This is a genomic window from Pseudoduganella sp. HUAS MS19, assembly GCF_053615455.1.
Genome location: NZ_CM132133.1, coordinates 3,347,636 through 3,403,908 on the forward strand (window position 1 = coordinate 3,347,636; position 56,273 = coordinate 3,403,908).

General features: G+C 62.4%; 54 protein-coding genes (2 of these 54 running past the window's edge). 39 read left to right on the top strand and 15 right to left on the bottom strand.

Going from position 1 to position 56,273, the window contains the following annotated elements; all coding sequences use genetic code 11:
• Positions 1-25 carry the beginning of a 3-oxoacyl-ACP reductase gene (locus tag ACWBU6_RS15280; protein ID WP_452644235.1) on the bottom strand. The gene continues 1,313 nt to the left of window position 1, outside the view, so only the first 25 of its 1,338 coding nucleotides appear in the window; the start codon lies at positions 23-25; its stop codon lies off the left edge, out of view.
• Positions 26-209: 184 nt separating this feature from the next.
• Between ACWBU6_RS15280 and ACWBU6_RS15285 the strand changes: the two genes are divergently transcribed.
• Genes ACWBU6_RS15285 through ACWBU6_RS15305 form a run of 5 tightly spaced genes read left to right on the top strand, consistent with a single transcriptional unit; the run spans position 210 to position 4,933 of the window.
• Positions 210-1,307: a DUF2169 family type VI secretion system accessory protein gene (locus tag ACWBU6_RS15285; RefSeq protein ID WP_452644237.1), complete on the top strand. Its 1,098-nt coding sequence runs from the start codon at positions 210-212 to the stop codon at positions 1,305-1,307.
• Between the two features lie 2 nt (positions 1,308-1,309).
• The gene (locus ACWBU6_RS15290) at positions 1,310-2,341 is read left to right on the top strand and encodes a hypothetical protein (RefSeq protein WP_452644239.1); all 1,032 of its coding nucleotides are present in this window, start codon (positions 1,310-1,312) and stop codon (positions 2,339-2,341) included.
• The gene (locus tag ACWBU6_RS15295) at positions 2,338-3,351 is read left to right on the top strand and encodes a DUF4150 domain-containing protein (RefSeq protein ID WP_452644240.1); all 1,014 of its coding nucleotides are present in this window, start codon (positions 2,338-2,340) and stop codon (positions 3,349-3,351) included. The genes ACWBU6_RS15290 and ACWBU6_RS15295 overlap by 4 nt, the downstream gene beginning before the upstream one ends.
• 16 nt (positions 3,352-3,367) lie before the next feature.
• A complete protein-coding gene (locus ACWBU6_RS15300) occupies positions 3,368-4,270 on the top strand; it encodes a hypothetical protein (protein ID WP_452644242.1) in 903 nt (300 codons plus the stop codon).
• Positions 4,271-4,933, top strand: a complete 663-nt coding sequence (locus tag ACWBU6_RS15305; RefSeq protein ID WP_452644244.1) for a hypothetical protein — start codon at positions 4,271-4,273, stop codon at positions 4,931-4,933.
• A gap of 55 nt (positions 4,934-4,988) precedes the next feature.
• Here the strand turns inward: ACWBU6_RS15305 and ACWBU6_RS15310 are convergent, their stop codons facing one another.
• Positions 4,989-5,387, bottom strand: coding sequence for a VOC family protein (locus ACWBU6_RS15310; RefSeq protein WP_452644246.1), 399 nt, complete (start codon positions 5,385-5,387; stop codon positions 4,989-4,991).
• Between the two features lie 213 nt (positions 5,388-5,600).
• On the opposite strand from ACWBU6_RS15310, the gene ACWBU6_RS15315 reads away from it, so the two are divergent.
• The 4 genes from ACWBU6_RS15315 (at position 5,601) to ACWBU6_RS15330 (ending at position 9,275) form a co-directional block, all read left to right on the top strand.
• Complete coding sequence (locus ACWBU6_RS15315; protein ID WP_452644248.1) at positions 5,601-7,430, top strand: ABC transporter ATP-binding protein/permease; 1,830 nt, start codon at positions 5,601-5,603, stop codon at positions 7,428-7,430.
• The gene (locus ACWBU6_RS15320) at positions 7,417-7,698 is read left to right on the top strand and encodes a hypothetical protein (RefSeq protein WP_452644250.1); all 282 of its coding nucleotides are present in this window, start codon (positions 7,417-7,419) and stop codon (positions 7,696-7,698) included. The genes ACWBU6_RS15315 and ACWBU6_RS15320 overlap by 14 nt, the downstream gene beginning before the upstream one ends.
• 151 nt (positions 7,699-7,849) lie before the next feature.
• Entirely contained in the window at positions 7,850-8,245 is a 396-nt protein-coding gene (locus ACWBU6_RS15325; protein ID WP_452644252.1) for a PEP-CTERM sorting domain-containing protein, read from the top strand.
• Positions 8,238-9,275, top strand: coding sequence for a hypothetical protein (locus ACWBU6_RS15330; RefSeq protein WP_452644254.1), 1,038 nt, complete (start codon positions 8,238-8,240; stop codon positions 9,273-9,275). Before ACWBU6_RS15325 ends, ACWBU6_RS15330 begins: the two co-directional genes overlap by 8 nt.
• A gap of 51 nt (positions 9,276-9,326) precedes the next feature.
• On the opposite strand, the gene ACWBU6_RS15335 is transcribed toward ACWBU6_RS15330, so the two are convergent.
• The gene (locus ACWBU6_RS15335; RefSeq protein ID WP_452644256.1) at positions 9,327-10,397 is read right to left on the bottom strand and encodes a flavodoxin family protein; all 1,071 of its coding nucleotides are present in this window, start codon (positions 10,395-10,397) and stop codon (positions 9,327-9,329) included.
• 133 nt (positions 10,398-10,530) lie between these two features.
• Between ACWBU6_RS15335 and ACWBU6_RS15340 the strand changes: the two genes are divergently transcribed.
• Both ACWBU6_RS15340 and ACWBU6_RS15345 read left to right on the top strand, forming a co-directional pair.
• Entirely contained in the window at positions 10,531-10,737 is a 207-nt protein-coding gene (locus ACWBU6_RS15340) for a DUF3079 domain-containing protein (RefSeq protein WP_452644258.1), read from the top strand.
• A 139-nt stretch (positions 10,738-10,876) separates the two neighbouring features.
• The gene (locus tag ACWBU6_RS15345; protein WP_452644260.1) at positions 10,877-11,323 is read left to right on the top strand and encodes an Hsp20/alpha crystallin family protein; all 447 of its coding nucleotides are present in this window, start codon (positions 10,877-10,879) and stop codon (positions 11,321-11,323) included.
• On the opposite strand, the gene ACWBU6_RS15350 is transcribed toward ACWBU6_RS15345, so the two are convergent.
• On the bottom strand, positions 11,320-13,257 hold the full coding sequence (locus tag ACWBU6_RS15350) for an ATP-binding protein (RefSeq protein WP_452644263.1): 1,938 nt from the start codon (positions 13,255-13,257) through the stop codon (positions 11,320-11,322). The genes ACWBU6_RS15345 and ACWBU6_RS15350 overlap by 4 nt on opposite strands.
• A gap of 101 nt (positions 13,258-13,358) precedes the next feature.
• On the opposite strand from ACWBU6_RS15350, the gene ACWBU6_RS15355 reads away from it, so the two are divergent.
• Positions 13,359-14,036, top strand: a complete 678-nt coding sequence (locus ACWBU6_RS15355; RefSeq protein ID WP_452644265.1) for a hypothetical protein — start codon at positions 13,359-13,361, stop codon at positions 14,034-14,036.
• Positions 14,037-14,128: 92 nt separating this feature from the next.
• On the opposite strand, the gene ACWBU6_RS15360 is transcribed toward ACWBU6_RS15355, so the two are convergent.
• The gene (locus tag ACWBU6_RS15360) at positions 14,129-14,389 is read right to left on the bottom strand and encodes a TraR/DksA C4-type zinc finger protein (protein ID WP_452644267.1); all 261 of its coding nucleotides are present in this window, start codon (positions 14,387-14,389) and stop codon (positions 14,129-14,131) included.
• Positions 14,390-14,563: 174 nt separating this feature from the next.
• Here ACWBU6_RS15360 and ACWBU6_RS15365 point away from each other — a divergent pair, with 174 nt between their 5' ends.
• The 5 genes from ACWBU6_RS15365 to fnr all read left to right on the top strand — a co-directional run bounded on the left by ACWBU6_RS15365 (position 14,564) and on the right by fnr (position 19,067).
• Positions 14,564-16,054, top strand: coding sequence for a sensor histidine kinase (locus tag ACWBU6_RS15365; RefSeq protein ID WP_452644269.1), 1,491 nt, complete (start codon positions 14,564-14,566; stop codon positions 16,052-16,054).
• The gene (locus ACWBU6_RS15370) at positions 16,051-16,464 is read left to right on the top strand and encodes a response regulator (protein ID WP_090442484.1); all 414 of its coding nucleotides are present in this window, start codon (positions 16,051-16,053) and stop codon (positions 16,462-16,464) included. Before ACWBU6_RS15365 ends, ACWBU6_RS15370 begins: the two co-directional genes overlap by 4 nt.
• Positions 16,461-17,564, top strand: coding sequence for an ATP-binding response regulator (locus tag ACWBU6_RS15375; protein ID WP_452644271.1), 1,104 nt, complete (start codon positions 16,461-16,463; stop codon positions 17,562-17,564). The genes ACWBU6_RS15370 and ACWBU6_RS15375 overlap by 4 nt, the downstream gene beginning before the upstream one ends.
• Positions 17,557-18,192: a response regulator gene (locus tag ACWBU6_RS15380; RefSeq protein ID WP_452644273.1), complete on the top strand. Its 636-nt coding sequence runs from the start codon at positions 17,557-17,559 to the stop codon at positions 18,190-18,192. Before ACWBU6_RS15375 ends, ACWBU6_RS15380 begins: the two co-directional genes overlap by 8 nt.
• 101 nt (positions 18,193-18,293) lie before the next feature.
• Positions 18,294-19,067, top strand: a complete 774-nt coding sequence (gene fnr, locus ACWBU6_RS15385) for a fumarate/nitrate reduction transcriptional regulator Fnr (protein WP_452644275.1) — start codon at positions 18,294-18,296, stop codon at positions 19,065-19,067.
• Between the two features lie 67 nt (positions 19,068-19,134).
• Here the strand turns inward: fnr and ACWBU6_RS15390 are convergent, their stop codons facing one another.
• The 5 genes from ACWBU6_RS15390 to ACWBU6_RS15410 all read right to left on the bottom strand — a co-directional run bounded on the left by ACWBU6_RS15390 (position 19,135) and on the right by ACWBU6_RS15410 (position 23,153).
• Complete coding sequence (locus ACWBU6_RS15390) at positions 19,135-19,506, bottom strand: carboxymuconolactone decarboxylase family protein (RefSeq protein WP_452644277.1); 372 nt, start codon at positions 19,504-19,506, stop codon at positions 19,135-19,137.
• Positions 19,460-19,912, bottom strand: a complete 453-nt coding sequence (locus ACWBU6_RS15395; protein ID WP_452644279.1) for a MerR family transcriptional regulator — start codon at positions 19,910-19,912, stop codon at positions 19,460-19,462. The genes ACWBU6_RS15390 and ACWBU6_RS15395 overlap by 47 nt, the downstream gene beginning before the upstream one ends.
• A gap of 45 nt (positions 19,913-19,957) precedes the next feature.
• Positions 19,958-20,344 (bottom strand): bacteriohemerythrin, encoded by a 387-nt coding sequence (locus tag ACWBU6_RS15400; RefSeq protein WP_452644281.1) that lies wholly within the window; start codon positions 20,342-20,344, stop codon positions 19,958-19,960.
• Between the two features lie 72 nt (positions 20,345-20,416).
• A complete protein-coding gene (locus tag ACWBU6_RS15405) occupies positions 20,417-20,881 on the bottom strand; it encodes a cyanophycin metabolism-associated DUF1854 family protein (protein WP_452644283.1) in 465 nt (154 codons plus the stop codon).
• Complete coding sequence (locus ACWBU6_RS15410; protein ID WP_452644285.1) at positions 20,874-23,153, bottom strand: cyanophycin metabolism-associated ABC transporter; 2,280 nt, start codon at positions 23,151-23,153, stop codon at positions 20,874-20,876. The genes ACWBU6_RS15405 and ACWBU6_RS15410 overlap by 8 nt, the downstream gene beginning before the upstream one ends.
• A gap of 105 nt (positions 23,154-23,258) precedes the next feature.
• On the opposite strand from ACWBU6_RS15410, the gene ACWBU6_RS15415 reads away from it, so the two are divergent.
• Both ACWBU6_RS15415 and cphA read left to right on the top strand, forming a co-directional pair.
• Entirely contained in the window at positions 23,259-25,436 is a 2,178-nt protein-coding gene (locus ACWBU6_RS15415; protein WP_452644287.1) for a cyanophycin synthetase, read from the top strand.
• Between the two features lie 12 nt (positions 25,437-25,448).
• Complete coding sequence (gene cphA / locus ACWBU6_RS15420) at positions 25,449-28,019, top strand: cyanophycin synthetase (RefSeq protein ID WP_452644289.1); 2,571 nt, start codon at positions 25,449-25,451, stop codon at positions 28,017-28,019.
• 91 nt (positions 28,020-28,110) lie between these two features.
• Here cphA and ACWBU6_RS15425 read toward each other — a convergent pair whose 3' ends face one another.
• Positions 28,111-29,202, bottom strand: a complete 1,092-nt coding sequence (locus ACWBU6_RS15425) for a LacI family DNA-binding transcriptional regulator (protein ID WP_452644291.1) — start codon at positions 29,200-29,202, stop codon at positions 28,111-28,113.
• Positions 29,203-29,371: 169 nt separating this feature from the next.
• On the opposite strand from ACWBU6_RS15425, the gene ACWBU6_RS15430 reads away from it, so the two are divergent.
• The 4 genes from ACWBU6_RS15430 to ACWBU6_RS15445 all read left to right on the top strand — a co-directional run bounded on the left by ACWBU6_RS15430 (position 29,372) and on the right by ACWBU6_RS15445 (position 34,150).
• Complete coding sequence (locus ACWBU6_RS15430; RefSeq protein WP_452644293.1) at positions 29,372-30,622, top strand: Hsp70 family protein; 1,251 nt, start codon at positions 29,372-29,374, stop codon at positions 30,620-30,622.
• A gap of 19 nt (positions 30,623-30,641) precedes the next feature.
• The gene (locus ACWBU6_RS15435; RefSeq protein ID WP_452644295.1) at positions 30,642-30,989 is read left to right on the top strand and encodes a hypothetical protein; all 348 of its coding nucleotides are present in this window, start codon (positions 30,642-30,644) and stop codon (positions 30,987-30,989) included.
• Positions 30,990-31,070: 81 nt separating this feature from the next.
• Positions 31,071-33,104, top strand: coding sequence for a TonB-dependent receptor (locus tag ACWBU6_RS15440; protein WP_452644297.1), 2,034 nt, complete (start codon positions 31,071-31,073; stop codon positions 33,102-33,104).
• 74 nt (positions 33,105-33,178) lie between these two features.
• Positions 33,179-34,150, top strand: coding sequence for a tetratricopeptide repeat protein (locus ACWBU6_RS15445; protein WP_452644299.1), 972 nt, complete (start codon positions 33,179-33,181; stop codon positions 34,148-34,150).
• A gap of 9 nt (positions 34,151-34,159) precedes the next feature.
• Here ACWBU6_RS15445 and ACWBU6_RS15450 read toward each other — a convergent pair whose 3' ends face one another.
• Together ACWBU6_RS15450 and ACWBU6_RS15455 are read right to left on the bottom strand one after the other, a co-directional pair.
• Positions 34,160-34,726, bottom strand: coding sequence for a hypothetical protein (locus ACWBU6_RS15450; RefSeq protein ID WP_452644301.1), 567 nt, complete (start codon positions 34,724-34,726; stop codon positions 34,160-34,162).
• Positions 34,727-34,740: 14 nt separating this feature from the next.
• A complete protein-coding gene (locus tag ACWBU6_RS15455; RefSeq protein ID WP_452649571.1) occupies positions 34,741-36,507 on the bottom strand; it encodes an EAL domain-containing protein in 1,767 nt (588 codons plus the stop codon).
• 180 nt (positions 36,508-36,687) lie between these two features.
• On the opposite strand from ACWBU6_RS15455, the gene ACWBU6_RS15460 reads away from it, so the two are divergent.
• From ACWBU6_RS15460 to ACWBU6_RS15500, 9 genes are all read left to right on the top strand, one after another.
• Positions 36,688-37,323 (top strand): methylamine utilization protein, encoded by a 636-nt coding sequence (locus tag ACWBU6_RS15460; RefSeq protein ID WP_452644303.1) that lies wholly within the window; start codon positions 36,688-36,690, stop codon positions 37,321-37,323.
• 4 nt (positions 37,324-37,327) lie between these two features.
• Entirely contained in the window at positions 37,328-39,703 is a 2,376-nt protein-coding gene (locus tag ACWBU6_RS15465; RefSeq protein ID WP_452644305.1) for a putative bifunctional diguanylate cyclase/phosphodiesterase, read from the top strand.
• A gap of 90 nt (positions 39,704-39,793) precedes the next feature.
• Entirely contained in the window at positions 39,794-41,971 is a 2,178-nt protein-coding gene (locus ACWBU6_RS15470) for a prolyl oligopeptidase family serine peptidase (RefSeq protein ID WP_452644307.1), read from the top strand.
• 3 nt (positions 41,972-41,974) lie between these two features.
• Positions 41,975-44,380: a zinc-dependent metalloprotease gene (locus tag ACWBU6_RS15475; RefSeq protein ID WP_452644309.1), complete on the top strand. Its 2,406-nt coding sequence runs from the start codon at positions 41,975-41,977 to the stop codon at positions 44,378-44,380.
• Between the two features lie 43 nt (positions 44,381-44,423).
• The gene (locus ACWBU6_RS15480; protein WP_452644310.1) at positions 44,424-45,134 is read left to right on the top strand and encodes a hypothetical protein; all 711 of its coding nucleotides are present in this window, start codon (positions 44,424-44,426) and stop codon (positions 45,132-45,134) included.
• 31 nt (positions 45,135-45,165) lie between these two features.
• Positions 45,166-45,588 (top strand): hypothetical protein, encoded by a 423-nt coding sequence (locus ACWBU6_RS15485; protein ID WP_452644311.1) that lies wholly within the window; start codon positions 45,166-45,168, stop codon positions 45,586-45,588.
• A gap of 6 nt (positions 45,589-45,594) precedes the next feature.
• Positions 45,595-46,026 (top strand): GNAT family N-acetyltransferase, encoded by a 432-nt coding sequence (locus ACWBU6_RS15490; protein WP_452644312.1) that lies wholly within the window; start codon positions 45,595-45,597, stop codon positions 46,024-46,026.
• A gap of 58 nt (positions 46,027-46,084) precedes the next feature.
• The gene (locus tag ACWBU6_RS15495) at positions 46,085-46,546 is read left to right on the top strand and encodes a hypothetical protein (RefSeq protein WP_452644313.1); all 462 of its coding nucleotides are present in this window, start codon (positions 46,085-46,087) and stop codon (positions 46,544-46,546) included.
• Positions 46,547-46,767: 221 nt separating this feature from the next.
• The gene (locus ACWBU6_RS15500; RefSeq protein WP_452644314.1) at positions 46,768-47,163 is read left to right on the top strand and encodes a GFA family protein; all 396 of its coding nucleotides are present in this window, start codon (positions 46,768-46,770) and stop codon (positions 47,161-47,163) included.
• Between the two features lie 27 nt (positions 47,164-47,190).
• Here the strand turns inward: ACWBU6_RS15500 and ACWBU6_RS15505 are convergent, their stop codons facing one another.
• Together ACWBU6_RS15505 and ACWBU6_RS15510 are read right to left on the bottom strand one after the other, a co-directional pair.
• Complete coding sequence (locus tag ACWBU6_RS15505) at positions 47,191-48,111, bottom strand: hypothetical protein (RefSeq protein ID WP_452644315.1); 921 nt, start codon at positions 48,109-48,111, stop codon at positions 47,191-47,193.
• A gap of 63 nt (positions 48,112-48,174) precedes the next feature.
• Entirely contained in the window at positions 48,175-48,750 is a 576-nt protein-coding gene (locus tag ACWBU6_RS15510; protein WP_452644316.1) for a helix-turn-helix domain-containing protein, read from the bottom strand.
• Between the two features lie 114 nt (positions 48,751-48,864).
• Between ACWBU6_RS15510 and kbl the strand changes: the two genes are divergently transcribed.
• The 7 genes from kbl to ACWBU6_RS15545 form a co-directional block, all read left to right on the top strand.
• On the top strand, positions 48,865-50,067 hold the full coding sequence (kbl, locus tag ACWBU6_RS15515; protein WP_452644317.1) for a glycine C-acetyltransferase: 1,203 nt from the start codon (positions 48,865-48,867) through the stop codon (positions 50,065-50,067).
• 21 nt (positions 50,068-50,088) lie between these two features.
• Entirely contained in the window at positions 50,089-51,051 is a 963-nt protein-coding gene (locus tag ACWBU6_RS15520) for an NAD-dependent epimerase/dehydratase family protein (protein WP_452644318.1), read from the top strand.
• A 20-nt stretch (positions 51,052-51,071) separates the two neighbouring features.
• Positions 51,072-52,451: an L-serine ammonia-lyase gene (locus ACWBU6_RS15525; RefSeq protein WP_452644319.1), complete on the top strand. Its 1,380-nt coding sequence runs from the start codon at positions 51,072-51,074 to the stop codon at positions 52,449-52,451.
• 146 nt (positions 52,452-52,597) lie between these two features.
• Positions 52,598-54,073: a threonine synthase gene (gene thrC / locus ACWBU6_RS15530; protein ID WP_452644320.1), complete on the top strand. Its 1,476-nt coding sequence runs from the start codon at positions 52,598-52,600 to the stop codon at positions 54,071-54,073.
• A 10-nt stretch (positions 54,074-54,083) separates the two neighbouring features.
• On the top strand, positions 54,084-55,280 hold the full coding sequence (locus ACWBU6_RS15535; RefSeq protein ID WP_452649572.1) for a molybdopterin molybdotransferase MoeA: 1,197 nt from the start codon (positions 54,084-54,086) through the stop codon (positions 55,278-55,280).
• Between the two features lies 1 nt (position 55,281).
• Complete coding sequence (moaD, locus tag ACWBU6_RS15540) at positions 55,282-55,536, top strand: molybdopterin converting factor subunit 1 (protein WP_452644321.1); 255 nt, start codon at positions 55,282-55,284, stop codon at positions 55,534-55,536.
• 168 nt (positions 55,537-55,704) lie between these two features.
• A protein-coding gene (locus ACWBU6_RS15545; protein ID WP_452644322.1) for a substrate-binding domain-containing protein crosses the window boundary here: on the top strand, positions 55,705-56,273 show its 5' portion. Its footprint extends 250 nt past the window's final position; the window shows 569 of its 819 coding nt (coding positions 1-569); it begins with the start codon at positions 55,705-55,707; its stop codon lies beyond the right edge, outside the window.

The following is a 56,273-nucleotide window of genomic DNA, read 5'->3' on the forward strand; positions in this document are numbered from 1 at the left end:
TTATTTTGATCAGGGTGTCGGACATTTGCGGGTTGAGTACAAGTTGGCTTTCCGGGACGAGACTATACTACTGAACCCCACCGCATCGATAGGCGGAAGCCACTAATGCCGAGCGTACCGCCTACCGTGACAATTGGTGAGCAAGACTGCGCGTGTAACTAGTACCATGGCGTTCGGAATTCGCAAGCTTGGCATCTTTGGGGGAATGCATGGAGTTCGTGAATGCAACGCGTATGGCAGCAGGCTACACCCTGGGAACTGAGCCCTCGGGCAGGGAGTGCCTGGTGGTCGTCATCAAAGGCACGTTCCACTTGCCAAAGGCGGGCGAGGACGTGCGCTTGCATGAGCAGCAGCAGCCCTTGCTCATGGCCGACACATGGACCGGCGCTCCCGGCCTTAGCGCCCCCTGCCGCGAGGCGGACTTCGCCCTGCGCAAGCACCGTTGCGACATCCTGTTGCATGGCAGCTCCTATGCGCCGGAAGGCCGGCCGGTGGCGCGCGTACCGGTCGGGTTGCGCATTGGCAGCCACTCGAAAACGTTTGCAGTCGTCGGGAATCGCCATTGGCAGTCCGGGTTGGGAGGCGTAACTGCGAGTGCGGCAGAAGCCTTTTCCTGCCAGCCGATCAGCTATGACTTCGCCTTTGGCGGAACGGATCAACGCGATGCCGATCCGGCGCAGCACACGGCATTCATGGCCAATCCGGTGGGCCGTGGATTCCACCATCAGATGAAAGGTGAGTGGGTCGACGGATCGCCGTTGCCCAATACCGAGGAGCTGGACCGTCCCGTGACGACGCCGCAGGGAAGCTACGTCCCGATGGCATTCGGACCGGTGGGGCGCAACTGGGAGCCGCGGGTGCGTTACGCCGGCACTTATGACGCACACTGGCTGGAGGAGCATTTTCCCTTCCTGCCGCCCGATTTCGACGAACGCTATTATCAAAGCGCTGCGCCAGACCAGCAGTGGCCGCAGCCGGTCGGCAGGCAGGAAGTCGTGCTGGCCAATCTGACGGCCGATGGCTTGCGCGCCTTCATGCTGCCGGACTTCGAGGCGCCTGTGAACATATTCCTGAGGGGAGGCGGGCGCGAGGAGTTGCGCGCGACGCTGGACACGATCGTGTTCGAGCCTGACCAGGAGCGCTTCACCATGGCGTGGCGCCTTGCACGCCCGCTGAAGCGCAGCGTCTTTGAAATTGCCCAGGTCATGGTGGGGCGCAAGGGCAGGGAATGGTGGCAGCAGCGCGAGGAAGTGGTTTTCCCGATCAAAGTAGTCATGCTGCCGGCCGCCGCAGCGGGACAATCCTGAGTATGCCCGCGCCAGAGATCGCCATTCGCAGCACTGGCCTCGTGACCAGTGTGGGCTTGAACGCTCGCGCCAGTTGCGCGGCGATTCGCGCCAAGGTAAGCAACGCAAGCCAGACACGCTTTGCCGATGCGCAGGGGAACTGGATCATGGCGCACCAGGTGCCGCTGCCGGAGCCCTTACGCGGCAGCGCCAGGCTGGCCGCCATGGCCGCCATGGCGATAGCGGAATGCCTGCAAGACATCCCGCGAGAGGAATGGGCAGGCATTCCGGTGTTGCTGTGCGTGGCGGAGCGCGAGCGGCCCGGACGCACCGGCGGCCTGGAGCATGAGCTGCTCGCGGAGATACGCAGGCAGCTCGCCATCCCCTTTGCTGAACACCACACGATCATCGCCGGCGGCCGCATTGGCGTTGCCATCGCGCTGGCGCAGGCACGCGAGAACATCCTGAAGGAACCGGCGGCCCGCGTGCTGCTCGTGGCAGCGGACAGCCTGCTTGGCTGGCCGACGCTCGAAACATTCCAGCGCGCGAACCGTTTGCTCGTTGCCGGCAATTCCAACGGGTTCATGCCAGGCGAAGGGGCCGGGGCGCTGCTCCTGGCCAGCCCTCTGGGCAAGGCTGGCGAGCTGGTTTGCTCCGGAATAGGTTTCGGCCACGAAGAGGCCGCGATCGACAGCACGGAGCCGCTACGGGGGGGCGGCCTGTCCCAGGCGGTGACGGCGGCACTGGCCGATGCCGGCCTGACGATGCAGCAGATGCATTTCCGGATCACTGACAACGCCGGCGAACAGTACTACTTCAGGGAAGCTGCGCTCATGTTGCAGAGGACCTTGCGCATCCCCAAGCCGGAGTTCGATCATTGGCATCCGGCGGAATGCACGGGGGAGACCGGGGCCGTGGCCGGCTTCAGCATCATTTCCAGTGCGATGGCGGCATGCGCCAAACATTACGCCCGGGGACCGAACATCCTGGTACACCTGGGCAATGACAGCGGCCAGCGCGCCTCGTTCACGCTTCAATACCGGGAGAGGGCATGAGCAACAAGGTCTACGCGAACAATATGGAGGTATCGTGCAAGCAGGCCGATGGCAAGTCGCTCTGCGCGTTTCCCGACGTGTGCTACACCCCGCCCCAGACGGCAGCCACGCCGCCTGGCGTGCCTGTGCCATACCCCAATACGGGCCTGGCCTCCGATACGAATAATGGATCGAGAAGTGTCACCATCTCCGGCCAGGAAGTGATGCTCAAGAATAAAAGCTACTTCAAGAAGAGCACCGGCGACGAAGCCGGCTCCGCACCACTAAAAGGCATCGTCACCCATGTGAACAAGGGAAAGGTGTACTTCACCATGTGGTCGATGGACGTCAAGATCGAGGGGGAGAACGTGGTGCGCCACCTTGACCTGACCACGCACAACCATGCATCCCAGCCTGGGCAAACGCCGCCGATGGTCTACCAGGACATGATCGCTTTCGGCGACCCGGTCCAGTGCATGGGCGATTCGGCCAAGGCAACGGCGGCTTGCGCCGGCTGCACCCAGGATACATGCACCAAGGATTGCGAAGATTGGCAAGCCTGCATCCTGGTGGCGAAAAAGGACGCCAAGAAGAAGTGCTGCAAGGGGAACCAGACGGGCGACCACCTGATCGAAGACCACTGGGTGCGGCCCAAGGGCACGCTGGTGGACGACTTCAAACATCTTGCCAGCAAGCCGGGCGGGGCCTACGATGGGGCGCCCACGGCTTGCGTGAACCGTTCGCGCTACCAGGAAAAGCATGGCATCGGGCACGGCACCCGCGGCGTCTACGAGGACAAGTTCTTCATGGGTGGAACGTTCTCGTACCTTGAAGCGAAAGCCATGGCGCGCGAGTCGCACCAGCATGCCAATGGAAACCGCTGCAACGAGGCATGCCTGGACGCGCAACTTGACGCTTTTTACGGCAAGGGCGACAACCGCCAACTGCAGGCATCGAAGCAGCGGCAAGCGCTGACGGAGCAGCAGCGCAAGGATGCAATCGCCCGTACCGGAGTGGATACCTGGCCTTGAACTGAAAGGAATGTGGATGGAAATGACATTGACCGGTGTGGCCGTAAAAGGCAGCGACGAGACGTTCCTGGCCGCGATCATCGACGAGTATTCGGACGAGAGTCCGGACCATTGCATGGTGCTGCGCTATCACGGCGGAGCGTTCAGGCAGCTGCTGCTCGATCATGCCGTGTGTGCGATCGCGGTCCCCCCGGGACCGGGCGGACCCGTATTCTTCCTCAGCCCCCACGGCGAAATCACGCTGGCCGGTTCCTCCGGCCTGTCGACGGAGACGATCGACCCTTCCGGGCGCGGTCCCAGCTCAATGGTCCTGGTGCGGGGGGCGGCCTGGATCGGCACGCAGCTTTACGCTTGCGGCATGGCGCGCATGGTCTACCGGCGCGATGACGGCGGCCGGTGGCATGCCATCGACGCCGAAGTCTTTGTCCCGCGTGAGCAGCGCGAGCGTGCGGTAGGTTTTCATGCAATCGGCGGCTCGGGGCCGGAGAATATCTACTGCGCCGGCCAGTACGGCGAGATCTGGTTTTACGACGGCGCGCATTGGCGCCAGGAAGACAGCCCGGCAAACCTGGCGCTGACCGGCATCTGCGTGCGCCGTTCTGGCGATGTTGTGATTGTGGGCATGGCCGGAACACTTCTCTCGGGCCGCCATGGCAGGTGGGCTGTCATCGATCACCAGGCAACGGAGCGCGATTTCTGGGGCGTGGCCGAATTCCTTGGCGAGATCTATGTTGCCAACCGCGATGGCGTGTTCCGGCTGGCGGGGGAAACGCTGGAGCTGATTGACCTTGGCGTCGGGCCGGCACGCACGACCGCATACTTGGCTGCGAATGATGAAGTGCTTTGGTCGGTCGGCAGCGACTGCGCGGTATATACGAAAGACGGCAAGAACTGGACCGAGGTACCGCTGCCGGCCTGAGTGTTGCCGCGCAAGCGTGCGCTGGGGATCGTTAAATTTATGATAATCTCTGGTCTTTTTGGTAACGACATCACTCCTATGTTCAAGCACACACTCATCGCCGCCAGCGTTTTGATCGCCGCAGTTCCCGCCTTTGCCATCGACCGGACTGTCCACCCGGTCGATCCTTCCAACTTTGATGTTGCGGGTGTACGCCTGGGCATGCCGGCCAGTGAGGCGGCGACTGTGGCGGCTGCAAAGCTCGGCGTTGCAGCCAGTGCTGTCCAATATGAAGCCAAGCCTTCGATGAACTCGGTTGTGAAGGCAAAAGTCCCGGCATACTTCACCATTCAGAGCGGCAAATCGAAGTTGACGGTTTCCCTGCTGCCCAGGGAGCCGGTAGACGCTGCGAAAACGCTGGTTGTCAGTGAGATCAAATACGTCATGGAGCCGTCGCCGCAAGCCGAGGAAGCCATCGCCAAATCGGCGCTGGCGAAGTATGGAAAGCCTAGTGTGGCGCGTTCGTCGTCGGCATGGTGCGCCAAGCCCGCTGTCACCACTGCCTGCGCGGCTGACCGCGGGCCACAACTTCATGTGTATGGCGTTACCGTGCACATGCTGGACGAATCGCTCAGCAAGGTGAAGATTGCTGCCCGCGGCGAAGCGCCCAAGCCAGCATTCTGATTGAGCTGCCCCATGCTTGCTTGGTAGCAGGCCGCCACCAGGCCCGGGCCGCAGATCAGGTTTCTGGCGTGACCCAGACCAGGTTCCACAGGTGGCCATCAATATCCTCGAAACCCTGGTCATACATGAAGCCATGGTCCTCCGGTGGATGCGGCGTGCGGCCGCCGGCGGCGATGGCTTTGGCGATGAGGGTGTCGACTTCGTCCCGGCTTTCGCAGCACAGGCAGATGACGACTTCGTTAGCCTCCTTTGCCTGTGCAACGGGCTTGTCGATCAGGGATTTGAAGAAGGGTTCGGTCGTCAGCATGCCCTGGATGGTGTCGCCGACGATGTTCATGAATGCTGAGTGCTCGCCGCTGAAGCGGGCATCGAAATTGAAGCCGAGTGCGGTGAAGAAATCCCTGGACTTGTTCAGGTCCTTCACTGGCAAATTGAGGATGATCTGTTTTTTCATGGCGTTTCCCAGGTCGAGGTGGAACGGACAATCGGTGTTTCATCGCAACGACGGATGGCTGGGCTGGAAATCGACACGACGTGGAAGCATATTTTCCGCCCTGATGGCTGAGGGGGGGCGGGCAAGGCGCGCGGCCAGGCCATAAGCCCCCGGCGCTATGTCCGTTTCCGCACGGAGCGGCTTTTTGCTGAGTCGTATGCTCTGGCTATGAAGATGACAGCCGATACCTCAGCCGCACCCGAAGATCGAGTAGTGCCGGAAAAACGGCGCCGGGCGCCGCCGTTGTCGCTCGCGGCGCTGAAGCAGTTCATCAGCGTCGCCAAACCCTACTGGCTGGGCAATGAAAGGAGGACAGCCTGGGGCTTGTTGTTGCTGTTGATCGTGTTGATGCTCGCCGAAACCCAGCTGGCCGTGCTGTTGAACAGCCAGTCGGGTGAAATGACGTCGGCGCTGGCGGGACGGGACGGCGAGCGCTTCTGGAAGTCCGTGCGCGCCTGCCTGCTCATCCTGTCGTTCGCGGTGCCCATCTATGCATTCTATTACTACATGCGCGACATGTTCGCCAACCAGTGGCGGCGCTGGCTGACGGGGCGCTTCCTGGATGGCTATCTGCAGGGACGCAAATACTACGCACTGACTTCGGACGGTGAGATCGACAACCCGGACCAGCGCATCAGCGAGGACGTCAACACCTTCACTGGGCGTTCCATTCATTTCCTGCTGGTCTTCCTGGGTTCGGTCATGCAGCTGGTGGCCTTCAGTGCCGTGCTGTGGTCGATCTCGCATTTCCTGGTTGGCGTGCTGGCCGTATACGCGCTGGCCGGTACCGTTGTCGCGCTCTATGTTTTCGGCAATCCCTTGATCCGGCTGAATTTCTGGCAACTGCGGCGCGAGGCGGACTTCCGGTTCGGCCTGATGCGTTTGCGCGAGAATGCCGAATCGATCGCTTTTTACCGGGGCGAGGCGCAGGAGCGTGCTTATATCGACAGCAAGTTCGATAAGGTGTTCCACAATTACAGCAGGCTGATTGCAAAGCAGCGGACCCTGAACCTGTTCCAGCGTACTTTCAGCCAACTCACCCTGGTGCTGCCGGCGGTGATCCTCGCCGACGCTGTGCTGTCCGGCGAGCTGGAAGTAGGGCGGGCCGTACAGGCGGCCGGTGCATTCACTGCAGTGCTTGGCGCCGTGGGCGTTATCGTCGACAACTTTGAAAGCCTGAGCCGCTTCGTCGCGGGCACCGAACGCCTGCAGACATTATCGAGGCTGGTACTTCCATCCCCCGAGGAAGCGCCGCTGGCCGACAGGCAGCGGCCGCGGATCAGGATGCGGGCCGGCAAGCGGATCGCAGTGGACTCCCTGACCGTGTGCCCGCCTCAATCCGAGCGCGTACTCGTCAAGGACCTGTCGTTTGCGCTGGAACCGGGCGATGCACTGATGATCGTCGGCGATAGCGGTTGCGGCAAAAGCTCACTATTGCGCGCAATCGCAGGCTTGTGGGATAACGGCAGTGGACTGATTCACCATCCGCCCCTGGAAGATTTCTTCTTTCTGCCGCAGCAGCCTTACCTGCAACATGGCACGCTGCGCAGCCAGCTCATCTATCCAAGCGTGCAGTCGAGCCTGGACGACGCGCGCTTGCTGGAGATACTGGACGAAGTACACTTGCCGCATCTTGCCCGGCGTGTCGGTGGTCTTGACGCGGTGCATGATTGGCAGAAGCTGCTGTCGGTGGGCGAGCAACAGCGGCTGGCATTTGGCCGTGTGCTTGTGCATGAGCCAAACATCGTGATCCTGGACGAAGCGACCAGCGCGCTCGACAGTGTTAATGAAGCCTTCCTGTACCAGCGCTTGCGCGCAAGCGGCGCCACCCTGATCAGTATCGCGCACCGCGCGGCCGTGCGGCGCCACCATACACATGTGCTGCAATTGAAGGGCGATGGCGCGTGGGAATTCCATGAGGTGCCGGGACCGCCAGCCGGCGAGCTGCAAGGCGCGGAGCTCAGGGGCCTTCAGCGTCGCTCCGAACTCGATGAATGCGGATAATCTGGAAGTTGTACTGTTCCGCCGCCAGCGGGCCGCCGCCCCTGGTCAATTGCTGCCGCTGAAGGTAGTCGCTGACAAGCATGGCGGCGCCTTGCTCGGTCAGTACCTCGGCCGCATTTGCCGTTATCTGATGCTCAGTCCGGTCGGCATTCCGGTAGGCGATAACCCAAATAGACACCTGCTTCTCTTTCTTGCATTCGTAAGGGAAACACGGATGTTATCAAAGTGGGGCGCCTTGTTGCGTCCGTTTGCACGTAAGCTTGGCTAAAATTTCCCAACTGCAAATTTAGTTGTCGTGAAATTTAACACCTTTCATGCTTGAAGTTGTGGTAGCTCAGCATAATCAGGTACTTAGAGTGTAGGCACGGTTGATGCTTCATCCAGCTTGTAGTTTCCACAACCAAATTATGGAGCGCGATATGAAAGCTAAAATGCTGTTCAAGTCTTGCCTGCTGGCCTGCTCCGTTCTGGCAGGTGCGCAAGCGATTGCTGGCCCAGGCACCGTTAACAGTATCGAATTCAGCTTCATGAACTACAGCATGACCGTGCCACCGGCCTTTAGCAGTCTGCCTTTGACGAATTTCGACAACACGCCTGCGGCTTCGCCGATTTCGGTCCCGGCCCCACAGGACATTCATCCTGTTGTCGAGGTATCCCTGCCTTCGACCACAGCCCCCGCTGGTGGATCTGCAATCATTACGGCGCCGGAGTTGCCGCAAGCGGCAGCAGCCATCCCCGAGCCAGGGACCCTGGCTTTGCTCGGCCTGGGTTGCGCATTGCTTTTCCTGCGCCGCCGGGAGGGGTCCCATGTTTAGCTCGCGCAGCTTACCAGCGCTTGTCCTGACTATGCTGCTGGCGGCATGCGGTGGCGGCGGCTCGGGCGGCGCGCCCGTGGTGGCCACCAGTCCGCCGCCTAGCGTGCCGCCTCCGTTGGAGGGCAATATCGTCACCACGGTTCCTGCCCCGACCTATGCGGCGGGCAGCGGCAATCTCAGTATCTTCAATGCGATCAACGCCTTGCGCAGCAAGATCGGTTCCGGGCTGTTGGCCCAGAGCCTGCTGCTGGATAAGTCGGCAGGCGCACACTGGAGTTACATCAACCAGAATGGCATCAGCGAGCTGCACGGTGAAACAATCGGCAAGCCCGGTTTCACGGGTGTCCGGGCAGCGGACCGGATCGCCGCGGCAGGCTACGCGGCCGCAGTCTCCGGCGAGGCGATCTACAGCACGGTGGGTACCGACAAGTACATGACCTGTGTTGCGGAGTGGGCCAATTCGGTGTACCACGCGGCCCTGCTGTTTGCCAGCACGATTGATATTGGCATCGCAGCCAACAACTTCAATCCGGCAGAGGGGGCGTCGACGCTTTGCGTGGTTGATGTGGCCACGAGTACCTCGCAAACTGCGCAGCTGCCAGGCGCGGGCAGTATTCGTGCATACCCTTACGCGAACCAGGTGGATGTGCCCTTTGTCTTCTTCAACCGCACGGAAACCCCGACGCCAGTGCCGGACCTGCTCGAGGCGGGGACGCCAGTCACCGTCAGTTTCGAAACCCGGGGTATGGCCGTGACGGCGCCGATCTCGATCAGCCAGTTCAGCCTGACGCCTGCCGGCGGTGCGGCGGTCGACGCCCGTATCCTGGTAAACAAGGGTGGCAAACTTGGCCCGGTCATCACGACCAACGGCCCGGCGTTGACGGATGACGGCAATATGCAGGGCTTCACAGCAACCCTGGTGCCGGTGCAGCGCCTGAAGCCTGCCACCGCCTACTCTGTGGCCCTGATTGCCATGGTGGATGGAAAGGCCATCAATAAGTCCTGGACGTTTACTACGGCTGCGCAGTAAGGGCAGTGCCATGGGGCCGGCAATCCGGGGGGAGACGCCGGCCTTTTCCGTTTACTTGGGACGCGGCGACTGCAAGCCCCTGTCGGGGCGGGCGATGCTGCCCGAACGCAGCAGGCGCACTGTATGCCCAACCGCGCGCGCAACGTTGCGGACTTCCTCCTGGAATGCCGCGTCCTTGTCCAAGGCGTCGTGACTGCTTGCATACGGTTCGTAATAGCCAAGATAGCGCTCAAGCCGGGCCTGCGAGCCGGCATCGATCAATTGCATCCAATCGAGCCAATCGGATAGATTGCGGCGCAGGCTTTCGGCGCCGGCGACGTCGCCGTGTACCACCAGGCCATAGGCGCGTCCGGCCAGATGTTTCGGGTAAGGCCAGCCTGCCAGTTCCAGTGCCTTGGCCTCTTCAGGCTTTTTGCCGTGGGTGCTGGTCGGGTCCGGATTGCCGCCGTCTGCGCACACCAGGCGGTCGATCATCAGCTTCAGGACGGACGGTGCCTGGTACCAGTAGACTGGTGTCAGGATAATGATGCCGTGCGCCGCGACCCATTGTTCATAGATCTCGTTCATCCAGTCGTTCACCTGCCCGAGGCTATGATTGGGGTAGCAGCTGCAGGGCCAATGGCAGAGCGGCATGGCGGTGGATACGCAGCCTTTGCAAGGATGGATGCGCACTTCGAATTCCGAGGTGAGGCGGCTCAGGTCAAGGATGTCGCTGGCGATGCCATCGGCGGACAAGGTGGCCTCGGCCAGTTTCAGCATGCGCCAGGTCTTTGACATTTCGCCGGGACAGCTGCCGTCATTCCGTGCCGCACCGCATATCAACAGCACTTTCGACGGCGTTGCAGGGTCTTTCTGGCGCTGTTCGGCAGCTTGCAGGCGCGCGGCTGCCGCTTTCCACTCAAGCGACAGCTGATAGGCCGGGTCGGCGTAACCCGGCCCGGCTGGTTCGGTCAGGGGCGCTTTGCGGCTGCCGCTGAAGTTTTGCCAGGCGACCTCCTCCAGCTTCGACAATTCGCCGCGCAGCGTATCGAACGTGGAGTCGGCAAAATTGCGCATGAAGCGTAGCCGGAACTCGCTGCGCTCCAGCTTGGCGGGGGCCTGGCCTTTGCGGACCTCGGTCATTTTTCCCTCCTGTCCAGGAGACGTTGACACGGTCGGGTCGGAGCGTCGGTTCGGCAGCGAACGGACCGGACAGGGCGGCAGAACTTGACCTGGATTAAGGATGAGACGGGGACAGGAGGGCTACGATGGCAGCATGGCAAAGAGGTTCCCAATCGTCCCCTTGCACCCGGAGCGGGTGTGCTGGGGATGCGATAAATACTGTCCTGCTGACAGCCTGGCGTGCGGCAATGGCTCAGAGCGGACCCAGCATCCAGCGGAGTTGTTCGGCCCGGACTGGAGGGAGTGGGAATCGCCGCTGCTGGCGCCCCAACCGGGCGCCAATGTGAAGAAGACCGCGTGAGGCGCGGCTCATGCAAGCAGTCGCGTGCTGCAGGTCGATAGATTGAGCATAAAAACGACGCCACATCCGATTGTCAGATTCTGTGGCAAGCCGGCTGGTCTGGGACTAACATATTGTCGCACCGAGAAAGGAGGAAATCATGGCTAATCTGAGGCGTTACGATCCATTCACGGACCTGGCCCGTTTCGATCCCTTCCGCAATTTCGAAGACCTGTTCCGTGACTTCCGGTTGGCGAACATCACGCGCGAAGGCGAGGGGCAGCAGCCGATCCGTATCGATGTGCACGAAGATGAAGTGTCCTACACGGTTCGGGCTGACGTCCCCGGAGTAAATAAGGACGACATCAAGGTCGACATTTCCGGCAACCGCGTCACGATCGCTGCGGAAACCAAGCGGGTCGCAGAGGAAAAGCAGGGCGGCACTGTCGTCCGGAGCGAACGCTATTTCGGCGAGCAGTATCGCAGCTTCACCCTCGAGCACGATATCGATGACAGCAAGGCGACCGCGAAGTGCGAGGGCGGCGTACTCGAGCTGACCTTGCCGAAGAAGGCGAAGCAGGGCAGCCGCAAGCTGGAAATCCACTAAACCCTGACCGGCAAGGTCAGGATGAAACTGGTGCCCTCTCCGAGGGCACTTTTTACGTCGATTCGCCCGCCAAGCAAACCATACACGATGTTGTAGACGATGTTGAGGCCCAGGCCGGAGCCACCGCGGCCCAGTTTGGTGGTAAAGAATGGATCGTAAATTTTGCCCATGTTCTCAGGTGCGATGCCAATGCCGTTGTCGCGCACCGCGATCGCTACCGCATCGCCGCCGATGGTTTCGGCGGTAATCACGATCTCGCCGCTGTCGATCCCTTCAAAGGCGTGGATCAGCCCATTGTTGACCAGGTTGATGAGCACCTGGCCGAACGGTCCCGGGTAGCTGGCCATCAAGATCCCATGCGGAATGGTGTGGCTGACGCGCACGCCCGATTTCTTGAATGTCGGCATCAGCACCAACAGGATTTCGGATACCAGCTCGTCGAGCTGGAATTCACGGCTCTGGGAGGTCGCGCGGTCGACCGCAACTTGCTTGAAGCTGGCGACCAGGTCTACCGCGCGGCGCAGGTTGCGCAGCACAATCTGGTTGCCATTGTTGACGTCGCCAAGATAGGCGTTGAGGGCGGAACGCTTGACGCCGCCTTCCACCGCGGCGGCGAAGGCCGTGGTCTGGTCCAGCAGCGTGCTGACTGCCAGCAGGCTGTTGCCGATCGGAGTGTTCAGTTCGTGCGCCACACCGGCGACCAGCGAACCGAGGGCTGCCAGCTTTTCGCTGCGCACCAGCTCCTCCTGGGCGCGCTGCAAGGTGCCCAGCGAGTCGGCCAGCTCGCGGTTGGTGTCGGCAATCTGGCGCGTGCGCACATTGACCAGGTCTTCCAGTTCCAGCTCGCTGCGTTTGCGCTCCGTGATGTCGGTGGAAACCCCGCCCAGCGCCCAGATGTGGCCGAATTCGTCAATCAGGGGGAACTTCTCGGAAATGTAAGTGCGTGGGCCGCCTACTGTGCCGCCGGAGGTTTCTTCGTGGCTCGAAGCGCGGCCGCTGGCCAGCACGGCGCGGTCGGCCTGGCGGATCGCCTGCGCCATGTCGCGGCTGAACAGGACCTCGTCGGTATTCCCGAGCGGCTCGGGCGAACCGGGCGGCAGCAGCATGCGGAAGCTGTGGTTGACCATCAGGTAGCGGCCATCAAGATCTTTCACATAGATCACGGCCGACGATTTTTCGACAATGTTGGTGAGCAGCGCCTGGCTGCGGCGCAGTGCCGCGTCGCGCGCTGCGATCGTGGCCAGCATGGCGTTGAAGGCGCTGGCCAGGCGGCCAACCTCATCCCGGCTGGTGACGGGCGAGCGCAGGTCGAAGCGCTGTTCGCGTGTGACGCGGTCAGCCACGGCGGACAGCGCCAGCAGGGGTTGCGTGACGAGGCGGCGTGAGCCCCAGGCGTACAGGATGCCGCCAAACGACAGCGTGAGCAGCACTACGCCGAGCACCAGGCCGTACTGGCGCAGGCGCTCCAGCACCGACGGCAGGTGGTAGTCGGTCCCCAGGTAGCCCACCAGCTCACGCTCGAAGCGGATGGGGGACAGCACTGACAATGCGTAGCCATCGAAGCGCTGGCCCTTTCGTTCCAGTTCCGGCGACCATTCGCACGCAGCCGCGGGAGAGCGGCCGAACCGGGCGAAGACACGATGGTCGGCAGTAAACAGGCAGGCCTGGGAGAGTTCGGCGCTGCTGCGCAGCGCTTCGAGCTTGCGGGCGGCGCTGCTGCGGTCGCCGAAGTTGAGCTCGGCATTGAAGTTCAGCGCGAACAGTTCGCTGCGCAAGGTCAGGTCCTGCACGATCCGCGGGCGGGCGACCAGCAACTCGTAGCCGGCCAGGGCGACCAGTGCCGCCAGCATTGCCGCAACCGTCGTCAGGACCGACACCAGCAAGAGCTTGCGCTGGAGTTCGAGATCGCGGAAGAAGCCCTGGAAGCTTTTCATCTGGGTGTGGCCCATTTGCACCGGAGTAACTATCTTAGCTCAAGCGCCGCGGGCGCTACAAGCATGCGACATTGCGATGTAATTATTGCTATGTTTGGCGTATGACAGAACAGCAAGCAGGCAGCGAAGGCGGGCAGCCGCCACCCGAACCGGCACAATCGCCGCCGCCGCAGCAGCAGGCGGGGGCGCAGCCGCACGCGCGCGCCGAGGCGGCCCCGCGCGCAAGGCTGCCCGAATGGCAAGGCCCCGTGTTCTGGATGGCATGTGGCGCATTGCTGGCGGGTCTGGCGGCAGGCGCTGTCGTGCTGGCGCAGCGGGTAGGCATCGAACGGGACTTGATGGCAGTCGCCACGACGCTGCCGGCCCATGCAGCCAAGGCTGGCGTGCCGCCCGCCACCGAGGCTGGGCCTAAGCCGGACCGCACTGCGCCTGAGCGCGAGAGCGCAGACACGGCCGGTCCAGCCGCGCTGTCGGGCGCGTCCGGCGAACAGCCTGCCATATCGGGCAGCGCCGCTAGTCCCGAGGCGAAGCCGGCGATGCGCCACCGCACGCGCAGCGCTTCGCCCGTGGTGGCGCAGCATGGCAGCAACAAGGTGGCGCCGCGCAAGAGGACCGGCGCACGCCGCAAGGCCATCGCCGATACCGGGAAGTATTCGGAAGTATTCAAGCGCTGCCCACCGCCTGGGCAGGCCGGTGCGGTAGAGTGCCGCCGCCACATCTGCAACGGCGCCGAAAGCGAAGGCCCGGCGTGCCGGCCATACCGGGGCAAGCTGCGCTAAGGGGCTGTTTCAGGGTGGACGTGGCGCAGTTGCGGTTCCTTGTCCTGCAGGCTGCGGCGCGGCGCCTGGCAGCGGCCATTGCGAGACGGGCCCTAAGCGACTGGGAGTGAGATGAATGAGCGCTGCCGTTCGGCCAGTTCCTGGCAGGCCAGGCAAGCGGCGGCAGCGGGTTGGGCCTGCATGCGCCCTGCGGAAATCGCCGCGCCGCAGCGCAGGCACTTGCCAAAGGTCCCATCCTGCAAACGCCCGAGGGCGGCATCGATCGCCGCCACTTCGGCGGAATCGCGGCCAGCCAGCACCTCGCGCCGCTGGCGCAGGACGGCAGTCCAACGGTCAATTTCTTCAGGTAGCATGGCCGGTCTCCACTTTTGGGCCACTTTAACGGGCATCTTCTGCCGCGTCACCAGTACCACTTGACCTAGGTCAAGTTTGAGCAAGTTATTCCGGGGCGGGTACATTTGGCCCCTTGCCGCATTGAACGCTACAATCATAGGATGACAGGATTTGACGACCGACAGGACCCGGCCTTGACACATTCAACGATTGCGGAACGCAGCCTGCAATGGCTGCTGGCATCGGCGACCGACGCGATGCTGATCATCGACAGGGCCGGCCAGCTGCTGCTGGTCAACCCCGCGCTGGAAAGCCTGTTCGGCTACGGCCCGGGCGAGCTGCAGGGCAAGTCGCTGGAAACGCTGATACCGGAACGCTTTCGTCACGGCCATGTTGGCCTGCGCGGCAGTTACTTCGAGCGCCCGCATCCGCGCGCCATGGGCGCCGGTTTCGAACTGTTCGCAACGCGCAAGGACGGCACCGAGTTCCCGGTCGAAGTAAGCTTGTCGCCGCTGCAGGACAACGATGTGCAGCCGATGGTGATGGCGACCATCCACGACATCAGCGCCCGCAAGAAGGCCGAACACGCGCTGCAGGAAAGCGAGGCGCGCATGCGCGCCATCTTTGAAACCGCCGTGGATGCCATCATTACGATCGACGAGCACGGCATCATCGAGCGCGTCAACCCGGCCGCCGAGCGCATGTTCGGCTACCCGGAATCGGAGGTCCTGGGCCGCAATGTCAAGATACTGATGCCGGCGCCGCACCGGGAAGCGCATGACGGCTACCTGCATCACTACATGACGACCGGCGAGAAGCGCATTATCGGCAAGGGCCGTGAAGTGCAGGGCTTGCGCCGCGACGGCAGCATCTTCCCGATGGATCTGGCGGTCACCGAAATGTGGCTGGGCGGCCGGCGCATGTTCACTGGCCTGGTACGCGACATCACGGAGCGCAAGCACGCCGAAGAAAAGGCGCAGCAGCTGCTGCAGGAGCTGACCAGCGCCAACGAAGAACTGACCAACTTTGCCTACGTCGTGTCGCATGACCTGAAAGCCCCGCTGCGCGGCATCGGCTCGCTGGCCGACTGGCTGGCGCACGACTACGCCGACAAGTTCAATGAAGAGGGCAAGGAGCACATGCGGCTGCTGATCAACCGGGTGCACCGTATGGGCGCCCTGATCGACGGCATCCTGCAATACTCGCGCGTTGGCCGCATCAAGGAAGCCGTGGTGCCGGTGCAGCTTGAACAACTGGTGGCGGAAGTAGTCGACCTGCTGGCCGTGCCGGCGCATATCAAGGTCAGCGTCATGCCGGGCATGCCTGCCGTGACAGGCGAGCCGACCCGCATCCAGCAGCTGTTCCACAACCTGGTGTCGAATGCAGTGAAGTACATGGACAAGCCGCAGGGCGAGATTGAAGTGGGCTGGGCCGACGAAGGCGGCCAATGGCGTTTCCATGTCCGTGACAACGGCCCCGGCATCGCCGAGCGGCATTTTGAACGGATTTTCCAGTTGTTCCAGACGCTGGCCCCGCGCGACCGCGTTGAAAGCACCGGCGTCGGCCTGGCGCTGGTGAAAAAGATCGTAGAGATGTACCAGGGCAGGGTGTGGCTGGAGTCCGAGCTGGGCAAGGGCACCACCTTCTATTTCACCTTGCCAAAGAAAAGAAAGAGCAAAGCATGAACAATACGAGCAAGCCCATCCTGCTGGTGGAAGACGACCAGGTCGACGTCATGACCATTTTGCGCGCACTGAAGGAGGTCCACGTCGGCAACCGGGTAGTGGCAATGGAAAATGGCGAGGCCGCGCTGGAGTACCTGCGCGAGCCCGGCAGTGAACAGCCTTGCATCATCCTGCTGGACCTGAACATGCCGATCATGAACGGCATCGAGTTCCTGCAGAACGTCAAGCAGGACCCGCTGCTGCGCCGCATACCGGTCATCGTCCTCACCACATCGGAGGAACAGCAGGACAAGATGCGCAGCTTCGACCTGGGCGTGGCGGGCTACATGACCAAGCCGGTCGACTACCGCCAGTTCGTCGAGGTTGTGCGCTCGATTAACCTGTACTGGACCATCAGCGAGCTGCCATGAGCACGGTAAGGGTCCTTATCGTCGAAGACGATATCGTCGACCGTATCGCCTGCCGCCGTGCTTTCGCGCAGGCGCCGGGCTTCAGCTGTGAACTGCTGGAAGCGGAAAGCGGGCAGGAAGGGCTGGACATCGCCTTGCGCGAAGCGCCCGACTGCATCCTGCTCGACTATCACCTGCCGGACCTGACCGGGCTCGAATTCCTGGCCCGTCTTGCGGCCGACCGGGGCGAGCCGCAGCCGAACATCCCGGTGATGATGCTGACCGGCGCCGACAGCGCCACCGTTGCGGCCGAGGCCATGCGCCGCGGTGCACGCGATTACCTGGTGAAGGACAGCGATGGCCGCTACCTCGATTTCCTGGCCGGAGCCATTGACCGGCTGTTGCGCGAACAGCGCCTGATCGACGAGAAGCAGCAGGCCGAACGTGTGTTGCGCCAGTCGCAGAAGGAACTGCGCGAATTGGCCGCCTACCAGGAAAAACTGAAAGAGCACGAGCGCACCCGGATCGCGCAGGAGATCCATGATGAGCTCGGCGGCCTGCTGACCGGCATCAAGGCCTACATCTCGGTCGCCATCGAGCGCGGTGGTGAGCAAGCGGACCCGCTGCTCAAGGATGCGGCCAAGCTGGCGCAGGATGCGATCGAAACCGTGCGCCGCGTGATCACCGACTTGCGGCCTAGCGTCCTGGATCAGTTGGGCATCTGGCCGGCACTCGAATGGTACGCGGAGCAGGTGGCCCAGCGCAGCGGCCTGCAATGCACCTGCAGTATCGCGCCCGAAGCGCAGGCGCTGGAGCTGGATGCCGAGCGCAGCACGATGTTGTTCCGGGTCGCGCAGGAAGCGCTGACCAATGTGGTGCGCCATGCCGAAGCCAGCGAGGCGCGCGTGATCGTGGACACCGACGGCGCGAACGTGGTGCTGCGCGTGGAAGACAACGGCAAGGGCATCGAAAGCGCCGGGCTGTCGGACCGCGAATCCTGGGGCCTGTTCGGCATGCATGAACGAACGCGCCGCTTCGCCGGCGAATTGACTATCAGCGGCAAGGCCGGGCAGGGCACCACCTTGCAGCTGCGCCTGCCTTTGGAGGACAAGAATGGGTGACAAGATCACCGTTTTGCTGGTCGACGACCATGCGATTGCGCGCAACGGCGTGCGCCTGATGCTGGGCACTGCGGCCGACATCAGCGTGGAGGGCGAGGCGGGGACTGCGGTGGAAGCCATGCAACGCGTGGGGGAACGCAGTTTCGACGTGGCGCTGGTCGACATCAAGATGCCGGGCAAGAACGGGCTGGACCTGCTCAAGACCCTGCGCAGCGAATGCCCGCGCATGGCGGTGCTGGTGCTGAGCACCTATTCGGAAGAGATTTATGCGGTGCGGGCGCTGAAATCCGGGGCCTCGGGCTACCTGACCAAGGATGCACCGACTTCGACACTGATCGAGGCGGTGCGCAAGGCCGCCTCGGGCGGCAAGCATGTCAGCCCGGCCTTGCTTGAAAAGTTGGCAACACTGGTTGGTGGCGGCCCCAGCGGCGACCACGAAGAGCTGTCCAACCGCGAGCTGGAAGTATTCAAACTGATCGCCCAGGGCGAGTCGTTGGTGCGGATAGGGGAAAAACTGCACCTCAGTCCTAACACCGTGACAACCTATCGCAGCCGCATCCTCGAGAAGATGGGCATGTCCAGCAATGCCGAGCTGACCCGCTACGCCCTCGAGCATGGCCTGATCTGAATCGCTGTAGGGGAACCACTACAGCAACTACACAGGATGCTTGATACCGGGAAATGATGCCGGGCGCGATACTGCTTCCATCGAAAACAAGGAGCAGCTAAATGAGCCCGGTCATCCCAATCACCCCTGCAAACGCCGCCAAATCCTGCGCACCTGTCGCAGCAAAATGCTCGCTGTGCAGTTTCAACCGCCTTTGCTTGCCTCAGGGCCTGGCCGATGACGATGTGGCCCGCCTTGACCAGATCATCTCGCGCCGCCGCCGCGTGAACCGCGACGAGCCGCTGTACAAGACCGGCGACAGCTTCCACAGCCTGTATGCCGTGCGCTTCGGCCACTTCAAGACCGTGCAGGTAAACCAGCGCGGCGAACAGACGATCGGCGGCTTCCACATGGCCGGCGACCTGCTGGGGATGGAAGCCATCGGCAATGGCCAGCACTCCTGCAATGCCGTGGCACTGGAAGACAGCGAAGTCTGTGAGATCCCTTTCAACCGGCTGCAAGAGCTGGTGATGCAGATCCCCGGCCTGCTGCAGCAGTTCCACCGCACCATGAGCCGCGAGATCCAGCGCGAGCAGTCGGTGATGCTGTTCCTGAGCCATATGCGCGCCGAGCAGCGCCTGGCAATGTTCCTGCTGAACCTGGCCGGCCGCTACGCCCAGCGCGGCTACTCGTCGACCAGCTTCCAGCTGCGCATGTCGCGTGAAGACATCGGCGGCTACCTCGGCCTGACCGTGGAAAGCGTGAGCCGCCAGTTGGCCCGGCTGCGCCAGGACGGCTCGATCGTCCTGCAAAACCGCGACTTGCGCATCACCGACCGCTCCAAACTCGAGGCCATGTCTTCAGGCGGCATGGCGCAGGAGCTCGCGGTGGCTTAAGCCACGCACCGTTTTTCTCACCTGTAGGGGGTGTATGGGGCAGCTCTCGCTGCCCCTTTTTTCTTGTTTATTGCGCGAAGACTTCTTTGGCGGCCAGCAGCCCGTTAAGGGCGGCGGGGAAGCCGGCATAGACTGCCATTTGCATGATGGTCTCCACAATCTCGTCCCGGCTTACGCCGACGTTGAGGGCGGCGTGGATGTGCACTTTGAGCTGAGGTGTGGCGTTGCCCATGGCGGTCAGGGCCGCCACCACGGCGATCTCGCGCGATCTCAGATCCAGGCCGGGGCGCGAATAGATGTCCCCAAAGGGGAATTCGATCAGGTAGCGGGCAAAGTCCGGGGCGATATCTTCCAGGCTCTGCACGACACGCTCGCCGGCCTGGCCGTCGACTTCACGCAGTTTTGCGAGCCCGCGTTCGTAGCGGTTTTCCATGTTCATCAGCGTTTCCTCCATCGGTGGTGGTTGGATTCGACGCCAGGGACTGCTCCAGCGAGCGGTAATACGCGATCTTGGCCTGCAGCGATGCAGCGGATTGCCGCATCGCCTCGATTTCGGCAAGAACGTCCTGCATGTGCTCCTCCAGCAGCCGGCGCCGTGCCGGCACCGTCGAGTCCCCGGCGCCGCGAAGCTTGGCGAACGATTGCATTTTGCCGATTGGCATATGGGTCGTTCGCAAGCGCAGCAGGAATTCGATCCAGGCAAGGTCCGATGCCAGGTAGCGCCGCTGGCCACCCGCCGCCCGATTGACCGGGGCTATCAGCCCGATTCGCTCGTAGTAGCGGAGGGTATGTGCCGTGAGGCCGGTGCGCTTGGATACTTCGTCTATGCTCAGGTGCGATTCCATGGGGGGATCGTAAAAGTTTGAGTGCACTCGAAGTCAAGCACTTTATTACGCCAGCTTCGATGCCGCAACTGCCAGCGCGAGATCCATGGTGTTGATGTGGGCCGCAAGCCAGTCCGGCAAGGTGCGGATGATGCCGCGTGCGGTGGCTTCCTCGTTGTCCTTCAGCAGGCGCAGGACGCGCGCAACCTTCTCGAGCAAGTTGCCGTGGGCGGCGCGGTGTGCCTGGGCGGCGGGATAGGCGATACGCTCCATCAGCCGGTTTTCCTCGCGCAGGTGCTCGAGGATTTCGGCGGCCAGGTCGCGGCAGGCCGTGTCGAAGGCGGGGCGCGGCAGGGCAGCCATCGCCTCCAGCATGTCGAAAACGATGCGGTGCGACTGGTCGAGAACAGGGATGCCGAGCGCGAGGTCGGGGCCGAAGACAATGGAATCCATGCGGTGCTCCAATAGTGTCGAACCGCAATTGTGCCGCCCGGAAACAGGACGGCACATGATCCATGTCAATTTTTACAGGAAGCGGTCCAGGATCTTCTTGCTGTGCTTATCCAGCGCAAACTGGTCGCGGATCAGGAAGTGGATGCCGTGGCTGTCGGACACCAGCAGCGACACGCTGCCGATGCGCCTGATGTCTTCCTCGCCGCGCAGCACGAAGCTGGTTGCGCCGCGGTCGGTGTCGACGGTCCAGGTGGAAGGGCAGGCATAGCTGCCCACCTCCACGATGCGCTGAATCACCGGCATGAACTCGCGCCCTGCCAGTTCTTCGCGCACGATGTCGGCCATCTGCGGCGACAGGTCGGAAATGCGGTCCAGCCAGGCCACTTCCTTGCCGTCGGTGTTGACCAGCGACAGTCCTTCTTCCGGGGCCTGGATGGGAAACGCGCGTACCGGCGATACGCCTTCATGCAGGACGCCGTTGGCGTCGATCAGGTTCAGCTTGCCGAAACTGTCGCGGCTCAAGGAAAAGTTAATCATCTTCACGGCTCTTTGCTTTGTCATCCATGTCGGTATCGACGTTTCGTGCCTGCGCCTGGTAGAGGCGGTAGTAGGCGCCTTCCCTGGCCATCAGTTCTTCGTGCGGGCCTTCTTCGACCACCTTGCCGCGGTCCATCACCACCAGGCGATTGGCCCGCTGCAGCGTGGACAGGCGGTGCGCAATGGCGATGGTGGTGCGGCCGGCCACCAGGTTGTCCAGCGCCTTCTGGATTTCCTTTTCGGTTTCCGAATCGACCGATGCAGTCGCTTCGTCCAGGATCAGGATGCGCGGGTCGATCAGCAGTGCGCGTGCGATCGAAATACGCTGGCGCTCACCGCCCGACAGGCCCTGGCCGCGCTCGCCCACCATCGAGTCGTAGCCTTGCGGCAGGCGCAGGATGAAGTCGTGGGCGTGCGCTGCGCGGGCAGCCTTCATGATCTCTTCGCGGGTCGCTTCCGGCTTGCCGTAGGCGATATTCTCGGCGATGGTACCGAAGAAGAGGAAAGGCTCCTGCAGCACCAGGCCGATGTTGCGGCGGTAATCCGACACCGCGTAATTGCGGATATCCACCCCATCCAGCAGGATCGCGCCTTCGGCCACGTCGTAGAAGCGGCAGATCAGGTTGACCAGGGTCGATTTGCCGGACCCGGAATGACCGACCAGGCCAATCATTTCGCCGGCCTTGATCTCCAGGTTGACGCCGCGGTTGACTGCGCGGTTACCGTAGCGGAAGCCGACTTCGCGCAGGGTGATGTCGCCCTTGATCTTCTCGACCTTCACCGGCTGCGCCGGGTCCGGCACGCTTGAAACGTGGTCCAGGATGTCGAAGATGCGCTTGGCGGCGGAAGCGGATTTCTGCGTCACCGACACGATGCGGCTCATGGAGTCCAGCTTGCCATAGAAGCGGTTGGCGTACAGGACGAAGGAACTCAGCACGCCAACGGTGATGTTGTGCTTCGAGATCATCCAGATGCCGAACACATAGATCACCAGGATGCCCAGTTCGGTCAGGAAGGACACGGTCGGCGAGAACAGCGACCACACTTTGTTCAGTTTGTCGTTGACGGCCAGGTTATGCTTGTTGGCAGTACGGAAGCGGGTCGCTTCGCGGGTCTCCTGCGCAAAGGCTTTCACCACGCGGATGCCGGGAATGGTATCGGCCAGCACGTTGGTCACTTCGCCCCACACGCGGTCGATCTTTTCGAAGCCGGTGCGCAGCCGGTCGCGCACCAGGTGGATCATCCAGGCGATGAACGGCAGCGGCAGCAGCGTGGCGATGGCCAGCCAGGGATCGATGGTAAACAGGATCACGCCGGTCATGACGATCATCAGGACATCGGAGGCGAAATCGAGCAGGTGCAGGGACAGGAAGACGCAGATGCGGTCCGATTCGGAGCCGATGCGCGACATCAGGTCGCCGGTGCGCTTGCCGCCGAAGTATTCGAGCGACATGCGTAGCAGGTGCTCATACGTCGTGGTGCGCAGGTCGGCGCCGATGCGTTCGGACACCAGTGCCAGCACATAGGTCTTGGCCCAGCCAAAGATCCAGGCCAGCACGGCGGCGCCGGTGAGGGCTGCCATGTACTGGACTACCAGCATGTGTTCGACGGGCTTGCCGTTCTGGTACGGGATCAGCACATTGTCCGTCAGCGGCATGATGATGTACGGCGGGATCAGGTGCGCGCCGGTGGAGAGCAGCATCATTGCAAAGCCGAGCGCCAGCTGCCATTGGTATGGCTTGGCAAAGCGCCACAGGCGGAACAGGGTCCAGGTGGAGGGCGGCGTGTGGACGACCTTGGTGCACACCGGGCATTCCTCCTGGTCCGCTTCCAGCGGCGCCTTGCAGGTGGGGCAGGAGTTCTGTTCGACCTGCTGCAGCGGCTTGCCATGGATGTGCGCTTCCAGCAGGCGCGGGAAGTTTTCGGACAGGCGGATCGCCAGCAGGTTCTGGCCCAGCGTGAAGCGCCATGCGGCAAGGCGCTGCGTGTCATCCACCAGCTCAAGGTGGCCCACGCCGGCGTGGTCGTGCAGTTTTAGCGACATGCCGGCACGATAAGTCCAATCGCGCCATACCGTTTCACCGGGTGCACGTGCCATAATGCGGCGCTCCGTGAGGAGCACCAGGCCTTTGTGGAAGTGAAGCTTGGAGTCCAGGTCAACCTCCAGCGCGCCAAGTACGTTTTCTTCGGGGGCAAGCGCTGGCAACTCTGTGCGCCACCTGTCGGGAAGTTCTGTCAGGCTGAGCTCAGAGGAAAGTTGGTTTGTTATCATTGTGGATCAGACTCCGGCACTCTTTGCCAAGTGGCAAGAATTGCGAAACAGTGGGAAAATAGAAGGACGGGCGGAGTATACCGCAAGAGGTACAAGAGCTAAAACATGACAAAAAAGAAAGACATTGAGTTTCTCCGTGTAACACACCTGCGCGGACCGAACATCTGGACCTATCGCCCGGTGATCGAGGCCTGGCTGGATATCGGCGAGCTTGAAAACTACCCCTCGAACAAACTCCCCGGTCTTTATGAACGCCTGATCGCCTTGCTGCCTGGCCTGGTCGAGCATCGTTGCGGCGTCGGTGAGCGTGGCGGCTTCCTCGAGCGCCTGCGCGATGGCACCTACGCCGGCCACATCCTGGAACACGTGGTGCTGGAGCTGCAAAACCTGGCCGGCATGCGTACCGGTTTCGGCAAGACCCGCCAGACTGCCGAAGGCAGCGGTATTTATAAGATGGCGTTCCGCACCCGCCAGGAACAGGTTGGCCGCGCCGCACTGGCCGCCGGCAAAGAACTGCTGATGGCTGCTGTCGAAGACAGGCCATACGACCTGGCCGCCACCGTTGAAAAGCTGAACTCGATGGTCGAATCGCTGTGCCTCGGTCCATCGACCGGCTCCATCGTGGACGCGGCGACCGACCGCAAGATCCCGCACATCCGCCTGACCGACGGCAACCTGGTGCAATTGGGCCACGGCGCCCGCCAGCGCCGCATCTGGACCGCGGAGACCGACAACACCTCCGCCATCGCGGAAGGCATCGCTTCCGACAAGGACATGACCAAGGACTTGCTGAAGTCCGTCGGTGTGCCGGTGCCGGAAGGTACCCTGGTCAAGAGCGCCGACGAAGCGTGGGAAGAGGCGCAGGACATCGGCTTGCCGGTGGCCGTCAAGCCGTACGACGGCAACCATGGCCGCGGCGTGTCGCTGAACCTGATGACCGAAGCCGACGTGCGCGCTGCCTACGATATCGCCGTGGTGCGCGGCGGCAGCAAGAGCGTGATTGTCGAGAAATTCATCGTCGGTAATGAACACCGGCTCCTGGTGGTCGGCCGCCGCATGGTTGCAGCTTCCATGGGCGAATCGCTGTGGGTGACCGGCGACGGCAAGTCCTCGGTGCAGGAGCTGGTCGACAGCCAGATCAACACCGATCCGCGCCGCGGCACCACCGAAGAATTCCCGCTGAATATCGTCGAACCGAAAAAGTCGGAAGAAGTGCAGCTGGACCTGAAACGCCAGGGCCTGACTCCGGACTCGGTGGTCGAAGCCGGCCGCAAGGTACTGATCCAGGTGAACGGCAATGTCGCCAACGACGTGACCGACCTGGTGCACCCGGCCGTCGCCGAGATGGCGGCGCTGGCTGCGCGCACCATCGGCCTCGACATCGCCGGCATCGACCTGGTGGCCGCCGACATCTCCAGGCCGCTGGAAGAGCAGGGCGGCGCGATCATCGAAGTGAACGCGAGCCCGGGCCTGCTGGCCCACCTGAAGCCGGCCGCCGGCGGCGTGGCGCGCCCGGTGGGCCACGCCATCTGCGACCAATTGTTTGCTGAAGGCGAGGACGGCCGCATCCCGATCGTGGGCGTGGCAGGCAGCCGCCAGAACGCCCTGATTGCCCGCCTGATCGGCTGGCTGCTGCAAATGAGCGGGCGCTACGTCGGTACCGCGACCGACCAGGGCGTGTTCCTGAACGGCCGCAATGTGGCGCGCGGCCCGCTGACCGAGTGGGAGTCGGGCGAGCGCCTGCTGCTGAACAAGAATGTGGAAGCGGCGGTCTTCGCCAATTCCGGCCGCATGATCCTGAGCGAAGGCTTCTCTTACGACAAGTGCATGGTGGGCGTGGTGACCGACGCCGCCGGTCACGAGGAGCTCGGCGAGTTCTACATCAACACTCCCGAACAGATGTATGGCGTGCTGCGCACCCAGGTTGATGTGGTGCTGCCGGAGGGCGCTGCCGTGCTGAACGCTTCCGACGCGCAAGTGGTCGAAATGGCCGAACTGTGCGATGGCGACGTGATCTTCTACGGCACCGACGAACATGTGCCGGCCATCGATTCGCACCGCCAGGATGGCGGCCGCGCCGTATTCCTGCGCGATGGCGGTTTCGTCATGGCGGCCGGCCGCGACGAGCTGGCAGTGCTGCCGCCGTCCTGCCTGCCGGCGAGCGGGGAAGACCGCAAGGAAGCAGTATTGGCCGCGATTGGCGCCGGCTGGGCCATGGGCCTGTCGCCGGACCTGATCGGTGCCGCGCTGCGCACCTTCGAGTGGAATACCAAGAAAAACTAAGGATTACCAGGAATGGAAGTTATTCGCCTCCGCGCACTGCGCGGCCCTAATCTGTGGAGCCACCATACGGCTGTTGAAGCCATCGTGTCCTGCACGCCGGAAGAACGCTCCGTCGACAAGATCCCTGGTTTCGAAGTGCGCCTGCGCACCCGCTTCCCGCGCCTGGCGCAGTTGCAGCCCGACGGCCACGCCGACACCATCCCGATGGCGCACGTGCTGGAACTGGCGGCACTGGGCCTGCAGGCTGAAGCCGGCTGCCCTGTGACCTTCAGCCGTACCACGCAGACGCTGGAAGACGGCATCTACCAGATGGTGGTCGAATACACCGAAGAAGCGGTGGGCCGCCTGGCCGTGGAATGGGCCGAGAAGCTGATCAAGGCCGCTGTCGACGATACGCCGTTCGACCTCGCCGGCGCGCTGCACGAGCTGCGCGAACTGGACGAAGATGTGCGCCTGGGCCCGTCGACCGGCTCGATCGTGTACGCCGCGGTCGCGCGCAAGATTCCATTCCGCCGCATGACCGAAGGCTCGATGGTGAGTTTCGGCTGGGGCTCCAAGCAGCGCCGTATCCAGGCCGCTGAAATGGACACCACCAGCGCGATTGCCGAAACCATCGCGCAGGACAAGGAACTGACCAAGAAGCTGCTGGACGCCGCCGGCGTGCCGGTGCCGACCGGCCGCACCGCCGAGAACGCGGAAGATGCCTGGAAGGCAGCACTGGAAATCGGCCTGCCGGTCGTGGTCAAGCCGAAGGACGGCAATCAGGGCAAGGGCGTCACCGTCAACATCACTACCCGCGAGCAGACCATTGCCGCGTACAACGCCGCCAAGGAATTTCGCGACGACATCATGGTCGAGCGCTTCCTGGCCGGCCACGACTTCCGCCTGCTGGTGATCGGCAACAAGCTGGTCGCTGCCGCGCGCCGCGATCCGCCGCATGTGGTGGGCGACGGCGTGCACTCCGTGCGCGAACTGGTGGAAATCGTCAACTCCGACCCGCGCCGCGGCACCGGTCACGGCACCGCACTGACCAAGATCCGTTTCGACGATATCGCCCTGGCGCGCCTGGCGCTGCAAGGCCTGGCGGCCGATTCGGTGCCGCCGATCGGGCAGCGTGTCGTTCTGCGTAACAATGCGAACCTGTCGACAGGCGGTTCCGCCACCGACGTGACCGATGACGTGCACCCGGAAGTGGCGGCGCGCGCGGTGGAAGCGGCGCAGATGATCGGCCTCGATATCTGCGGCGTGGATGTGGTGTGCGATTCCGTTTTGCGTCCAATCGAAGAACAGAATGGCGGCGTGGTCGAAGTCAATGCTGCGCCTGGCCTGCGCATGCACCTGTCGCCGTCCTACGGCAAGGGCCGCCCGATCGGCGAAGCGATCATCAGCGCCATGTTCCCTGAAGGCGACGATGGCCGCATTCCTGTCATCGCGGTGACCGGCACCAATGGCAAGACCACCACCGTGCGCCTGACCGCGCACCTGATCGCAGCCTCCGGCTTGCGCGTAGGCATGACCAACACCGACGGCGTGTACGTGAACGGCCGCCAGATCGATTCCGGTGACTGCTCCGGCCCGCGTTCGGCGCGCAACGTGCTGCAGCACCCGGATGTGGACGCTGCCGTATTCGAAACCGCCCGTGGCGGCATCCTGCGCGAAGGCCTGGCTTACGACCGCTGCAAAGTGGCCGTGGTGACCAATATCGGCGCCGGCGACCACCTGGGCCTGAACTACATCACCACCGTGGAAGACCTGGCGGTGCTCAAGCGCGTCATCGTGATGAACGTCGACGAGCATGGCTATGCCGTGCTGAATGCGACCGACCCGATCGTCGCCGCCATGGCGGCCAAGTGCAAGGGCAAGGTGATCTTCTTTGGCGCGGACCGCTACCATCCGGTGGTGGCGACCCACCTGGCGCAGGGCAAGCGTACCGTGTATATCGATAACGGCCAGCTGGTGGCGGTGGAAGGCAAGAACGAGCAGCGCATCCCGCTGGCCGACGTGCCGATCACCTTCAACGGCACCATCGGCTTCCAGGTGGAGAACACCATGGCGGCGGTGGCTGCGGCATGGGCAGCGGGCATCGACTGGGATTCGATCCGCCGCGGCTTGCTGAGCTTTACCACCGACAGCCACAATGCGCCGGGCCGCTTCAATATCTTCAAGTACCGCGGCGCGACCGTGATCGCGGACTATGGCCACAATCCGGATGCGATGCTGGCTCTGGTGCAGGCCGTCGATGCGATGCCGGCCAAGCGCCGCTCAGTGGTGATCTCCGGGGCCGGCGACCGCCGCGACCAGGATATCCGCGAACAGACCGAGATCCTCGGCAAGGCTTTTGACGATGTGATCCTGTACCAGGACGCCTGCCAGCGCGGGCGTGCCGACGGTGAAGTGGTTGGCCTGCTGCGCCAGGGCCTGGTGGGCGCGAGCCGCACCACCCGTATCGACACCATTACCGGTGAATTCATTGCAATTGATACGGCGATGGATCGGCTGCAGGATGGCGATCTTTGCCTGATCCTGGTGGATCAGGTGGAGGAGTCGCTGCGGCATATCGCCAACCGCATCGCTGCGGGCTAGAACCGGTAGACCGGGGTCTGACCCGCAGAGTCAGACCCCCGACGATCAGACCGTGTCTGACCCTATGGGTCAGACACTGGTTTACCGGTTTTCAGGCAACAAGAGCAGCCTTCGGCAGCACCAGCCGCGCCGTCTCGCCCTCGACAAACTGCGCCGCAAACACCCGCTTCTCAGCCTCCGCTTCGCCGTCAGCCTCGATCAGGCTGCAAATCAGGTCCGCAGTCGCCACCGCCATCTTGTGCAATGGCTGCTTCAAGGTCGTGAGCTCATAGCTCAGCCAATGCGAACCCTCGACCGCATCGCACCCGACCACCGACATCTGCGACGGCACGTCGATATGCAAATGCTGGCGCGCCGCGTCGACGCAGCCCATCGCCATGGCGTCGTTACCGCAGATCACGGTATCCGGCACGGCGCCTATGCGTGCGATCAGTTCATGCAGTCCCGCCACGCCGCTGGAATAGTCAAAGCAGCCATGGAACACCGGCGCCGCCGGCAGCCCAAGTTCCGCGATCCGGTCCAGCGCCCCGCGCAAGCGCTCGCGCGCCACCGAATTTTGCTCCGGCCCGCCAATCAGGGCGAACTGGCGATGCCCGGCAGCCGCCAGGCGCGTCACCAGCGCGCGGCTGGCCTCATACTGGTCGCACAGCACCGTATTGACGTTCAGATCGCGCAGGTGGCGGTTGAATACCACCAGCGGAACCTTCCTGCGTTTGAATTCCTCGACATGCGCTTCGGCCAGTCTGGAAGCCGCCACCACGCCGTCCACCTGGAACTGCCAGATTTCGGTCAGGATGTTCTCGATCTCGCCCTCATGCTGCATGGTGAAGAGCAGGGCGCGCTTGCCGCGGCGGTTAAGCTGCTGGCTAAGTTCCGACAAGGCCGCCGGGTTGTACAGCATGCTGGTATGGGACACCACGATCGCCACGATATTGGTGCGGCGCGTGATCAGGCTGCGCGCGGCAGCGTTCGGGATGTACTCGAGCCCTTCGGCCGCCTTCATCACCCGCGCATACGTGGCTTTCGATACGCTGGCACCGGGCTTGAAACAGCGCGAGACGGCCGATTGCGATACGCCTGCCACCAGCGCGACATCATAGGAGGTGACGCGGCGTCCCTCGCGCAGGATGATGGCCTTTTGTTCGGCAAGGCTGACCGCGGGTTGTGGCTTGGGTTGACGCATGAAGGCAGGATGGCGGCGGAGATGCTTGCGATTTTGAAAATAAACCCCAATCTTACCACATGGCAATAATTTCCCCAGTTTTACAAGCGGCGGGCGGTGTCGCGCTGTGGCGCCCAAGCCGCGCCGCCCTCTGTTAAAATACCGCCCCTTTTGGTTTCGGATGATTAAGATGGCACAGGCTTGCGGCATCGACTTTGGCACTTCCAACTCCACCGTAGGATGGGTGCGCCCCGGCCAGCCCATCATGCTGGAGCTTGAAGACGGCAAGATGACGCTGCCGTCGGTGGTCTTCTTCAATGCGGAAGACGAGGAGACCAGCTACGGCCGCGCCGCGCTGGCCGAGTACCTGGCCGGCTGCGAAGGGCGGCTGATGCGCTCCCTGAAAAGCCTGCTCGGTACCAGCCTGATCGATGGCCAGACCGAAGTTGGCGGCCGTGCGCTGCCTTTCCGCCTGTTGCTTGCGCAATTCATCGGGGAGGTCAAGCGCCGCGCAGAAAGCGCCGCCGGCCGCCGCTTCGAACACGTGGTGATGGGCCGTCCCGTGCATTTCATCGACGACGACAAGGCGGCCGACCAGCTGGCGGAAGATACGCTGGCAGAAATCGCGCGCAGTGTCGGCTTCCGTGAGGTAGCCTTCCAGTATGAGCCGATTGCGGCCGCTTTCGAGTACGAGTCGCAGATCGATCGCGAAGAACTGGTCCTGATTGCCGACATCGGCGGCGGCACTTCCGACTTCACCCTGGTGCGCCTGGGCCCTGGCCGGGTGGCGCGCAGCGAACGCGCCGACGATATCCTGGCCACCGGCGGCGTGCATATCGGCGGCACCGATTTCGATAAGTATCTCAGCCTGTCGAGCGTGATGCCGCTGCTGGGCTATGGCAGCCAGTTCCGCAGCGGCGCCGAGGTGCCGTCCAGCTATTACTTCAACCTGGCCACCTGGCACACCATCAATCAGGCATATACCCGCAAGATGCAGGCCCAGTTGACCGAAATGATCCGCGATGCGCGCGAACCGGCCAAGCTGGAACGCCTGCAGCACCTGATCGAGGAACGCGCCGGCCACTGGCTGGCGATGAAGGTGGAGGAAGCCAAGATCGGGCTGTCCGGTGCCGACGAGGTGCAGCTGGAGCTCGAACGCTTTGCGCCCCCGGTTCTGCTGGATGTGACGCGCGGCGGCTTCGATCAGGCGGTGGACCACCTGGTGTCCAGCGTCGGCGCCACCGTGACGCAATTGCTGGCCGACGCCGGCGTGCAGGCGGGGCAGGTCGATACCGTCTTCTTCACCGGCGGTTCCAGCGGCGTGCGCCTCTTGCGTGAGCGGATCGCAGCGCTGGTGCCGGGCGCGCGGCGGGTCGAGGGTGATCTGTTCGGCAGCATCGGCGCCGGCCTCGCACGTGATGCATTGCGCAAGTTTGCATAATCTGCTTACAATAGCCGTCGTGAAAAAAGCCAATCGCCATTTGCTGCACGTGCTGCTCGCGATGCTGCTGGTCCTGTCCCAGCAGCTCGGGATGGCGCACGCGGTTTCGCATTGGTCGGATTTCCGCCACGGCACTGAGCAGCAGGCTAGCGAGCTTGACGGCTATGGCCTGAGCGCCGGCCTGGCGCTGGACCACAACTGCAGCCAGTGCGCTGCTTTTGCCTCGCTGGCGACGGCGATCCACACGCCAAGCTTCACATTCCCGACCGTCGACTACAGCGCGCCGCAAGCCGGTGCCGCCCTTCCTCAGCTGCACAGCGCCCGCATAGCGCGCGCATACGATTCACGCGCTCCACCCCTGGCCTGACACAAACAAGGTTGTGCATTTACCGCTGCCGTGGCCGTGCGCCGCGCGCCGCCTATTGTTTGTCGTATCCAGAGGTTAAACATGAATTTCAAGTACTCCCTGCTGGCAGGCGCTGTCCTGTCGGCCGTATCCGCCATTGCCCATGCCGATGACGGCGAAGTGACCAAGGTCATCGTGACCGCCAACCCCTTCCACAAAGGCGAAACCGAGCAGATCCTGCTGCCGGCCAAAGTGCTGTCCGGCGACGAGCTGCGCGACAAGATGGGAAATTCGCTGGGCGAGACGCTGTCGTCGGAACTGGGCGTGTCCTCGTCGGCGTTCGGCGCCGGCGCCTCGCGCCCGATCATCCGCGGCCTGGAAGGCGCGCGGGTGAAGATGCTGGAGAACGGCATGGCGGTATCGGACGTGTCGGGGCTGTCGAACGACCACGCCGTTGCAGCGGAAGGCACGGTGGCGCACCAGATCGAAATCCTGCGCGGCCCCGCTGCCTTGCTGTACGGTTCCGGTGCGATCGGCGGCCTGGTGAACGTCGTGAACGAGCGCATCCCTCCGGCGCTGGAGCCGAAGCTGACCGGCCAGGCCGAGGCGCGCTACAGCACGGTGGACGATGGGAATGCGGTTTCCGGCACCATCGACGGCGCAATCGGCAAGGTCGCCCTGCACCTGGATGCCAACAGCCGCCGTTCGGGCGACTACAAGATCCCGGGCAGCCGCATCGAAGGCGATCCGGCCTCGGGCTCCGGCCGCCTGCCGAATTCCGGCACGAGGGAGAAGGGGGCAGGCTTCGGCGGTTCCTATATCGACAGCTGGGGCTATGTCGGCGCATCGGTTTCCGGCCTGGACAACAAGTACAGTGTGCCAAGCGATGAAGGCTCGGTGATCGACCAGCACCAGACCCGCTACGATATCGACAGCCTGTTCAAGAACCCGCTGCCCGGCATCGAATCGGCCAAGTTCAAGGCCGGCTACACCGACTACCGCCACGCGGAGCTGGGCCAGGACGGCCTGCCGGAAGTGGAGTTCAAGAACCGTGCGCTGGAAACACGCGCCGAGGCGGTTCACAAAGGCATCGGCGGCTGGCATGGCACTTTCGGCGTACAGACCGAGCTGACGCACTTCTCCGCCGCCAGCGCCGAACATGGCGATGAGCATGAAGGGGAAGAGGAGGAAGAGGGCCATGAGGGCCATGGGCACGGCCACGACACCGTGCCGGCCACCCGCTCCAAATCGACTGCCGGCTTCCTGGTCGAAGAAAAGGAATGGGGGCCGGTGCGCGTCAATGCCGGCCTGCGCTTCGAACGCGTGGAACGCCGGCCGGTTACGGGCCTGGACCGCTCCTTCTCGCTGCAATCGGGCGCCCTGGGCGCATTGTGGTCGTTCACGCCCGGCTATGCGGCCGGCCTGACCCTGTCGCGCGCCCAGCGTGCGCCGAGCACTGAAGAACTGTATTCGGAAGGTCCGCACCACGCCACGATCACCTTTGACCAGGGCGATCCGAACCTGCGCAAGGAAACTTCGCGCAATATCGAGTTCTCGGTCCAGAAAACTGCCGGCCTGGTGCGCTGGAAAGCCAATCTGTTCCACAACAGCATTTCCGACTTCATCTACGGCCATGTGACCGGCCGCACCGTCGACGAGGATGGACATGACGGCGACGAGCTGCGCGAGCGCATCTTCAGTCAGGGCGATGCCACCGTGCGCGGCGCCGAAGCGGAAGTGGAATACAACCCGCTGGGCCTGGGCCTGAACGGCCGGCTGTTCGCCGACACCTCGCATGGCGACTTGAAAAATGCCGGCAGCCTGCCGCTGCAGCCTGCCTCGCGCGTCGGCGCTACCATCGGCTACCGCAGCGCCAACTGGCGCGCAGGCGCCACCTGGATCCACGCACAGTCGCAGGACCGCCTGGCATCGTTCGAATCCACGCCGACCGGTTCCTACAACCAACTGAACGCCAACCTGTCGTATACCCAGAAGCTGAAGGACATGGACCTGACCTGGTTCGTGCTGGCGAAGAACCTGCTGAACGACGAAATCCGCGTATCGACCTCCATCCTGAAGGACGTTTCGCCTATGCCAGGGCGCAGTTTCGTGTTCGGGGTGCGCGCCAAGTTCTGAGTTTGCGCAAAATCAAACGTAGCACGGAGTCGCTTCTTATACTTTAGATAACAATCGAGGGTATGGAGGCGACGATGGGCAAACGTCTGGCAGACCGGGAGCGCATCTTCCGGTGGTTCCTTGGCCCCGCCCAGCGGGGCAATCCCTACGCCCAGTTCAACCTGGCGCTTCTGTACAAAAACGGGCATGGCGTCGAAACCGACATGCGCCTCGCATTCGGCTGGATGCGCATGTCTGCGCTACAGGGCCTGGCATTCGCCCAGAACCAGCTCGGCGCCATGTACTACAAAGGCGTAGGCACCGCCAACAGCGATGCCGAAGCGGTGTACTGGTTCCGGCGCGCGGCGCGCCAGGGCGATCCCGCCGCCCAGCAAAACCTTGGACAGATGTACCGGCGCGGACGCGGTGTGGCCGTGAACGAAGAGATGGCTGCGCGCTGGTTCAGCCGCGCCGCGGAGCAAGGCGTGTCCAGCGCGCAGGCGCTGCTGGGCGAGGCTTACCTGAATGGGCGCGGCGTGGCGGCGGACTGCAAGCTGGCGCAGGCATGGCTGCGCAAGGCCGCCGTGCGCGGCGAAGTCCACGCCCAATGCCTGCTGGGCAGCATGTTCGCCCACGGTACCGGCGTGGAGCGCGACGCCGTGCAGGCCCTGATGTGGTACAGCCTCGCCGCGGAGGGCGGTTCGGCCCAGGCCCAGTTCAGCGTGGCCGTGCTGTATGCGAGCGGCGATGGTGTGCAGCGCGACCTGGCGCAGGCGGTTCACTGGTATCGCAGCGCAGCGGAAAAGGGCGATGCCGCGGCCCAGAATAACCTGGGCGTGCTGTACGCAACGGGGCAGGGTGTCACCCAGGACGAAGCCGAAGCGCTGCGCTGGTACCGGCGGGCCGCCGCGCAAGGCCATGCGCTGGCGCGGCACAACCTGGCCGGCTTGCGTGGCGGCGCGGCCAACGCAGGCTTGCCGGACGAGCAGGTGCACGGCAATATTGATTTCGACGAAACGTTGCGGCAGCATCCCCATGTGCCGGAGGCGCGCAACAGCCCGCGCTGAAACGGCCTGTTAGCGCTGGATCGGCATGGGGCGGCCGGATTGCGGCGCCAGTACCATGGTGGCGGCCAGGCGTTCCAGTCCCAGCTGGGCCTCGACGTTTTCGATGCGCACGCTGTACGTGCCGCGCGCCAGCGCGAAGCTGCCCAGGCTGCGCGTACGCTGGTTGGCCCATTTGCTGGCCACGCACAGGGTGTTGACGGTGCGCGAATGCACCAGCATATTGTCTGGCTTGCGCCGGACTTCCACCTTGAACGCCATCGGGCGGCCAAAACTGGCGCGCTGCTGTTTGGGGACCCTGGCCAGGTCGGTGCCTTCGTCGCAATCTTCCACCCTGCGATCGCCGATGATCGATACTTCCTGCTGGTTCAGGGAATCGCCGGAAGGATTGCGCATTTCGAGCACCAGGACGTAGCTCAGGTCGACCGGCACCTGGACCTCGGCGCTGGCGACGGTGCCCGCTTCGCCGAGCTTCACCTGGACGTCCTTCATGAGCGGAGGGAATTCACACAGCGCGACCGTTGCCATCGCCAAGCCGACAATGGGTTTCTGGCACAAGCTGTAGATCAGGGGGCTCATGAATTCAATATAGACTACGCCCCCTGCGTTTGCAGCCTGCGATCGATGAAAAGGCTGTTGCCATGTATCTTTTTGGCCTGCTTCTTCGCGTCGGCCGCGCTGGCGGCGATCTGGTGATGCGAATAATACTGGTGCGGTTCGACACGGATGACGCCAAGCGACAGGCTCATGAGCGAATAGAACACCTTCTTGCCCTGGCGGTCTTCGCTGATATAGCCGCCGCGCTCACGGTCTTCGTTGCTGTAAAAGTCCGCGATAGCGGTGGCAAAATCTTCCAGCACGGCCTGGCAGCGCTGCTCCCAGTCCTCGCTCTGGAACAGGATCACGAAATCGTCGCCGCCGATGTGGCCGACGAAATCGCGGTTGCGGTCGCCGTGCTTGGCCAGGATATGCCCTGTCAGCTGGATCACATCGTCGCCGCGGCGGTAGCCATAGACATCGTTGAAAGGCTTGAAGTGGTCCAGGTCGACATAGCACACCCAGAAGCGGGTGGCGCATTGCAGCAGGCGGTCGATATGTTCGTTGATCGGCACGTTGCCGGGCAACTGCGTCAGCGGGTTGGCGTAGCGCGCGGCGTTGATCTGCATCTGCGTGATTTCGCGCATCAGGTCATGGCCGGTGCCCATGCCGATATAGCTGCCGTCTTCCGTAATGATGAAGCCATTGAACAGGTGGTGGGCATCCGATTCAGCCATGCGGCAGGACAGGTCTTGCAGGCTGGTGTCGACGTCGGCAATGATCGGCTTGGCATCCATGAAAAGAGTGCATGATTTCTTTCCATACAATTCGCGTTGGTAAGGCCGCGCGAAATGGTCGATCATCTCGAAGCGCGACACCAGCCCAAGCGGGCGGCCGGAATCGACGACTGGAATGATCATCAGCTTGGGATCGGCCATGAAGATTTCATAGACGTCGTTGTTGTTCATCGATGGCGGCACGGCAGCCACGTTGTGCAGCAGTTTGCGGATCGACACGGCATTTCTCTCGGCAGCGCGTTGCGGATACACCGCCACGCCATTGCGGCCCAGTACCTTCACTACTTCCGCCGGCAGGGCCCGTGCCGGCTGGATGTGCGGACGACCCAGGTGGTAGCCCTGGCCATAAGCGATGCCAAGGTCGCGCAGCACCAGCAGTTCCGCCGCCTTTTCGATGCCTTCGGAAATGACGAGGGTATTGGATTTGTCGGCAATCTCCTGGATCGAGCGCACGAACTGCAGCTTGACCGGGTCGTGGTCGATGCCCTGGATGAAGTGCATGTCGATCTTGACGAACTCCGGGCGCAGCTCGGACCACAGGCGCAGGCTGGAGAAGCCCTCGCCCAGGTCGTCGATCGCGATCTGGAAGCCCATTTTGCGGTAATGCAGCACCGCCTCGCGCATCCGCTCGTAGTCGTAGGTCGGCTGGTTCTCGGTCAGCTCGATAATGACGTTGGCGGGATTGAGGCCGAATTCATGGATGTAGCCCAGGGTTTCGCCCTGGCTGCCATCGTGATGGCGCACCAGCGATTCCGGGCTCACGTTCAGGAACAGCTTGCCCGGCAATTGCAGTTCGGCGAAGCGTTCCAGCACGATGCGGCGGCACAGGTATTCCACTTCCCGTGACAGGCTGCTGGCGCGCGCCACGCGGAACAGGTTGAGCGGCGAATGCAGCGGGCTGTCCGACGGGCCGCGGATCAGGCCTTCGTAAGCGATGATCTGGCCGCTTTGCATGTGGACGATGGGCTGGAACAATGCGTGCAACTGGCGGCGCGCGATGATGTCCAGCAGGTGCTGGCCGAGCATGGCATCGGGCGGAGCACGCAGGTAAGTCACATTGTTCGGGAGGGCGGCAGTCGAAGTGCTCACGATGGCGGGCGCAAAAATGGCAACGTCATGATTCTGTGCTGAAATTGTGACAGCATGATGAACGCCGGAAACACTTTTTGGCGTTACAATAAGCTTCCACGACCTTGACTGAGAACGATGCCGAGCCAGTCCTTGATCCGTTCCGCTGCGTTGGCGGCTTTCAGTTGTTCCAGTGTCGCCCTTGCCGGCGGCGGGATTACCGTGCACGTCGCGGACGCCGGCGGCAAGCCGCTGGCCGAGGCGGTGGTCTACCTGGAGGCGGAGGGCGGGCCAGCGCTGCCCAAGTTGCAGAAAGCCGGTGAGATCAGCCAGAAGGGCCTGAAGTTCATTCCGCTGGTGACGGTCATCCAGACCGGCAGCAAAATCTACTTCCCGAATAACGACAGGGTGCGGCACCATATCTACTCGTTTTCAGCGCCGCACAAGTTCGACCAGAAGCTGTATTCCGGCACCACGGCCGATCCCCAGACCTTTGACAAGCCGGGTACCGTGGTCCTTGGCTGCAATATCCACGACAAGATGATTGCCTATGTGCGCATCGTCGACACCCCGTATTTTGGCAAGACTGGCGCCAATGGCAGCGTTGTCATCGATGCACCCGCCGGCAAATACGTGTTGAAGGCGTGGCATCCCGACATCGTGGGCGGCAATGCGCAGGAACAGGCGGTGCGCCTGTCCGACGGCGCTGCAAGCGCCAGCTTCAGCTTCCCGCTGAAGCCACCCTCAACCGATCCGGACGCGCAAGCTTATTGATACCATGCGATTTCGCAGCCTTGAAAGCCGTATCGTCACCTTGTTCCTCGTGCTGCTGATCGTGGTGCAGCTGGTGGGGCTGGTCGTGATCCAGCGCGGCATCGACAGCAATGCCCGCACTGCGATTGCCTCGGAACTGCTCAACGGCAGCAAGGTGTTTGCCCGCCTGATGGAGCAGAATGCGCAGAACCTGCGCAACGGAGCGCGCCTGCTGTCGCGGGACGCCGGTTTCCTGTCGGCGATCGGCAATACCGACGACGATGACCGCGCCACCATCGAGTCCGCGCTCGCCAACCACGGACGGCGCATCAAGGCGGCCATGACAATGCTGGTGAGCCCCGAACGCAATGTTGTCGCTTCCACCAGCGATGCGCAGGCGGCGGGGCTGGAACACATGGTCAAGGCGATGCTGGACAAGGCCGGGCAGGAGGATGGTGCGTACGGCATTGCCATCGTCGAACGGCTGCCGTACCAGGTGGTGGTGGTGCCGGTCAAGGCACCGGTGACCATCGGCTTCGTGGTGATGACCTTCCCGCTGGACGAACGCCTGGCGCGCGATATGCAGGAAACCACGGCGCTGCAAACGCTGCTGCTGACGCGGGACCCGCATGGACGCTGGCTGCCCGTGGCATCAAGCCTGGCGCCCGCCGCAGTGGAGCGCATCATGGCGCAACTGCAGGGCATGGGCCGCATGCCGGCCGAAGCCTTCGACGTCGATATCGTTGGCGACAAGCTCAGCGTGCATATGACGAAGATCGGCGAGGACGATGGGCATATTGCGGTGGCGATGCTGGGCCGTTCGATCGACGAGGCTACGGCCGAGTATGCGCGCCTGGAGCGCTGGCTGCTTGGCCTGACCGTGGCCGGCATGATCGTCTGCGTGATTGCCAGCGTGGTGACGGCCAAGCGCATCGCGCAGCCGCTGCGCCAGCTGGCCGATACCGCGAAAAGGCTGGAGCAGGGCGATTACAAAGTCGATATCGCCACCTCGCGTGCCGATGAAATCGGCGAACTGGCGCACGCCTTTGGCAGCATGCGCGACGGTATCGCCAAGCGGGAGCAGGAAATCCGCCGCCTGGCCTACTGGGACCCCCTGACCAACCTGCCGAATCGCGCACAGTTCCTGCTGCTGCTGAACGACGCCATCGGCGAAGCGCGCAAGCGCGGCGGTTCCGTTTATGTGCTGATGATGGACCTGGACCGGTTCAAGCACGTCAACGATGTGATGGGACACAGTTTTGGCGACGCCTTGCTGAAGCAGGTGGCAGGCCGCCTGCTGCAGAAGCTGGCCAACCGCCGCCATCCGGCCCAGGTGGCGCGCCTGGGCGGCGACGAATTCGCCGTGCTGCTGCCCGCCTCGGACCTGGACCAGGCGGTGGTGGTGGCATCGGAGATCCTGCAGGCGCTGGAGTCGCCGCTTTCGCTGGACGAACAGATGGTCGACATTGGCGCCGGCATCGGCATCGCCGGCTTCCCGGATAACGGTGTGGATGGCGAAGAACTGCTGGGCAAGTCGGAAATTGCCATGTACGCCGCCAAGCAGCGCAACGAAGGCGCCGTGGTATACGAGGAGGCGATCGACAAGGGCAGCCAGCAAAGCCTGTCGCTGCTGACTGAGTTGCGCCAGGCCGTGGAAAACAATGAGCTGCGGCTGTTTGTCCAGCCCAAGGTGACACTGGCAACGGGCCAAGTGGTCGGCATGGAAGCGCTGGTGCGCTGGCAGCACCCGGTGCGCGGCAATGTCTTCCCCGACCAGTTCATCCCGTTTGCCGAGCAGACCGGCTTTATCCGCGCGATCACGCACTGGGTACTGGAGCGTTCGGCGGAGTTGTGCCATGCACTGGCGCAGCGCGGCATTCACCTGAAGGTCTCGGTCAACCTCTCCACCCGCGACCTGCTGGACCAGGAATTGCCGTTCAAGTTCGGCGAAATCTTCATGCGCCACCATGTGTCGCCCGGTGCCTTCTGCCTGGAGATCACGGAAAGCGCGATCATGGACGACCCGGTACGCGCCCAGCAAACGCTGGAACGCCTGCACGCCATGGGCTGCGATCTTTCGATTGACGATTTTGGCACAGGCTACTCGTCGCTGGCTTACCTGAAACGGCTGCCGGTCGACGAACTGAAAATCGATAAATCGTTTGTACTGAATATGGTGAACGACGTGGGCGATGCCAAGATCGTGCGCTCCACCATCGACCTTGGCCACAATATGGGCCTGCGTGTGGTGGCAGAGGGCATCGAGAGCGAGGCTGCCTGGAGCATCCTGGCGGAGATGGGATGCGACCAGGGCCAGGGCTACCATATGAGCCGTCCGATCCCTGCCGCCGAGCTGGCAAGCTGGGTCGAGAACTGGAAAGCCGCTGCCTTGGCCGAATAAAAACCGGCGCCCGGGGCTCTGGAGAGTTACTTATTTGTCAAAGTTCAAGTTATGATCGCTGCCGCATCATAACCACTCTACGGAAGACAAATGCCATTCAAGCGCGCCACCCTTGCACTTTCCCTGATCGCCGCCTTCTCCGGCCCAGCCCTGGCCCAGGGCCAGGCATGCCCGGCAGGTGTGCCGGCTGTGAGCTACCCAGCTACCAAGAAGGTTGACCAACAGGACAATTATCACGGCACCCTGGTTGCCGATCCATACCGCTGGCTGGAAGATGCCAACAGCAATGAGACCAAGGCATGGGTGGCCGAGCAGAACAAGGTGACGCAGGCCTGGCTGGCCCAGATTCCCGCGCGCGAAGCGATCAAGGCGCGCCTGACCAAGCTGTGGAACTATGAACGCTACGGCGTGCCGTCGAAGAAGGGCGGCCGCTATTTCTACAGCCGCAACGACGGCCTGCAGAACCAGGCGGTCTTGTATACCGCTAAAACCCTGTCCGAAACGCCGCGCGTGCTGCTTGACCCGAATACCCTGGCCGCTGACGGCACCGTGGCGCTGGCCGGCACCGCGGTGAGCCCGAACGGCAAGTTCCTGGCTTACAGTACCGCCGCATCCGGCTCGGACTGGAATGAAATCAAGGTGCGCGACATCGCTACCGGCAAGGACCTGGCCGACCACATCAAGTGGGTCAAGTTCTCCAATACCGCCTGGGCTGCCGATGGTTCCGGTTTCTACTACAGCCGCTACGACGAGCCGACCGAAGAAAGCAAGCTGGCTGGGGTGAACTACTTCCAGAAAGTGTACTTCCACAAGCTGGGCACCGGACAAAGCGCCGATACGCTGGTCTATCACCGTCCGGACCAGAAGGAATGGGGCTTTGGCGCTGAAGTGACCGACGATGGCCGCTACCTGGTGATCAACGGCTCGCATGGTACCGAACAGAAGAACCGTGTATTCATCAAGGACCTGAAAGCCAGGGATGCGCAAGTGCTTGGCCTGCTGGAAGCGTTCGACGCCTCCTACAGCTTCATCGACAATGAAGGCCCGCTGTTCTATTTCCTGACCGATAAGGACGCGCCCCGTTCGCGCATTGTCGCCATCGACATCCGCAAGCCGGGCATCGGCAACTGGAAGGAAATCGTTCCGGAAACCCAGCAAACCCTGACCGGAGCCAGCATCATCAACAAGCAACTGGTGCTGAATTACCTGAGCGATGCGCACAGCGCGGTCAAGGTATTCGACCTGAAGGGCAAGCCGGTGCGCGAGATCTCCCTGCCCGGACTGGGCACCGCTTCCGGCTTTGGCGGCAAGGCCACGGATGCCGAGACCTTCTACGCCTACACCAGCTTCACCACACCGACCACGATCTACCGCCTGGACATGAAGAGCGGCAAATCGAGCATCTATCGCCAGCCGAAGGTCGATTTCGATCCGAGCGCCTTCGAGACGCGCCAGGAGTTCTTCACCAGCAAGGACGGCACCAGGGTGCCAATGTTCATCGTGTCGAAGAAGGGCATGAAGCTGGATGGCAGCAACCCGACCTACCTGTACGGCTACGGCGGCTTCAATGTTTCTTTGACCCCGGGCTTCTCCGTGTCGAACCTGGCATGGGTTGAGATGGGCGGCGTGTACGTGGTTGCCAACCTGCGCGGCGGCGGCGAGTACGGCGAAGCATGGCACAAGGCCGGCACCAAGCTGCAGAAGCAGAACGTGTTCGATGACTTTATCGGCGCGGCTGAATGGCTGGTGGCGAACAAGGTGACTACGCCGGCCAAGCTGTCGATCGGCGGCGGCTCCAACGGCGGCCTGCTGGTTGGCGCCGCCATGACCCAGCGCCCGGAACTGTTTGGCGCGGCGCTGCCCGCGGTTGGCGTGATGGACATGCTGCGCTTCCAGAAGTTCACCATCGGCTGGGCATGGGCTTCGGACTACGGCTCCTCCGATAACGCTGAAGAGTTCAAGGCGTTGGTCAAGTACTCCCCGCTGCATAACTTGAAGCAGGGCGGCTGCTACCCGGCCACCATGGTGATGACTGCCGACCACGACGACCGCGTTGTGCCGGCGCACAGCTTCAAGTTTGCCGCTGCCGCCCAGGCCGCACAAGGCAGCGCCGCACCGATCCTGATCCGCATCGACGCCAAAGCAGGCCATGGCGCCGGCAAGCCGACCACCAAGCAGATCGAGGAAGTGGCGGACCGCTGGGGCTTCCTGACCCGTGCCCTGGACATGCAGCCAGCTGCACCGGCAAGCACCACCGGCGGCCAGTAAGCCATGCGCGCGCTCCTGCTGCTGTGGACAGCCCTGCTTGCGCCGGCCACGGCGGCGGAAGCGCCTAAGACCTTCGCCGAGCAGACCCGGTCGCTGGCGGCGCAGCCCGGTTTCATCGATGTCTGGCGCGACGCCGAAAGGGGCAGGGTGCTGCTTTCCGTGCGCGAACTGGATCAGCCGTTCCTGCTGGTCTCATCGCTGCCTTACGCCCTCGGTTCAAACGACGTTGGGCTGGACCGTGCGCAGCCGGGCAGTCCGAAGCTGGTGCGCTTCCTGAAATACGGCAACCGCCTTTTCCTGGTGCAGGAAAACACCCGCTTTGTCGCGCGTTCGGCCGACGCCGACGAGCGCAACGCGGTAGCCGAATCCTTCGCTGGCGCTGTCCTGTGGTCGGGCGATATCCTCGCCAGCGATGGCGCGCGCCACCTGGTCGACTTCTCCAGCTTCCTGCTGGCCGACCAGCACGGCGTGGTGCAGCGGCTGGAAGAAACCAAACAAGGCAACTATCGCCTTGATGAAAAGCGCAGTGCCGTGCTGGCGGCCGAAGCGAAGGCCTTTCCAGATAATATCGAACTGGAATCCCTGCTCACGTTCGCCGGCCCAGGCACCGGCGAGTACGTAAAACAGGTGGCGGCCGACCCGGCCAGCGTGACGATGCGCCAGCATATTTCCATGGTGAGGCTGCCGGACAATGACTACCGGCCGCGCCGCTACCACCCATTCTCCGGCGGCTTCGACGCCGGTTACTATGACTTCGCCACGCCGTTAGCCAGCAGCCTGGACGTGCGCTGGCAGGTGCGCCACCGGCTCGAAAAAGGCGGAAAACCAATCGTCTACTATCTTGACCGCGGCGCACCGGAACCTGTGCGTTCGGCACTGCTCGATGGCGCGCGCTGGTGGACAAGTGCTTTCGAGAAAGCAGGCTTCAAAGATGGCTTCCGCGTCGAATTGATGCCGGAAGGCGCCGATCCTGCCGACGTGCGTTATAACGTGATTACCTGGGTACACCGCGCCACGCGCGGCTGGTCGTATGGCAATGCGATAGCCGATCCGCGGACCGGACAGATCGTTCGCGGCGCGGTGACGCTCGGTTCACAGCGCGTACGGCAGGACATCCTGATCGCCGAGGCATTGCTGGCGCCTTACGGTAAATCGGCACCCGCCGAACGGCGGAAATTGGCCGAAGAGATGGCGCTGGCGCGCCTGCGCCAGCTCGCAGCGCATGAAGTTGGCCACACGCTCGGCTTCGCGCACAATTTTGCCGCAAGCCGCCATGGTAACGGCTCGGTAATGGATTACCCGCACCCGGTGCTGAAGCTGGGCGCAGATGGCGCGATTGACCTGCAGGACGCATACGGCGTGGGCGTCGGCGCCTGGGATGATTACGTCGTCAAGCATATCTACGGGGATTTCGGCAGCGAAGAAGCCGAAACCGCGGCATTGGCGAAACTGCGCAGCGAAGCCCGCGCCGCCGGCCTGCAATATGTCTCCGACGAGGATGCGCGCGCACCGGGCGCTTTGCATCCAAACGGCTTGTTGTGGGACTTTGGGCCGGATACCTTGAAGACCTGGGATCAACTGGGCGCCATTCGCCGCCGCGCGCTGGATAACTTCTCGCTTGACGTGCTGCCCGATGAACGGCAGGCTGGTGAGCTGGAAGCACGGCTCGTGCCGGTCTACCTGCTTCAGCGATACCAGGGAGAAGCGGTCGCACGGCTGTTGGCCGGCGGCGAGTTCGAATCGGCGACTAGCGCCGACATCCGTGCGGGCCGTGCCGCGGCAGGGATCAGGATCACTCCCGCTGCGACCCAGCGGGCTGCCCTGGTACGCCTGGCCGCTACGCTGCGCGCCGAGTATCTCGCCTTGCCGGCAGGCGTCCTCGATCAATTGTCGCCCCCCTCGATCGGGTACGAGCGCAACAAGGAATACTTCGGCACCCGCATGACTGCCGTGTTCGACGCGCTCTCCGCGGCGGAATCCGGCGCCGCGCAGACCGCCAGTTTTCTGTTCGATGCTGGCCGCCTGAACCGCCTGTATTGGCAACATGCCCGTGACGCTTCCATGCCGGGGACGGTCGAAGTGGTGGACGCCGCTTTGGCCCAGGGGTGGAAGCGCGGGCCGGTGCCCTCCAATGTAGCCGGCGGCGAAGCGGTGCAGCTGGCCGCCAACTGGGTGGTGCTCGACGCATTGCTGCAGGCATTGGATGGCGGCAAACTGCACGCAAATGTCGACGCCGAGCTGCGCCAGCAATTGCGTTCCTTCGCCGCCTGGCTGAAAGCAAACCCCGGCAAAGGCACAACGGCTTCCAGCCGCGCCCAGGCGGCCGATCATGTTTCGCGCTACCTCGCGGATCCCCGCAGCGTCAAGCTACGCACGCTGCCTGCGATCCCGCCCGGCGCGCCGATCTGAATTGCAGCCGCACACCAGAACCCAGCCAAATGGAAATGCACCGATGTCACTTAACACGCTGGTCGGCAAGTCCCTTGACCGCATATTTCGTGAGACCGCCGGCGCCTCCTCCTTTTCAAAGCAACGCGCAAGCGGCCCGGACTTGCGCAGGTTCTTCCACGAAACCGGGCACGCCCAGCGCGAAATTCTCTACTACCGGGACAAAAGGTGGTCGGCCAGCGGCGGGACCTTATATGCCGAAATTTGCTGCCTCGTCCCGACGCTCCAGCAAGCGGTCCACGGAGTCATGCAATCGCTCCAGGCCCCGGACTACAGCATTCCTTCCAGCCATTTCCAGTACGCATTGTCGGAGCACGAGCCAAGGCGTGCCTGGCCAATACATTCTCCCGAAGACGTTGCCGCATTTGAACGCGAAATGGCGGACTGGCTGCCTTCAGTTGCGTTGCCATGGCTGGCCCAGTTCGAGACGAGCGACGGCGTCATCCAATTTATGCGGACCAAGGGAAACCTCGTGATGCTTGCCATATTCCTGGCGTCGCTGGGCGACAGCGAGGGCGCGATGCAGGCGGTCGCCGCATGGCTCGAGAACTTGCCACGGCAGATTGAAAACAAGCTTCGAAGACTCGTTAGATCCGGCTTGATCGCGCCGGCCGACGAGTCATACCTGGCTTTGGCGTCCATTCAAAGCGAAGAGGACTACCGATTGCGCATCGCCGAATGGCTGGCAGCCAAACAGGACGGCGTTGGGACGTGATAATATTTTTCAAAACACCACATTGGCAAACATGAACATCCGTGCAGTCTTCTTCACCACCCTTTTTTGCGTCTTGAGTACAGCGGCATCCGCTGCCCCTTCAACCCTCACACTTTCCGGGCGCTACGAGTACAGGACCGATCCGGCAAGCCTTGAAATGTTGGATGGCCGCGTCTGTTTCTACCCGACCGGTCGCTCGGCCACATTGCTGCCACGCCCAGCATCCGACCAGCGCTTGCCCTGGTTCTGCTTCAAGAACGATGCGCAAGCCAAAAAGCTTCTTGGCCTGCCTGGTCAACGGCAGGCCCCGGCATGCGGCGTCGCGGGGGAAGCCACTGTCAAGGTGGCCGATTATGTCGTCTTCCTTGAACAAGCTGATGGTTACGACACGGCCGTGCTGCACGCCGTGAGCGGCAGGAAGGAAGCCGGGCCGCTGCCGTGTGAGGAAGGTTAGTGGTCGATGGAAGAGTTTCGAATCACCACTGCCGCGCACGAGCTGGACATTTCCCTTGTACACAGCTTCCTGTCAGAGCAATCTAGCTGGGCCAAAGGGATTTCACGCTCGCTGGTCCAGCGTTCGATCGAAAACTCCTTGTGCTTCGGTGGATTTCTTGGCAAGAACCAGGTCGCATTTGCGCGTGTGATCTCGGATTACGCCACGTTCGCCAACCTGGTGGACGTCTTCGTCCTGCCCGAACATCGGGGCCAGGGGTATGGCAAAACGCTGATGGCCGCTGTCTTTGCGCATCCTGAGCTTCAGGGGCTGCGCCGGTTCACGCTCGCCACGGGCGATGCGCACGGCCTGTATGCGCAGTTCGGATTCACGGCGCCCTTGTATCCACGGTCACTCATGGAGCGCTATGTTCCGGGAATGTATGAGGCTAAAGCTTGATGCGCGCAGGCTGCTGCACTGAAATGGCTGCAAATGTCTACGGCAGACACTAAGGACGATGCTGCAAATCTTCGCCGACAGCCGTGATGTATCAGGAGCGTTCGTGGCCGATGTTCTGGTTGGTGCTGGCGTGACGCTTGTCATGGCTGGCGCCTTCCTGCTGTTGGCACGGAGCCAGGGGCGTAAGCTCTATTTGTGGCCAGTGGTACTCCTGGCGATGGTGGCCCTCCTTGTTGTGGCATGGCGTTCGTATGATGCGACGTATGCCCGCTTCATCGAGGCGGATGTTTCAACATCGGGCCTGCGCCTGCGCTTTGCAGGCGTCAACGTAAAGGGCGTGACCATTTATCCTGGCGCAATCGATTCGGTGTCATTCGGCCTGCCGGGTAAATCGGACCGGCAATGCTACATCCGGGTCTTGCTCAAGAACGGCGATAGTTACCGCAGCTCGGTGATTGACCAGAAGCCTGCGGATTGCAAAAAGCTAAGACAGGAAATAGTGCAGGCGCTGGCGGGGTGAAACCGGGCAGCCCGCCTTCCTTTCAATATAATGGTGCGGTCGCAATGAGCACATTCTGACCATGAGCGGTTTCATGCCCAACAATCCGCTGCCGCCGGGATCGTTGATTTACATGGGTAAGGAAGTACAAGACCATTGGCTGCATGCCATCCCTAAAATGGAGGGCGCCGGGCCGCGAATCAGCATGACCTTCAGGTCCATCGTCAAATAGGAGCATTGTGATGATTACACGCGTCGCATCCTGCAGCTGCGGCCAACTCACGGCCGAAGTTGTCGGAGAACCCGTGCGAATTTCGATCTGCCATTGCCTGGCTTGCCAACGCAGGACAGGTAGCGTGTTCGGGGAGCAGGCCAGATTTCCACGTGAGAACGTGACTGTGTCCGGCGTCTCCACCCCGTACGAACGGGTGGGCGACGAAGGCGGCAAAGTAACGTTCCAGTTCTGCCCAACTTGCGGTTCGACCGTCTACTATAGTCTCGGGAGCCTCAATGGCTTCGTGGGCATACCGGTAGGGGCATTTGCTGATCCTTCCTACCCCGCGCCACGCGTCTCGGTCTACGAGGAACGGATGCATGGCTGGGTTGTTCCACCACCGGACGCGGAAAGGATTCCGTAGGCTTCTGTGCGGCGGTTCCAGGCGATGCTAGTTTTTGTTTTTCATGAGCCTGGCGCGTTCTTTGTCGATGATGCTTTGGCTCTTCGCATTCGTCCAGCCTGGATTTGCTTTCTTGGCGGCCTCATACCACGCGGTCAATTTCTCCAGGGCTTCACTATAAGGGGGCGAATAGGACGGGGGCAGGTTAAGCGTCGTATCGCATGCGTCCGCTGGAGGAGCACCGGCGCTGTGTGGCAATCCAAGGCTTTCGATATTATCGACCCGCTTGATGAATTGTCTTGCGGCCTCCGCATACCTGCTATTGAACTGATGGCCGTGGGGCGCCAGGAGCATATACCAGCCAATTCGACCGCGAACTTTATCGAGTGGCGCTTCAAGGATCATCAGACGGGTCTTGAGAACAGGCGGCTTCATTTGATACTGGCTGCGTATTCCCGGGCGTTGCCAATCGAAGTATCCGTCGGCCTCGTTGTAGCCCTGCTGGACTCCCACATAGACATGGCTGTTACGAACCGCGATGAATTGGATCGACGCCCCCCTGGGGAGCCCTCGCACTTCCTTGACAAAACGCCGCCCGCCATCGGTGGAAAACACCAGCTGCCTGTGGAAGCCGGAAATGTTGGCCAGCACCACGTCAGGATCATCGCTAGTGAAAGTGGCAGCAGGAACGCCAATCTCGCCCACGTAAGAATCGATGTTCCTGCTCTGGTCGACAAATCGCACGGTGCCGTCACATCCGGCGTCCAGTTCTGCGGTAAACCAGCGCTCGCCTTCCCAGTTCCAGGCCTTTTGCAGTGGAGTTGTAACGGAGCCGATGCTATTCCCGGAGCTCGTTGGCGGTTGCTGAATGATGGGGGCGGGAATGTCAGGGTGGCTGGCGCACGCCGAGAGGAGCGTGGCCAGTGCAAACGGTATGAATTTGGTGGCGTGATGGAGAGCGGTAGGCATGCGTGCGAACGGAAATTACTGAATTGAAAGATATTATCTCAATTGTAATTTTCTTCGCGCGCTTTAGCGATGAATGACTACCAGCAGTGCTTTGGCTTCGGATTTGCCTGGATTGCGAATAGCGTGGTGCTGGTCGGCAGCGTAGCGCGCGGTGCCACCCAGCTTGATCTTCTTCTTGTTGGAGCCGACCTCCAGTTCCATCGATCCGTGCAAGATAGTCAGGTGTTCGGTCGTGCCCGGGTCGTGCGGTTGCGACACCAGTTCGCCGCCCGGCGACAGGGTCAGCTCGTACCACTCGTATTTACCGGCCAACTCCATCGGACCCAGAATCCGCAGCACGTAGCCGGCATGCGCCCCAGGCAGGGTAGGGGTTTCGTGCGCGTCCACCAATTTGATCGTTTCGACATCCTTCTCCACGTCGGACAGCAGTTCGCCGATCTGCACGCCCAGTGCGTTGGCCAGGCGCCAGGTAATGGCGATGGTCGGATTGGCCTTTTCTCGCTCAATCTGGGACAGCATGGACTTGGAAACTCCCGCAATACGGGACAGGTCTTCCAGCGTCAGGCCCCGCGCCAGGCGCAGACGTTGCAGGGCGGCGCCGACTTCCGGCGGGGCATTGGTGGAAATGTTCGGCTTCACGCTTGCAGAGTTCAATATAGTAAAGTAGGATTCCGTATATCGAATTTGCGTTCAATATAGTGAATTCCGGTCTTATTAGTGAAATAAGAGTAAACTTTACATCAGAGGACGACCATGAGCCAAGCGACGAATGCGTTTTACACCGGCCTGCAACAAAACCTGGAGAAGCTGCGCAATGATGGCCTGTATAAGCCAGAGCGCGTAATTGCTTCCCGCCAGGGCAGCGAGGTGCAGTCGGAAGACGGTCGTACCCTGATCAATATGTGCGCCAACAATTACCTCGGCCTGTCGGGCCAGGAATGGGTGGCGCAGGCTTCCATCGAAGCCACTGAGAAGTATGGCTACGGCCTGTCTTCGGTGCGCTTCATTTGCGGCACGCAAACCGTGCACAAGCAACTGGAGAAGGCCATCTCCGAATTCCTGGGCACCGAAGACACTATCCTGTACGCGGCAGCATTCGATGCCAACGGCGGCGTATTCGAGCCATTGTTCGACGAGAACGACGCGATCATCTCCGATGCATTGAACCACGCGTCGATCATCGACGGCATCCGCTTGTGCAAGGCTGCGCGCTTCCGCTACGCCCACAACGACATGGCCGACCTGGAAAAGCAGCTGCAGGCGGCCGCCGACAAGCGCCATAAGGTCATCGTGACTGACGGCGTGTTCTCGATGGACGGCACCATTGCGCAGCTGGACAAGATCGTCGAACTGGCGGAGAAGTATGGCGCCCTGGTCATGATTGACGAGTGCCACGCTTCCGGCTTCATGGGCAAGACGGGGCGCGGTACCCACGAACACCATAATGTGCTGGGCAAGATCGACATCATCACCGGCACCCTGGGCAAGGCCCTTGGCGGCGCAATGGGCGGCTTCACCTCGGGCCGCAAGGAAGTGATCGACACCCTGCGCCAGAAATCGCGTCCTTACCTGTTCTCGAACACCCTGGCGCCAGCCATTGCCGGCGCTTCGCTGGAAGTGCTGAAGCGCCTGTCCGCTTCGACCGAACTGCGCGACCGCCTGCATGAAAACACCGCTTACTTCCGCAAGGAGATCGAGCGTATCGGCTTCACCATCAAGCCCGGCACCCACCCGGTCGTGCCGGTGATGCTGTTCGAGGCGCCGGTTGCGCAGAAATTCGCGGCCCGCATGTATGAACTGGGCGTGCTGCTGTCGGGCTTCTTCTATCCTGTGGTGCCGATGGGCCAGGCGCGCGTGCGCGTGCAGCTCTCCGCCGCCCACACCCGCGAGCAGCTGGACAAGGTCCTGGCCGCATTCGAACAAGCCGGCAAAGAGCTGGGCATCATCAAGAACTAATCAGGAAAACAGGTAAGAATCATGGAACGCATTCTCGTCATCGGCGCCAATGGCCAAATCGGTAGCGAACTGGTGGAAGCACTGGCAAAGCAGCACGGCGAACAAAACGTCATCGCAACCGACATCAGCCCGGTCAACAAATATAGCGCACCGCGCTACCAGGTGTTGAACGTGATGGACAAAGCTGCGCTGCAAGCGCTGGTGGCTGCCGAAGGCATCACCCAGGTGTACCAGTTGGCCGCGATGCTGTCCGCCACTGGCGAGGCGGCTCCGCTCAAAGCCTGGGACCTGAACATGGACGGCCTGCTGAACATCCTGGAAGTGGCGCGTGAACGCGGCGAGCAGGGCAAGCCGCTGCGCATCTTCTGGCCGTCGTCGATCGCCGCCTTCGGCCCCAACACCCCGGCCGAGAACACGCCGCAGTACACCGTGATGGACCCGACCACGATTTACGGCATCTCTAAGCTGGCAGGCGAACGACTGTGCGAATATTACTTCCTGAAGTACGGCGTGGATGTGCGTTCGATCCGCTACCCGGGCATCATCAGCTTCAAATCGCCGCCGGGCGGCGGCACCACCGACTACGCGATCGCGATCTTCCACTCCGCGCTGCGCGGTGAGCGCTACGATTGCTTCCTCGGGTCGAAGACTACTTTGCCGATGATCTACATGCCTGACGCGATTCGCGCAACCATTGAATTGATGGACGCACCCGCTTCACAAATCAAGATTCGTTCGTCGTACAATGTCGCCGGCGTTTCCTTTAACCCGGAAGAGCTGGCTGCAGCGATTACCCGCGCGGTGCCCGACTTCAAGATCGCCTACACGCCGGATAGCCGCCAGGCGATTGCCGACAGCTGGCCGCGCAGCCTGGATGATTCCCGGGCGACTGCGGACTGGAACTGGAAAGCCCGTATCGGCGTGGACGAGATGGTGAAGGACATGCTGGCGAATATTGACGTGAGCCTCAGCGAGGCCGCATAACGAGAGAGAGACAAGCAACAATGGACATGAGTGTTTTCGACCTATTCAAGATTGGCATTGGCCCATCGAGCTCGCATACGGTGGGACCAATGGTGGCGGCGCGCCGCTTCCTGGTCGAAAACGGTCCATTGGACGATGTCACCTCTGTGACGGCCGAGTTGTACGGCTCCCTGGCCCTGACCGGCATCGGCCACGGCACCGACAAGGCGGTGCTGCTTGGCCTGATGGGCGAGACGCCGCAGGGCGTCGATCCCGATGCGGTGGACGATATGCTGGCGGCGGCCGATGTCGACGGCGAGCTGCGCCTGCTGGGCGAGAGGGCCATTCCGTTCACCCGCAAACAGCACCTGGTGTTCCATATGTCGGAAAACCTGCCGGAACACCCGAACGGCATGCGTTTTACGCTGACCCGCAGCGATGGCAGCTCGGTTGCCAGAATTTACTATTCGGTCGGCGGCGGTTTCATTCGCGCCGAAGGTGAAGAGGCGGCCGCTGACGGCAAGCCTGCCGTGCGCCTGCCTTACCCGTTCAACACCATGGCGGAATTGCTGGGACATGGCGTCAGCAGCGGCAAGACCATTCCGCAGATGCTGCGCGCCAACGAGCTGACGCGCATCGGCGAGGCAGAACTCAACGAAGGCATGGACCGAATCTGGCACGTCATGCGCGATTGCATCCAGCATGGCCTGGAAACGCGCGGCCAACTGCCGGGCGGCCTGAATGTGAAGCGCCGTGCCGCCGACCTCTGGCGCCAGGCGCAAGGCGGTGATCGCGCCAATCAACTGCCGCACGATGCATTGAACGGCGTCAGTTTGTACGCGATGGCGGTCAATGAAGAGAATGCGGCGGGTGGACGTGTTGTAACGGCGCCTACAAATGGGGCCGCAGGCATCATTCCCGCTGTGCTGAAATATTATGCGGAAGACTGCAAACCGGTCGACCCGGTATCCGGCGTGCGCGCTTTCCTGCTGACCGCCGCGGCGATTGGCATGCTGTGCAAGCGCAATGCATCGATCTCCGGTGCGGAGGTAGGGTGCCAGGGGGAGGTTGGCGTGGCGTGCGCGATGGCAGCTGCCGGCCTGGTGGCGGCACTGGGCGGCAGCAATGCCCAGATCGAGAACGCGGCCGAAATCGGTATCGAACATCACCTGGGCATGACTTGCGATCCGATCGGTGGCCTGGTGCAGATTCCTTGCATCGAACGCAACGGCATGGGTGCGGTGAAAGCAATTACCGCCGCCTCGCTGGCCATGAAGGGCGACGGTACGCACTTCGTGACGCTGGATAATGTGATCGAGACCATGCGCCAGACCGGGGCGGATATGCAGGCCAAGTACAAGGAGACTTCGCTTGGCGGCTTGGCCATTCATGTCGTTTCGGTCAATCACGCTGCCTGCTAAACCGGTAACCTGGGTCGGGCCCTTGGGCCTGACCCGGCACTACCGGTTTTCAATAGAAAATTTCAAAAACTGGCTTAATTCACAAAGAAACTCCGGCCAGACTATAATAGGTGTCCGTTTTCACCTGCCACCGGACTTTCTATCTTATGCAATACGTGTCTACCCGGGCCGACGCGTCGGCTGCATCACACTCCCTCCAGCAATTTTCCGACATCCTCCTGGGTGGCCTGGCGCCAGACGGCGGCCTGTACCTTCCAGTCGAATATCCCCAGGTTACGGGCGAAGAGCTGAACAAGTGGCGCCACCTGTCCTACGCTGACCTTGCAGTAGAAATCTTAAAAAAATTCGCCGGCGACATTCCGGAAGACGACCTGCGCGCCCTGGCGAAAAAGACCTATACCGCCGACATTTACCGCAACGTGCGCGAAGGCGAAAACGCCGCCGAGATTACCCCGCTGCGAGTACTGGAAGAAGCCGACGGCAAGAAGCTGGTGCTGCAGTCGCTGTCGAACGGCCCGACGCTGGCATTCAAGGACATGGCCATGCAATTGCTGGGTAACCTGTTCGAGTACGCCCTGGCCCGGCAGGATGCACAACTGAATATCTTCGGCGCCACCTCCGGCGATACCGGCAGCGCTGCGGAGTACGCAATGCGTGGCAAAAAAGGCATCAAGGTCTTCATGCTGTCGCCGCATAAGAAGATGAGCGCCTTCCAGACCGCCCAGATGTTCAGCCTGCAGGACCCGAACATCTTTAACATCGCCGTCGAAGGCGTATTCGACGACTGCCAGGACATGGTCAAGGCCGTCTCGAACGACCTGGAATTCAAGGCCCGCCACAAGATCGGCACCGTGAACTCGATCAACTGGGCACGCGTTGTGGCGCAGGTGGTGTACTACTTCCGCGGCTATCTGGCAGCGACCAAGAGTAACGAGCAGAAGGTGTCGTTCACCGTCCCATCGGGCAATTTCGGCAATATCTGTGCCGGCCATATCGCCCGCCAGATGGGCCTCCCGATCGACAAGCTGGTGGTCGCCACCAACGAGAACGATGTGCTGGACGAGTTCTTCCGCACCGGCATTTACCGAGTGCGCAAGTCGGCCGAGACCTATCACACCTCCAGCCCGTCGATGGATATTTCGAAAGCTTCGAACTTTGAGCGCTTTGTGTTCGACCTGGTGAAGGGCGACGGCAAGCGGGTACGCGAACTGTTCAAGAAAGTGGAAACCGAAGGCGGCTTCGACCTGTCCGGCGCGCCGGGCAGCGATGGCGACGAGTTCAAGCTGGTGTCCAATTACGGCTTCAAATCCGGCAAGTCGACCCACGCTGACCGCGTCCAGACCATCCGCGACGTGGCGGATGATTACGGCATCGTGATCGACACCCACACCGCCGACGGCATCAAGGTGGCCAAGGAATACATGGAGCCGGGCGTGCCGATGATCGTGCTGGAAACCGCATTGGCTGCCAAGTTCAACGAGACCATCCTGGACGCACTGGGCCAAGATGCTGAGCGCCCAGCCGGCTTCGAAAATATCGAAGCGCTGCCGCAGCGCTTTGAAGTTATGCCGGCCGATGTGAGCAAGGTAAAGGCCTACATCGCCGCCAATACGGGACTGTAAAAACATGGCAATGCTCGCCGTACGCGAAGCTCTCGATTTCCTGCTTTCCGCAGCCCGTCCGGTGGCGGAGGTGGTGAAGATCCCAACCCTGGAAGCCAATGGCCGTGTGCTGGCAAGCGCGGTGGTGTCCGGCATGAACGTGCCGGCTCACGACAATACGCAGATGGACGGCTACGCTGTGCGCGCCGCCGATTGCGCCAGTGGCGATGCTACGCTGACGGTGAGCCAGCGCATTCCGGCCGGCCACGTCGGCCAGCCCTTGCTGCCCGGGTGCGCCGCGCGCATTTTCACCGGTGCCCTGATCCCCGAAGGGGCCGATGCAGTGGTCATGCAGGAGCAATGCGAGGCGAATGACGGCCTGGTTACCATTCGCCACGCGCCGAAGGTGGGGGAATGGATTCGCCGTACCGGCGAGGACATCGGCGCCGGCAGTGTAATCCTGTCCGCCGGCGCGCGCCTGCGCAGCCAGGAGCTGGGCCTGGCAGCATCGATCGGCATGGCGGAACTGAATGTGCGGCGCAGGCTGCGCGTGGCTGTGTTCTTCACCGGCGACGAGCTGGCAATGCCGGGCGAACCGCTGGCGCCGGGCGCCATCTACAATTCCAACCGCTTCACGTTGCGCGCCTTGCTGGAAAACCTGGGCTGTGAAGTGCGCGACCTCGGCATCGTGCCCGATTCGCTTGAAGCCACGCGCAACGTGCTGCGGCAGGCGGCCGATGGCAATGACCTGATCATTACGAGCGGCGGCGTATCCGTCGGCGAAGAAGACCATATCAAGCCGGCCGTTGAGGCGGAGGGCAAGCTGAATATGTGGCAGATCGCAGTCAAACCGGGCAAGCCGCTGGCCTTTGGCGAAGTAGGCCAGGCATTCTTCCTCGGCTTGCCGGGCAATCCGGTGTCCAGTTTTGTCACTTTCCTGCTGTTTGTGCGGCCATTCCTGTTGCGCCTGCAGGGCGCCGATGTACCTGCGCAGCCGCGCGGCATGCTGCTGCGCGCCGACTTCGCCTGGCCCAAGGCAGACCGGCGCAATGAATTCCTGCGCGCCAGGTTGAACGGGCAAGGCGGCCTGGACCTGTTCCCGAACCAGGGATCCGCCGTGCTGACTTCGACAGTGTGGGGCGACGGCCTGGTGGATAACCCGCCAGGCAATCCGATCGCGCCAGGCGACCTGGTACGCTTCATTCCTTTCAGTGAACTGATGTACTGATATGCTGATCAACCTCAAATATTTTGCCAGTGTGCGCGAGGCATTGGGAAGTGGCGAACAGGTAGTGCTGCCGCCTGGCGCCGAGACGGTAGGCGATGTACGTGCCTGGCTGCTGGCGCGTGGCGAGCCGTGGGCCAGTGCGCTGGCCGAAGGGCGCGCCTTGCGCATGGCCTGCAACCAGCGCATGTGCGATGCGCGCACCCGCGTTGCGCCGGGCGATGAAGTTGCCTTTTTCCCACCAGTGACAGGCGGTTAAGACTTATTGCGGTAGCCGCGCAACAGTCGGGTGCCGGCTGTTGACCACGCGGATTGCCACGTTATACTTCACTCTGTGCGGCCCCAAACCTGCGCCGCGCCCATCGCTTCACTACATTCCCGTCGCCTCTTCCCTGCGGCTTTTTCCCTTCGTGCAAGGAGAGTCGCAATGGGTTTCGTTCTCGCCGCCCTTGGCCTGAGTGGCATCAGCCGGGGCCATGTTCCAGTCCCGCCGCGCAAGCGCGCACAGAAGCTTCATATTGCCGGTTCCACAACCATGGGGCCGCTGTTGAAGGCAATCGCGGCCAAGTATCACCTGATGCACCCGGAAATTGCGGTAGAAGTGGAGCTGGGCGGCTCTTCGCGCGGACTGGAGGATGTGCGTTCGGGCCATGCCCATATCGCCATGCTTTCCCGTGCACTGGCGCCGCCCGAGCGCGATCTGTATGGTATTCCGATTGCGCGTGACGGCGTGGGCGTTGTGGTGCACGCGAATAACCCGCTGCGCCAGCTAAGCGTCGAAGAACTGCAAGCCATCTTCACGGGCCGCATGCGCGAATGGTGCGATGCCGGTGGCTGCCGGCAATCAGTGTACGCGCTGGGCGGGCTGAGCGATGGTGCTTCCAGTGCGCTGTTTGCGCGTTTCCTGCGCCAGCCCCTGGAGGCATTCAGCCTGAACGCGGCAGTGGAATCGAACATTGAACGGCTGGCCGTGGTGGCTTCATGCGAAAACGCAAT

Excerpts from the sequence above, each read along its gene's own strand:
- ACWBU6_RS15285 (WP_452644237.1), top strand. The coding sequence starts at position 210 with ATGGAGTTCGTGAATGCAACGCGTATGGCAGCAGGCTACACCCTGGGA.
- ACWBU6_RS15290 (WP_452644239.1), top strand. The coding sequence starts at position 1,310 with ATGCCCGCGCCAGAGATCGCCATTCGCAGCACTGGCCTCGTGACCAGT.
- ACWBU6_RS15295 (WP_452644240.1), top strand. The coding sequence starts at position 2,338 with ATGAGCAACAAGGTCTACGCGAACAATATGGAGGTATCGTGCAAGCAG.
- ACWBU6_RS15300 (WP_452644242.1), top strand. The coding sequence starts at position 3,368 with ATGGAAATGACATTGACCGGTGTGGCCGTAAAAGGCAGCGACGAGACG.
- ACWBU6_RS15310 (WP_452644246.1), bottom strand. The coding sequence starts at position 5,387 with ATGAAAAAACAGATCATCCTCAATTTGCCAGTGAAGGACCTGAACAAG.
- ACWBU6_RS15315 (WP_452644248.1), top strand. The coding sequence starts at position 5,601 with ATGACAGCCGATACCTCAGCCGCACCCGAAGATCGAGTAGTGCCGGAA.
- ACWBU6_RS15320 (WP_452644250.1), top strand. The coding sequence starts at position 7,417 with ATGAATGCGGATAATCTGGAAGTTGTACTGTTCCGCCGCCAGCGGGCC.
- ACWBU6_RS15325 (WP_452644252.1), top strand. The coding sequence starts at position 7,850 with ATGAAAGCTAAAATGCTGTTCAAGTCTTGCCTGCTGGCCTGCTCCGTT.
- ACWBU6_RS15330 (WP_452644254.1), top strand. The coding sequence starts at position 8,238 with ATGTTTAGCTCGCGCAGCTTACCAGCGCTTGTCCTGACTATGCTGCTG.
- ACWBU6_RS15335 (WP_452644256.1), bottom strand. The coding sequence starts at position 10,397 with ATGACCGAGGTCCGCAAAGGCCAGGCCCCCGCCAAGCTGGAGCGCAGC.
- ACWBU6_RS15340 (WP_452644258.1), top strand. The coding sequence starts at position 10,531 with ATGGCAAAGAGGTTCCCAATCGTCCCCTTGCACCCGGAGCGGGTGTGC.
- ACWBU6_RS15345 (WP_452644260.1), top strand. The coding sequence starts at position 10,877 with ATGGCTAATCTGAGGCGTTACGATCCATTCACGGACCTGGCCCGTTTC.
- ACWBU6_RS15350 (WP_452644263.1), bottom strand. The coding sequence starts at position 13,257 with ATGAAAAGCTTCCAGGGCTTCTTCCGCGATCTCGAACTCCAGCGCAAG.
- ACWBU6_RS15355 (WP_452644265.1), top strand. The coding sequence starts at position 13,359 with ATGACAGAACAGCAAGCAGGCAGCGAAGGCGGGCAGCCGCCACCCGAA.
- ACWBU6_RS15360 (WP_452644267.1), bottom strand. The coding sequence starts at position 14,389 with ATGCTACCTGAAGAAATTGACCGTTGGACTGCCGTCCTGCGCCAGCGG.
- ACWBU6_RS15370 (WP_090442484.1), top strand. The coding sequence starts at position 16,051 with ATGAACAATACGAGCAAGCCCATCCTGCTGGTGGAAGACGACCAGGTC.
- ACWBU6_RS15375 (WP_452644271.1), top strand. The coding sequence starts at position 16,461 with ATGAGCACGGTAAGGGTCCTTATCGTCGAAGACGATATCGTCGACCGT.
- ACWBU6_RS15380 (WP_452644273.1), top strand. The coding sequence starts at position 17,557 with ATGGGTGACAAGATCACCGTTTTGCTGGTCGACGACCATGCGATTGCG.
- fnr (WP_452644275.1), top strand. The coding sequence starts at position 18,294 with ATGAGCCCGGTCATCCCAATCACCCCTGCAAACGCCGCCAAATCCTGC.
- ACWBU6_RS15390 (WP_452644277.1), bottom strand. The coding sequence starts at position 19,506 with ATGAACATGGAAAACCGCTACGAACGCGGGCTCGCAAAACTGCGTGAA.
- ACWBU6_RS15395 (WP_452644279.1), bottom strand. The coding sequence starts at position 19,912 with ATGGAATCGCACCTGAGCATAGACGAAGTATCCAAGCGCACCGGCCTC.
- ACWBU6_RS15400 (WP_452644281.1), bottom strand. The coding sequence starts at position 20,344 with ATGGATTCCATTGTCTTCGGCCCCGACCTCGCGCTCGGCATCCCTGTT.
- ACWBU6_RS15405 (WP_452644283.1), bottom strand. The coding sequence starts at position 20,881 with ATGATTAACTTTTCCTTGAGCCGCGACAGTTTCGGCAAGCTGAACCTG.
- ACWBU6_RS15410 (WP_452644285.1), bottom strand. The coding sequence starts at position 23,153 with ATGATAACAAACCAACTTTCCTCTGAGCTCAGCCTGACAGAACTTCCC.
- ACWBU6_RS15415 (WP_452644287.1), top strand. The coding sequence starts at position 23,259 with ATGACAAAAAAGAAAGACATTGAGTTTCTCCGTGTAACACACCTGCGC.
- cphA (WP_452644289.1), top strand. The coding sequence starts at position 25,449 with ATGGAAGTTATTCGCCTCCGCGCACTGCGCGGCCCTAATCTGTGGAGC.
- ACWBU6_RS15425 (WP_452644291.1), bottom strand. The coding sequence starts at position 29,202 with ATGCGTCAACCCAAGCCACAACCCGCGGTCAGCCTTGCCGAACAAAAG.
- ACWBU6_RS15430 (WP_452644293.1), top strand. The coding sequence starts at position 29,372 with ATGGCACAGGCTTGCGGCATCGACTTTGGCACTTCCAACTCCACCGTA.
- ACWBU6_RS15440 (WP_452644297.1), top strand. The coding sequence starts at position 31,071 with ATGAATTTCAAGTACTCCCTGCTGGCAGGCGCTGTCCTGTCGGCCGTA.
- ACWBU6_RS15445 (WP_452644299.1), top strand. The coding sequence starts at position 33,179 with ATGGGCAAACGTCTGGCAGACCGGGAGCGCATCTTCCGGTGGTTCCTT.
- ACWBU6_RS15450 (WP_452644301.1), bottom strand. The coding sequence starts at position 34,726 with ATGAGCCCCCTGATCTACAGCTTGTGCCAGAAACCCATTGTCGGCTTG.
- ACWBU6_RS15455 (WP_452649571.1), bottom strand. The coding sequence starts at position 36,507 with ATGCTCGGCCAGCACCTGCTGGACATCATCGCGCGCCGCCAGTTGCAC.
- ACWBU6_RS15460 (WP_452644303.1), top strand. The coding sequence starts at position 36,688 with ATGCCGAGCCAGTCCTTGATCCGTTCCGCTGCGTTGGCGGCTTTCAGT.
- ACWBU6_RS15465 (WP_452644305.1), top strand. The coding sequence starts at position 37,328 with ATGCGATTTCGCAGCCTTGAAAGCCGTATCGTCACCTTGTTCCTCGTG.
- ACWBU6_RS15470 (WP_452644307.1), top strand. The coding sequence starts at position 39,794 with ATGCCATTCAAGCGCGCCACCCTTGCACTTTCCCTGATCGCCGCCTTC.
- ACWBU6_RS15475 (WP_452644309.1), top strand. The coding sequence starts at position 41,975 with ATGCGCGCGCTCCTGCTGCTGTGGACAGCCCTGCTTGCGCCGGCCACG.
- ACWBU6_RS15480 (WP_452644310.1), top strand. The coding sequence starts at position 44,424 with ATGTCACTTAACACGCTGGTCGGCAAGTCCCTTGACCGCATATTTCGT.
- ACWBU6_RS15485 (WP_452644311.1), top strand. The coding sequence starts at position 45,166 with ATGAACATCCGTGCAGTCTTCTTCACCACCCTTTTTTGCGTCTTGAGT.
- ACWBU6_RS15490 (WP_452644312.1), top strand. The coding sequence starts at position 45,595 with ATGGAAGAGTTTCGAATCACCACTGCCGCGCACGAGCTGGACATTTCC.
- ACWBU6_RS15495 (WP_452644313.1), top strand. The coding sequence starts at position 46,085 with ATGCTGCAAATCTTCGCCGACAGCCGTGATGTATCAGGAGCGTTCGTG.
- ACWBU6_RS15500 (WP_452644314.1), top strand. The coding sequence starts at position 46,768 with ATGATTACACGCGTCGCATCCTGCAGCTGCGGCCAACTCACGGCCGAA.
- ACWBU6_RS15505 (WP_452644315.1), bottom strand. The coding sequence starts at position 48,111 with ATGCCTACCGCTCTCCATCACGCCACCAAATTCATACCGTTTGCACTG.
- kbl (WP_452644317.1), top strand. The coding sequence starts at position 48,865 with ATGAGCCAAGCGACGAATGCGTTTTACACCGGCCTGCAACAAAACCTG.
- ACWBU6_RS15520 (WP_452644318.1), top strand. The coding sequence starts at position 50,089 with ATGGAACGCATTCTCGTCATCGGCGCCAATGGCCAAATCGGTAGCGAA.
- ACWBU6_RS15525 (WP_452644319.1), top strand. The coding sequence starts at position 51,072 with ATGGACATGAGTGTTTTCGACCTATTCAAGATTGGCATTGGCCCATCG.
- thrC (WP_452644320.1), top strand. The coding sequence starts at position 52,598 with ATGCAATACGTGTCTACCCGGGCCGACGCGTCGGCTGCATCACACTCC.
- ACWBU6_RS15535 (WP_452649572.1), top strand. The coding sequence starts at position 54,084 with ATGCTCGCCGTACGCGAAGCTCTCGATTTCCTGCTTTCCGCAGCCCGT.
- moaD (WP_452644321.1), top strand. The coding sequence starts at position 55,282 with ATGCTGATCAACCTCAAATATTTTGCCAGTGTGCGCGAGGCATTGGGA.